At 73.0% G+C, this 57671-nt stretch carries 43 protein-coding genes, 1 tRNA gene, 1 pseudogene and 1 riboswitch (2 of these 46 cut by a window edge); of the genes and pseudogenes, 13 read left to right on the forward strand and 32 right to left on the reverse strand.

Features of this window, described 5'->3' with window-relative positions:
- Both ACZ5GT_RS05440 and ACZ5GT_RS05445 read left to right on the forward strand, forming a co-directional pair.
- On the forward strand, positions 1-1099 hold the final stretch of the coding sequence (locus ACZ5GT_RS05440) for a helix-turn-helix transcriptional regulator (RefSeq protein WP_469014560.1). 1817 nt of this gene lie to the left of the window's left edge; the window shows 1099 of its 2916 coding nt (coding positions 1818-2916); its start codon lies beyond the left edge, outside the window; it ends in the stop codon at positions 1097-1099.
- 214 nt (positions 1100-1313) lie between these two features.
- Entirely contained in the window at positions 1314-2147 is an 834-nt protein-coding gene (locus tag ACZ5GT_RS05445) for an oxidoreductase (protein ID WP_469014567.1), read from the forward strand.
- Between the two features lie 169 nt (positions 2148-2316).
- On the opposite strand, the gene ACZ5GT_RS05450 is transcribed toward ACZ5GT_RS05445, so the two are convergent.
- From ACZ5GT_RS05450 to ACZ5GT_RS05465, 4 genes are all read right to left on the reverse strand, one after another.
- Positions 2317-3570: an MFS transporter gene (locus ACZ5GT_RS05450; protein ID WP_469014570.1), complete on the reverse strand. Its 1254-nt coding sequence runs from the start codon at positions 3568-3570 to the stop codon at positions 2317-2319.
- A gap of 70 nt (positions 3571-3640) precedes the next feature.
- A complete protein-coding gene (locus ACZ5GT_RS05455; RefSeq protein WP_469014575.1) occupies positions 3641-4819 on the reverse strand; it encodes a cytochrome P450 in 1179 nt (392 codons plus the stop codon).
- A gap of 329 nt (positions 4820-5148) precedes the next feature.
- On the reverse strand, positions 5149-12483 hold the full coding sequence (locus tag ACZ5GT_RS05460; protein WP_469014581.1) for an amino acid adenylation domain-containing protein: 7335 nt from the start codon (positions 12481-12483) through the stop codon (positions 5149-5151).
- A 51-nt stretch (positions 12484-12534) separates the two neighbouring features.
- Complete coding sequence (locus ACZ5GT_RS05465; RefSeq protein ID WP_469014585.1) at positions 12535-18828, reverse strand: amino acid adenylation domain-containing protein; 6294 nt, start codon at positions 18826-18828, stop codon at positions 12535-12537.
- 261 nt (positions 18829-19089) lie between these two features.
- Here ACZ5GT_RS05465 and ACZ5GT_RS05470 point away from each other — a divergent pair, with 261 nt between their 5' ends.
- Together ACZ5GT_RS05470 and ACZ5GT_RS05475 are read left to right on the forward strand one after the other, a co-directional pair.
- A complete protein-coding gene (locus tag ACZ5GT_RS05470) occupies positions 19090-19521 on the forward strand; it encodes a peptidase inhibitor family I36 protein (RefSeq protein ID WP_469014592.1) in 432 nt (143 codons plus the stop codon).
- The gene (locus ACZ5GT_RS05475) at positions 19518-20456 is read left to right on the forward strand and encodes a hypothetical protein (protein WP_469014597.1); all 939 of its coding nucleotides are present in this window, start codon (positions 19518-19520) and stop codon (positions 20454-20456) included. The genes ACZ5GT_RS05470 and ACZ5GT_RS05475 overlap by 4 nt, the downstream gene beginning before the upstream one ends.
- A 118-nt stretch (positions 20457-20574) precedes the next feature.
- On the opposite strand, the gene ACZ5GT_RS05480 is transcribed toward ACZ5GT_RS05475, so the two are convergent.
- Positions 20575-20700: a hypothetical protein gene (locus tag ACZ5GT_RS05480; RefSeq protein WP_469014600.1), complete on the reverse strand. Its 126-nt coding sequence runs from the start codon at positions 20698-20700 to the stop codon at positions 20575-20577.
- Between the two features lie 95 nt (positions 20701-20795).
- Between ACZ5GT_RS05480 and ACZ5GT_RS05485 the strand changes: the two genes are divergently transcribed.
- The 3 genes from ACZ5GT_RS05485 to ACZ5GT_RS05495 all read left to right on the forward strand — a co-directional run bounded on the left by ACZ5GT_RS05485 (position 20796) and on the right by ACZ5GT_RS05495 (position 24569).
- Positions 20796-23261 (forward strand): FG-GAP-like repeat-containing protein, encoded by a 2466-nt coding sequence (locus ACZ5GT_RS05485; protein ID WP_469014602.1) that lies wholly within the window; start codon positions 20796-20798, stop codon positions 23259-23261.
- A 177-nt stretch (positions 23262-23438) separates the two neighbouring features.
- Positions 23439-23768 carry a transposase gene (locus tag ACZ5GT_RS05490; protein WP_469014606.1) on the forward strand — a complete coding sequence of 110 codons (330 nt, stop codon included), beginning with the start codon at positions 23439-23441 and terminating at the stop codon, positions 23766-23768.
- A gap of 120 nt (positions 23769-23888) precedes the next feature.
- A complete protein-coding gene (locus ACZ5GT_RS05495; protein ID WP_469014611.1) occupies positions 23889-24569 on the forward strand; it encodes a pyridoxamine 5'-phosphate oxidase family protein in 681 nt (226 codons plus the stop codon).
- A gap of 210 nt (positions 24570-24779) precedes the next feature.
- On the opposite strand, the gene ACZ5GT_RS05500 is transcribed toward ACZ5GT_RS05495, so the two are convergent.
- Positions 24780-25034: a hypothetical protein gene (locus tag ACZ5GT_RS05500; RefSeq protein WP_469014613.1), complete on the reverse strand. Its 255-nt coding sequence runs from the start codon at positions 25032-25034 to the stop codon at positions 24780-24782.
- 61 nt (positions 25035-25095) lie between these two features.
- Positions 25096-25170 (reverse strand) — tRNA-Trp (locus tag ACZ5GT_RS05505).
- Between the two features lie 59 nt (positions 25171-25229).
- Between ACZ5GT_RS05505 and ACZ5GT_RS05510 the strand changes: the two are divergent.
- Positions 25230-25664: pseudogene (locus tag ACZ5GT_RS05510) on the forward strand (IS701 family transposase); the annotation flags it as partial.
- 308 nt (positions 25665-25972) lie between these two features.
- Here ACZ5GT_RS05510 and ACZ5GT_RS05515 read toward each other — a convergent pair.
- The 4 genes from ACZ5GT_RS05515 to ACZ5GT_RS05530 form a co-directional block, all read right to left on the reverse strand.
- Positions 25973-27154: an MBL fold metallo-hydrolase gene (locus ACZ5GT_RS05515; RefSeq protein ID WP_469014617.1), complete on the reverse strand. Its 1182-nt coding sequence runs from the start codon at positions 27152-27154 to the stop codon at positions 25973-25975.
- A 148-nt stretch (positions 27155-27302) separates the two neighbouring features.
- On the reverse strand, positions 27303-28196 hold the full coding sequence (locus ACZ5GT_RS05520) for a PhzF family phenazine biosynthesis protein (protein ID WP_469014622.1): 894 nt from the start codon (positions 28194-28196) through the stop codon (positions 27303-27305).
- 112 nt (positions 28197-28308) lie between these two features.
- On the reverse strand, positions 28309-29094 hold the full coding sequence (locus tag ACZ5GT_RS05525; protein WP_469014793.1) for an SGNH/GDSL hydrolase family protein: 786 nt from the start codon (positions 29092-29094) through the stop codon (positions 28309-28311).
- A gap of 254 nt (positions 29095-29348) precedes the next feature.
- Positions 29349-30383 (reverse strand): peptidoglycan DD-metalloendopeptidase family protein, encoded by a 1035-nt coding sequence (locus tag ACZ5GT_RS05530; protein WP_469014626.1) that lies wholly within the window; start codon positions 30381-30383, stop codon positions 29349-29351.
- A 4-nt stretch (positions 30384-30387) separates the two neighbouring features.
- Positions 30388-30546, reverse strand: a riboswitch (cyclic di-AMP (ydaO/yuaA leader).
- Between the two features lie 456 nt (positions 30547-31002).
- On the opposite strand from ACZ5GT_RS05530, the gene ACZ5GT_RS05535 reads away from it, so the two are divergent.
- The gene (locus tag ACZ5GT_RS05535; RefSeq protein WP_469014632.1) at positions 31003-31800 is read left to right on the forward strand and encodes a tyrosine-protein phosphatase; all 798 of its coding nucleotides are present in this window, start codon (positions 31003-31005) and stop codon (positions 31798-31800) included.
- 36 nt (positions 31801-31836) lie between these two features.
- Here the strand turns inward: ACZ5GT_RS05535 and ACZ5GT_RS05540 are convergent, their stop codons facing one another.
- The 20 genes from ACZ5GT_RS05540 to ACZ5GT_RS05635 form a co-directional block, all read right to left on the reverse strand.
- Positions 31837-31956 carry a DUF6126 family protein gene (locus ACZ5GT_RS05540; RefSeq protein WP_324785754.1) on the reverse strand — a complete coding sequence of 40 codons (120 nt, stop codon included), beginning with the start codon at positions 31954-31956 and terminating at the stop codon, positions 31837-31839.
- Positions 31953-32582 carry a helix-turn-helix domain-containing protein gene (locus tag ACZ5GT_RS05545; RefSeq protein ID WP_469014639.1) on the reverse strand — a complete coding sequence of 210 codons (630 nt, stop codon included), beginning with the start codon at positions 32580-32582 and terminating at the stop codon, positions 31953-31955. Before ACZ5GT_RS05545 ends, ACZ5GT_RS05540 begins: the two co-directional genes overlap by 4 nt.
- A gap of 100 nt (positions 32583-32682) precedes the next feature.
- Complete coding sequence (locus tag ACZ5GT_RS05550) at positions 32683-34068, reverse strand: aspartate aminotransferase family protein (RefSeq protein WP_469014645.1); 1386 nt, start codon at positions 34066-34068, stop codon at positions 32683-32685.
- The gene (gene dxs / locus ACZ5GT_RS05555; RefSeq protein ID WP_469014648.1) at positions 34065-35984 is read right to left on the reverse strand and encodes a 1-deoxy-D-xylulose-5-phosphate synthase; all 1920 of its coding nucleotides are present in this window, start codon (positions 35982-35984) and stop codon (positions 34065-34067) included. The genes ACZ5GT_RS05550 and dxs overlap by 4 nt, the downstream gene beginning before the upstream one ends.
- A 26-nt stretch (positions 35985-36010) precedes the next feature.
- Positions 36011-37165, reverse strand: coding sequence for a flavodoxin-dependent (E)-4-hydroxy-3-methylbut-2-enyl-diphosphate synthase (gene ispG / locus ACZ5GT_RS05560; RefSeq protein WP_469014652.1), 1155 nt, complete (start codon positions 37163-37165; stop codon positions 36011-36013).
- A gap of 4 nt (positions 37166-37169) precedes the next feature.
- Positions 37170-38192: an adenosyl-hopene transferase HpnH gene (gene hpnH, locus ACZ5GT_RS05565; RefSeq protein WP_469014656.1), complete on the reverse strand. Its 1023-nt coding sequence runs from the start codon at positions 38190-38192 to the stop codon at positions 37170-37172.
- A gap of 5 nt (positions 38193-38197) precedes the next feature.
- Positions 38198-38890, reverse strand: coding sequence for a phosphorylase family protein (locus tag ACZ5GT_RS05570; RefSeq protein ID WP_469014660.1), 693 nt, complete (start codon positions 38888-38890; stop codon positions 38198-38200).
- Positions 38890-41001, reverse strand: a complete 2112-nt coding sequence (gene shc / locus ACZ5GT_RS05575; protein WP_469014666.1) for a squalene--hopene cyclase — start codon at positions 40999-41001, stop codon at positions 38890-38892. Before shc ends, ACZ5GT_RS05570 begins: the two co-directional genes overlap by 1 nt.
- Positions 41002-41114: 113 nt before the next feature.
- On the reverse strand, positions 41115-42179 hold the full coding sequence (locus tag ACZ5GT_RS05580) for a polyprenyl synthetase family protein (protein ID WP_469014796.1): 1065 nt from the start codon (positions 42177-42179) through the stop codon (positions 41115-41117).
- Between the two features lie 68 nt (positions 42180-42247).
- Positions 42248-43675: a hydroxysqualene dehydroxylase HpnE gene (gene hpnE, locus ACZ5GT_RS05585; RefSeq protein ID WP_469014673.1), complete on the reverse strand. Its 1428-nt coding sequence runs from the start codon at positions 43673-43675 to the stop codon at positions 42248-42250.
- The gene (locus tag ACZ5GT_RS05590; RefSeq protein WP_469014679.1) at positions 43672-43812 is read right to left on the reverse strand and encodes a DUF6380 family protein; all 141 of its coding nucleotides are present in this window, start codon (positions 43810-43812) and stop codon (positions 43672-43674) included. The genes hpnE and ACZ5GT_RS05590 overlap by 4 nt, the downstream gene beginning before the upstream one ends.
- A complete protein-coding gene (gene hpnD, locus ACZ5GT_RS05595) occupies positions 43812-44762 on the reverse strand; it encodes a presqualene diphosphate synthase HpnD (RefSeq protein WP_469014683.1) in 951 nt (316 codons plus the stop codon). Before hpnD ends, ACZ5GT_RS05590 begins: the two co-directional genes overlap by 1 nt.
- Positions 44759-45661: a squalene synthase HpnC gene (gene hpnC / locus ACZ5GT_RS05600; RefSeq protein ID WP_469014686.1), complete on the reverse strand. Its 903-nt coding sequence runs from the start codon at positions 45659-45661 to the stop codon at positions 44759-44761. The genes hpnD and hpnC overlap by 4 nt, the downstream gene beginning before the upstream one ends.
- A gap of 387 nt (positions 45662-46048) precedes the next feature.
- Positions 46049-46864, reverse strand: coding sequence for an ABC transporter ATP-binding protein (locus ACZ5GT_RS05605; protein ID WP_469014692.1), 816 nt, complete (start codon positions 46862-46864; stop codon positions 46049-46051).
- The gene (locus ACZ5GT_RS05610) at positions 46857-47786 is read right to left on the reverse strand and encodes an ABC transporter permease (protein ID WP_469014697.1); all 930 of its coding nucleotides are present in this window, start codon (positions 47784-47786) and stop codon (positions 46857-46859) included. The genes ACZ5GT_RS05605 and ACZ5GT_RS05610 overlap by 8 nt, the downstream gene beginning before the upstream one ends.
- 99 nt (positions 47787-47885) lie before the next feature.
- Positions 47886-48767 carry a glycosyltransferase family 2 protein gene (locus tag ACZ5GT_RS05615; protein ID WP_469014700.1) on the reverse strand — a complete coding sequence of 294 codons (882 nt, stop codon included), beginning with the start codon at positions 48765-48767 and terminating at the stop codon, positions 47886-47888.
- A 5-nt stretch (positions 48768-48772) separates the two neighbouring features.
- Positions 48773-49552 (reverse strand): CDP-alcohol phosphatidyltransferase family protein, encoded by a 780-nt coding sequence (locus tag ACZ5GT_RS05620; protein ID WP_469014704.1) that lies wholly within the window; start codon positions 49550-49552, stop codon positions 48773-48775.
- On the reverse strand, positions 49530-50591 hold the full coding sequence (locus ACZ5GT_RS05625; protein ID WP_469014709.1) for an iron-containing alcohol dehydrogenase family protein: 1062 nt from the start codon (positions 50589-50591) through the stop codon (positions 49530-49532). The genes ACZ5GT_RS05620 and ACZ5GT_RS05625 overlap by 23 nt, the downstream gene beginning before the upstream one ends.
- Positions 50579-51331 carry a phosphocholine cytidylyltransferase family protein gene (locus ACZ5GT_RS05630; protein WP_469014714.1) on the reverse strand — a complete coding sequence of 251 codons (753 nt, stop codon included), beginning with the start codon at positions 51329-51331 and terminating at the stop codon, positions 50579-50581. The genes ACZ5GT_RS05625 and ACZ5GT_RS05630 overlap by 13 nt, the downstream gene beginning before the upstream one ends.
- The gene (locus tag ACZ5GT_RS05635) at positions 51328-53148 is read right to left on the reverse strand and encodes a DUF5941 domain-containing protein (RefSeq protein ID WP_469014719.1); all 1821 of its coding nucleotides are present in this window, start codon (positions 53146-53148) and stop codon (positions 51328-51330) included. Before ACZ5GT_RS05635 ends, ACZ5GT_RS05630 begins: the two co-directional genes overlap by 4 nt.
- A gap of 278 nt (positions 53149-53426) precedes the next feature.
- Between ACZ5GT_RS05635 and galE the strand changes: the two genes are divergently transcribed.
- The 3 genes from galE (at position 53427) to idi (ending at position 56271) form a co-directional block, all read left to right on the forward strand.
- A complete protein-coding gene (gene galE / locus ACZ5GT_RS05640) occupies positions 53427-54392 on the forward strand; it encodes a UDP-glucose 4-epimerase GalE (RefSeq protein ID WP_469014721.1) in 966 nt (321 codons plus the stop codon).
- 130 nt (positions 54393-54522) lie between these two features.
- Positions 54523-55458, forward strand: a complete 936-nt coding sequence (locus tag ACZ5GT_RS05645) for a cation diffusion facilitator family transporter (RefSeq protein WP_469014724.1) — start codon at positions 54523-54525, stop codon at positions 55456-55458.
- A gap of 219 nt (positions 55459-55677) precedes the next feature.
- Positions 55678-56271, forward strand: a complete 594-nt coding sequence (gene idi / locus ACZ5GT_RS05650) for an isopentenyl-diphosphate Delta-isomerase (protein WP_469014726.1) — start codon at positions 55678-55680, stop codon at positions 56269-56271.
- 3 nt (positions 56272-56274) lie between these two features.
- On the opposite strand, the gene ACZ5GT_RS05655 is transcribed toward idi, so the two are convergent.
- Positions 56275-56787: an ATP-binding protein gene (locus ACZ5GT_RS05655; protein WP_469014798.1), complete on the reverse strand. Its 513-nt coding sequence runs from the start codon at positions 56785-56787 to the stop codon at positions 56275-56277.
- A gap of 202 nt (positions 56788-56989) precedes the next feature.
- On the opposite strand from ACZ5GT_RS05655, the gene ACZ5GT_RS05660 reads away from it, so the two are divergent.
- A protein-coding gene (locus ACZ5GT_RS05660) for an enoyl-CoA hydratase/isomerase family protein (protein ID WP_469014728.1) crosses the window boundary here: on the forward strand, positions 56990-57671 show its 5' portion. The gene runs 68 nt beyond the window's last position; the window shows 682 of its 750 coding nt (coding positions 1-682); it begins with the start codon at positions 56990-56992; its stop codon lies beyond the right edge, outside the window.

The raw sequence follows: 57671 nt of genomic DNA on the forward strand, positions 1-57671 counted from the left end.
GCAGCGCATGTACGCGGCCACCCGGCTCGGCGGCAACGCCTGGCTCGCCGACGGCGACGCCTCGGGGCTGCTGGCGGCCCGGGAGGAGGCACTGCGGCTCGGCTCGGTGAACATCGTCCACACGGTGGACGGCATCCTGGTCCTCGACGCGGTGCTGCGCGGCGACTACGACACCGCCCGGTCCGCCGCCGCCGAGTGCCTGGCCGTCGTACGGCGGCTGCGCCTAGCGCCCGCCGTGCGGTACGTCCTGATGGCGCAGGCCGTCCTGGAGGCCCACCACGGCGACCGGACCGCGATGGAGCGGGCGCTGGCGGCGTTCGCCGAGTGGGACGGCGCCGGTTCGCAGGAGGAACCGCTCGGCCGCGGTCTGGCCCGGGTGTTCTGCGCGCTGCTGGAGGAGGACCGCGAACTCGCCCGCGAGGAACTCCGGCAGGTGCTGGAGATAGAGGCGGGCAACCCCTCCACCTATCACCTCAGCGGCACCCACGGCCTGGGGCTGCTGCTGGACGTGCTCGCCGGGGACGCGGACCGGGCCCGGCACGAGGAGATCACCGACACCGCGGTCGCCCGGATGCGCTGGAACCGCCAGTTCGTGCTGCTCGCCGACGCCGTCCTGCTGGGCCGCGAGGGCGCGGGCGAGCGGGCGGCGGCGACGGTGGAGTCCGCGCTGACGGTGGCCGAGCCGTATCCGCTGGCCCGGCACCTCGGGCTGCGGCTGGTCGCGGACGCGGCGCACCAGGACGGCTGGGGCGATCCGGTGGGCTGGCTGCGGCGCGCGGAGCACTACTTCCACGACCGGGACGTGCAGGCCGTCACCGGCGCCTGCCGGGCCGGGCTGCGCCGGCTCGGCGCCTCCGTGCACCAGCACCGCACCGGCACCAGCGGCATCCCCGACCAACTGCGCGCCCAGGGCGTCACCGTGCGGGAGTTCGAGGTGTTCCGGCTGCTCGCGGAGCGGCTGACCAACAAGGACATCGCCGACCGGCTGTTCATCTCACCGCGCACGGCGGAGAAACACATCGCGAGCCTGATCACGAAGACGGGGGCGGTCAACCGCACGGACCTGTGCGCCCGATCGGCCGCCCTGCGGGACGCCTAGCGGGCCGGCGGGCTGCGAGACGTACAGCCGCTCGGTCGCGCGCGCGAGCTGCAACTCCTGGGCCACTGCTGCGAATTATGTCAGGTCTCGTCCGTGAACGTCCATCACCGGGGGCAATCACAGCGGATCTTGGGCAAACAACTGACTTTTGTAGCAGGGTAGTTGCCGATAGACCGTCGAGAACGGCGGATCGCCCGGCACCAAGGAGAGCGACATGGGCAAGGTATGGCTGGTCACCGGGGCGAGCAGCGGGTTCGGCCGGGCGATAACCGAGGCGGCGGTCGCCGCGGGCGACTTCGTGGTCGCCGCCGCCCGCCGCACCGCGCTGCTCGACGACCTGGTCGCCGCGCACCCGGGCCAGGTGGAAGCGCTGCCGCTGGACGTCACCGACATCGCGGGCGCCCAGGCCGCGGTCGACGGCGTGGCGGCCCGGCACGGCCGGATCGACGTCCTGGTCAACAACGCCGGACGGGGCATGGTCGGGGCGGTCGAGGAGGCCACCGACGCGGACCTGCGGGACCTGATGGAACTGCACTTCTTCGGTCCGGCAGCGCTCACCCGGGCCGCACTGCCGCACATGCGCCGCCGGCGCTCGGGCGCCATCGTGCAGCTCAGCAGCATGGGCGGGCGGCTCGCCTTCGCCGGAGTCGGCGCCTACTGCGCCACCAAGTTCGCCCTGGAGGGGCTCTCCGAGGCGCTGGCCGCGGAGGTCGCCCCGCACGGCATCCGGGTGCTGATCGTCGAGCCCGGCGCGTTCCGTACCGGCTTCGCCGACGCCGCGGATCTGCGGCCCCCCGCGGCGATGGACGCCTACCAGGACACCGTGGGCCCCCTCCTTGCCGCGCTGCCGGGCGGAAGCGGCAAGGAACCCGGGGACCCGGCCAAGGCCGCGGCCGCCGTCCTCACCGCTCTGGACGCCGACGAACCGCCGCTGCGTCTGCCGCTCGGCAACGACGCCGCCGACGTGATCACCGGCCACCTCGACCGTGCCCGCGCCGAACTCGGCACCTGGGAGAAGCTCGCCCGCTCCACCGACTTCGACGACTGACGCCCCCGGCCGCCGTGCGAGCTCCGGCGGGTGCCGGGGGCTCGCACGGCGGCGGTTTCGGCAGCGCCCCGAAGGCGAAGGGGCGCGGGGAACTGCGCGACCGGCCGCGACGGCGCCGCAGCCGGCCGACGGCACAACACGGCACACCCCGGGCACAACCAGCGGAGCGTCAGCGCATCTCGCGTACCGGGCGGGAGGCGAGGACCGCGAGCCCGGTGAGGGCGAGGACCGCGGCCACCGCCCCGAACAGGGGGAGGGCGCCGACGCGGGCCAGCGCGCCGCAGACGATCAGGGACAGCGGGGCGGCGGCGTAGCCGAGGACCATGTCGACCGACACCACCCGGCTGAGCACCTCCTGGGGGATGTTCCGCTGGATCCAGCTGAGCCCGAACACGCCCTGGAACCCGATGGCGAAGCCCATCGAGAGCACCGTCGCCACGACGGCCGCGGTGCTGTGGACCAGGCCGAGCACGGCCATGCCGACGGCCAGCCAGCCGGCCAGGGCGGCCACCAGCAGGCCGACCCGGGGCCGGCCGCCGAGCGTGCCGCCCGCCAGTGTGCCGAGCATGGCGCCGCCGGCCAGGGAGCCGTTCAGCACGCCCAGCGTGGTGGAGCCGCCGCGCAGCACCTGGTCGGCGAGGGTGGCGAAACCGACCGTGAAGGGCCCGGCGTAACAGAAGTTGACGGCGGTGTCGAGGGCGACGACGGTGCGGAGCCGGGGGTCGCGCAGGGTGAAGGTCACGCCCTCGCGGATCCGGGCGGCCAGGGACGCCTGCGGTCGCGGGGCGGCGGCGTCCTTCTCCCCGTCGGCCGTGCGGGGCCGGGTGCGGATGCACGCCACGCACCAGCCGCACAGAGCGAAGCAGACGGCGTCGACCAGGAAGGCCACCGGTGCCTGGGTCATGGCGATGACCAGGCCGCCGACCGCCGGTCCGACGACGGCCGCGGTCCTCGACCCGGCGCCCAGCAGCGCGTTGGCCGGGGTCAGCAGGCTCTCGTCCACCACGGAGGGCAGGATGGACACGCGGGCCGGCTGGAAGAAGGCGTCGACGGCGCCGAACGCGGCAGCCGCCGCGCACAGCATCCACACCGTCAGGTGCCCGGTCAGGCCGGCCACGCCGACCCCGGTCATCAGCCCGGCCCGGGTCCAACTGGAGCCGATCATCAGGGTGCGGGTGGACAGCGAGTCGCCGAGGGTGCCGCCGACCAGGGTGAGCAGGGCCCGCGGTACGGCCTGGAAGGCGAGGACGTAGCCGAGGGTGAGGGTCGATCCGGTCAGGCCGAGGGTGATCCAGGAGAAGGCGACGACGCTGAAGCCGTCGCCGAGCAGGGACAACGACTGGCCGAGCCAGAGGAGTTGGAAGGGCCGGTGCCGGGCGGGTGCCCACAGCCGGGGACCGGCTCCGGCGAGGGTGGTGGCCATGGTGTGCCTTTCGTCGTGTCGTCGTGTCGTCGCGTCGTCGCGTCGTCGTGCGGACGCGTCCGGGGGCCGGTCAGTAGCGGACGGGCAGGGCGGTGAGGCTGCGGTTGAGCAGGGAGGGCTGCCAGGCGAGCCGGGAAGGATCGTCGAGGGTGAGGTCCGGGTGGTCGCGGACCAGCGTTTCTACGGCGGCCACGGCGACCAGCCGGGCCAGGGCGGCGCCGATGCAGAAGTGGGCGCCGAAGCCGAAGCCGAGGTGGGTGGCGCCGGTGCGGCGGACGTCGAACCGGCCGGGGTCGGGGAAGCGGGCCGGGTCGCGGTTGGCGGCGGCCGTGACCAGGAAGATCCGGTCACCGGCGCGCAGCGTGCGGCCGTCGAGTTCGAGGTCGCGGGCGGCGGTGCGGATCGACATCTTCGACGGCCCGTCCAGGCGCAGTGTCTCCTCCACCGCGCCCTGCGCCAGCCGGGGGTCCTCGCGGACGGCGGCGAGGGCGCCAGGGCGGGTGTGCAGGGCCAGGACGGTGTTCGCGATCAGGTTGCTGGTGGTCTCCCCGCCGGCGAACGCCATCTGGGTGAGCATGCCGACGAACTCCTCCTCGGTGACCGACTCCCCCACCCGGCCCTCCCGCAGCACCTGGCTGATCAGGTCGTCGGCGGGTTCGGCGCGGCGCCGGGCGACGAGGCCGGCGAGGTAGTCCTCCAGGCTCACGAGCGCCTGCAGGGAGGCCCGGAACTCGCTCTCCTCCTGGGCGGTGCCGAGGACCAGGTCGGCGACGCGGGCGTTCCAGTACCAGAAGGAGGGGGCGTCGGTACGCGGGATGCCGAGCCAGCGGGCGAAGACCAGCGCGGGCAGCGGCTTCGCCACGTCGGCCATGAGGTCGCCGGTGCGGCCGGGGACCGCCTTGCGGGCCAGGACGGCGCGGGTGGCCTTCTCGGTGAAGGTGCGGTAGCGGGCCACCGCCCGCGCGGCGAACGCCTCCTGGAAGACCTGGCGCAGTCTGCGGTGCTGCGGCGGGTCGTTGAACACCATCCAGCGAGACAGGATCCCGAAGGCCCGTTCGGCGTCCTCCCGGGCGCCCTGCGGGACGGCGTCCATCAACGGCCGTACCCGGTCGGCCGAGACGGCGGGGTCGCGCAGGCAGCGCATCACCTGCTCGTAGCCGCTGACCAGCCAAGCGTGGTGCATCGGGCTCCAGTACACCGGCGCGTGCGCGCGCAGGGCATCGAGGTGCCCGTAGGGGTCGGCGACCATGTCCGGCGAGAGCAGGTACCGCTCCGCGAACCCGGAGGCCGGGCCCGAGGCCGGGGCCGAGCCCGACGCCGAGGCCTGAGCCGGGGCCGAGCCCGGGACGGAGCCCAGGCCCGAGGCCGGGGCGGACGCCGAGGCTGGGGCCGAGGCCGAGCCCGGGGCCGAGCCCGAGCCCGAGGCCGAGCCCGAGGCCGGGGCCGAGCCCGAGGCCGGGGCCGAGCCCGAGGCCGGGGCCGAGCCCGAGGCCGGGGCCGAGCCCGAGGCCGGGGCCGAGCCCGGGGCCGAGCCCGAGCCCGAGGCCGGGGCCGAAGCAGGGGTGGGTGTGATGGTGGTCATCGGGGGGTCTCCGTCTCGAGGGCGGTGAGCAGTGCGGCGATGCCGGTCACCCTCGGCTCGGCCATCATCGACATGTGGTCGCCGTCGCTGATGTGCAGGGTGAGCCCGCCGCCGGCCGTCTCGCGCCAGCGTTCGACGTAGGTGTCGTAGTCGACGTCCAGACCGGGCATCGTGCGGCCGCGCGGCAGTCCGGCGGCCTCGCTGCCGACCACCAGGTGGATGTGGCCGGGGTAGGGGCGGACCTCGTAGGCGGCGAGCGCGGCCAGCAGCGAGTGCCACACCTCGATCGGCGCGCCCTCGACCAGGGCCGCCTCGGCGGGGCTCATGCCGGCGCCGAGCAGAGTGGCGGTCAGTTCCGCCGTGGCTCGGTCGCGCTGCGGGGACGGCGGCATCTCGCGCAGCCTGTCGCGCAGGCGCAGGGCGGTGCGCAGGTCCTGCGTGACGCCGTTCAGGCGGGCGCGGGCGGCGCTGTTGGGCAGGTACGGCTCGATCAGCACCAGCGGCGCGATCTCGTGCCCGGCGCGGTGCAGCTGGGTGGCCATCTCCAGGGCGATGTTGGCGCCCATGGACCAGCCGAGCAGGGCGTGCGGGCCCGTGCCCTCCCGTTCGGTGATCTCGGCGACGTAGTTGGCGGCGATGCCGCTCACCGTGCTCGGGTCGATCCCGCCGAGCAGCCCGCGCGCCTGGAAGGCGTGCACGGGCCTGCCGGGCGGCAGGGCGCGGGCCAGCGGCACGAACCAGGCGGCGCTGCCGCCGGTGGGGTGCACGCACCACAGGGGTTCGCCGGTGCCGGGGCGCAGCCGCACCTCGGAGGTGACGGCGGCGGGCAGCCCCTCCCCCGCGGTGCGGGTGGCGTGGGCGGCGAGCTGGGCGATGGTCGAGTGCTCGATCAGGTCGCCGACCGAGATGGCGATGCCGCGTCCGGCGGCCATCAAGGACACCCGGACGGTGGACAGCGAGCTGCCGCCGATGCGGAAGAAGTCGTCGTGGACGCCGATGCGGGACAGCCCGAGCACCTCGCGCCAGATCTCGGCGAGGATCTTCTCCGCCGGGCCGGCCGGGGCCACGTACTCGGCGTCGCGGCGGTCGAGTTCGGCCGGCGGGAGCGGCAGCGCCCGCTTGTCGATCTTGCCGCTGCGGTTGACCGGCATCTCGTCGAGGACGACGAACCGGGCGGGCAGCATGTAGGCGGGCAGCGACGACCGCAGGGCGCGGCGCAGCTCCTCGGGGGCCGGCCGCTCCGGGCCGTGCACGACGAGGTAGGCGACCAGGGCCGGCTCGCCGGGCAGGTCGGTGCGGTGCAGGACGACCGCCTGGCGGACCTCGGGCAGTTGCCGCAACGCGTGCTCGATCTCGCCGAGTTCGATGCGGAAGCCGCGCAGCTTCACCTGCGAGTCACGGCGCCCGAGCCACTCCACCGAGCCGTCGGGCCGGTGGGTGCCGAGGTCGCCGGTACGGCACAGCCGTTCGCCGGGGGCGCCGTAGGGGTCGGGGACGTAGGTGGCGGCGGTGAGCGCGGGCCGGCCGAGGTAGCCGCGGCCCACGGCCTGCCCGCCGAGGTAGATCTCACCGGGTACGCCGACCGGGACCGGCTGGAGGTCGTCGTCCAGGACGTGGATGCGGGTGTTGCGGATGGGGGTGCCGATGGGCGGGGTGCCCTGGCCGGGGCTCAGTTCGGCGGCGACGGACCACACGGAGGTCTCGGTCAGGCCGTACACGTTGTGGAAGCGCCGGCCGCGCGCCCAGACGTCGGCCAGTTCGGCCGGGCACGCCTCACCGGCCACCTGGAGCACCCGCAGCCCGGGGAAGTCGTCGTCGCCGAGCACCGCGAGGGCGCTGGGCGGCAGCATGGCGCAGGTGACGTGCGCCTCGCGCAGGGTGCGGGCCAGGTCGGGGCCGGGGCGCAGCTCCTCCCTGGGCGCGGTGACCAGCCGGCCGCCGTTGGCCAGGGACCAGGTCAGTTCCAGGATCGAGGCGTCGAAGCCGAAGGAGGCGAACTGCAGCACCCGGTCCTCGGGGGTGGGGCGCACCAGATCGCGCTGGCCCTCGATCATGTTGGACAGGCCCCGGTGCGGTATCGCGACGCCCTTTGGGGTGCCGGTGGAGCCGGAGGTGTAGATGATGTAGGCGAGGGTGTCGGCGTCCGGCTCCGCACCGGAGGCGTCCGGCTCCGCACCGGAGGCGTCCGGCTCCGCACCGGAGGCGCCGGGGACCTGGTCGACCCGCTCCGCGGGGGCGTCCAGGTGGATCACGGGTCCGTCGAAGGGCACCGTCCCCTCCAGCGCCCGCTGGGTCAGCAGCACCCGCATTCCGCTGTCCTCCGCCATGAACGCGAGCCGTTCGGTGGGGTGTTGCGGGTCCAGCGGCAGGAAGGCGCCGCCCGAGCGGAGCACGCCCAGGGCGGCGCGCACCAGGTCCGGGCCGCGCTCGGCGCAGATGCCGACCACGGTCTCCGGACCCACCCCGAGCCGCCGCAGCCGACGCGCCAACTGATCTGCCTGCTCGTGGAGTTCGCCGTAGGTCAGCGGCTGCCCCCGGTGCTCGACGGCGACCGCGTGCGGGGTCCGGGCGGCGTGGCCGGCCACGTGCTGGTGGAACAGCAGCGGAGAGGCGGGGAGTTCCGGTCCGCGCCCCCACACGTCGAGGGCGGTGGCACGGGCCGCGCCGGTGAGCGCGGGCCGGGTGACCCGGGCGTGCGGCTCGGCCACCATGGCCGCCAGCTGGGCGCAGTACACGTCGGCCAGCTGTTCGGCGGTGGCGGGCGCGACGAACGCGGGATCGGCGTCCAGGGTGAAGGCGTTGACGCTCGCGTTCACCAGCAGCGGGAACATGGTGCGGGCGATCTCCAGGGAGTCGTCCCAGGAGTCGTGCGAAAGCCGGTGGAAGTTGACGTAGTTGAAGACCGCGTCGGTCAGGCTCGGTTCGGTGGGCCGCAGTTCGGCAATGCGGACCAGCGGCACCCTGCGGTGCGGGAGCATCTCCTGCTCGGCGGCGAAGACGTCCCGCAGGTAGGCGAGCCAGTCGGCGCGCGGCCGGGCCACGCCGAACGGCACGGTGTTCAGGAACAGTCCGCGCATCCGGTCGGCGCCGGGCACCTCCGGCCGCCCGTTGGTGACCAGGCCGATGCTGTGGCCCGACACGCTGTCGTCGCGGTCGGCGAACAGGCTCATGGTGTGGTGGAAGGCGGCGATCAGCACGGTACGGCGGGGCACGCCGGCCTTCCTGGCCAGCGCGCCGATGCCCTCGGCGAGGTGGGCGTAGGAGCGGCGGACCTCGTGCACCGGCGGCTGTCCGTCGGTCTCGCCCGCGGGGCGCCGGCGGAAGGTGACGGGGCGCAGCTCCGCGAGGCGTTCACGCCAGTAGTCCAGGGACTCGTCGTTGCCGAGGGCCGCGCGTTCCAGGGCGACGTACTCGGCGAAGGCCGGGGCCTCGGGCGGCCGGGGGGCGGTGCGGTGGGCGACGGCCTCGCGGTGCAGGGCGAGCAGGTCGGCGACGAGGGAGGTCAGGCTCCAGCCGTCCAGCACGACGTGGCAGTCGGTGAGGACGAGCCGCAGGTCGTGGTCGGTGATGTGGTGCAGGTGGATGCGGACCAGGGGCGCGGCGGCGAGGTCGAAGCGGCGCCCGAACTCCTCGTCGACGAACCGGCGCAGCCGCGCCCGCTGTTCCTCGCGGTCCAGCCCGCGCAGGTCGGTGTAGCCGACGGGCAGCTGGGCGGTGCGGTGGACGAGCTGGAGGGGTTCGCGGTAGGTGACCAGGTCGACGGAGGTGCGCAGGATGGGGTGTCCGGCGACCACCGCGTCCACGGCGGCCTGGAAGGCGTCGAGGTCGAATCCCTCGGGCACGGTGATCTTCAGATCGGTGACGTTGTGGTAGGCGCCGCGGCGGGGGTCGGCGAGCATCTCGTGCAGCATGCCCGCCTGGAGCATGGTGAGCGGGTAGGCGTCCGCGAGCCCGTCGGGCAGCCGGCCGGCGTCGGCGGGGTCGAGCTGGGAGAAGGGTTCGACAGGGTCCGGGGCGTCGGACGCGTCGGTGACGAGTGCGGCCAGGTCGGCCAGGGTGCGGGCGCGGAACACGTCGGCGACGGTGAAGCCGAGTCCGGCCAGGCGGCCGAGGCCGACCAGGCGCAGGGCCAGGATGGAGTCGCCGCCCAGGTCGAAGAAGTTGTCGGTGCGGCTGACGTGTTCGGCCCCGAGCACCTGGCCCCACACGCCGGCCAGGGCCTGCTCCACCGGCCCCTCCGGCGGCACGTGCGTGCGCTGTCCGGTGGCGGCGGGCGCGACGGCGGTGAGCGCGGCCCGGTCCACCTTGCCGTTGGCGGTCAGCGGCAGCCGCTCGTGGCGGACGAACAGGGCCGGGACCATGTAGTCGGGCAGGGTCAGCCTGAGCCCCGCGCGCAGGGCGGGCGGGTCGAGGGGGCGGGCCTCGGGGGTGACGACGTGGGCGACCAGGCGGGCGGTGCCGCCGTCGCGGCGGGCCACCACGGCGACGTCGGCGACCCCGGGCAGGCCGCGCAGGGCGGTCTCGATCTCGCCGGGTTCGATGCGGTAGCCGCGGATCTTCACCTGGTGGTCGGCGCGGCCGACGTAGGCCAGCTGGCCGTCCGGCAGGACCCGGACCAGGTCGCCGGTGCGGTACATGCGGGCGCCGGGCGCGCCGAAGGGGTCGTCCAGGAAGCGTTCGGCGGTCAGTTCGGGGCGGTTGCGGTAGCCGCGGGCCACGCCGCCGCCGGCGACGTACAGCTCGCCCACGCTGCCGTGCGGCACGAGCCGGCCCCAGGGGTCGAGGACGTAGCCGTGCTGTCCGGCGAGCGGCCGGCCGATGGGTGAGCGGACCGTGCCGTCGACGTCCTCCTCGGTGATGGTGCGGATGGTGACGTGCACGGTGGTCTCGGTGATGCCGTACATGTTCACCAGGGCGGGCCGGGGCCCGGGGGCGGTGAACCAGTCGCGGTAGTCGCGGACGTCGAAGGCGTCGCCGCCGAAGACGACGGTGCGCAGCGCGAGGTCGGAGAAGGAGGCGCCGACGTCCGCGAGATGGGCGCGCAGGCCCTTGAAGGCGGCCGGGGTCTGGTTGAGGACGGTGACGCCCTCCTCGCGGAGCACCCGGTGCACGGCGGCCGGGTCGCGCACCTCGTCGCCGGTGAGGACGACGACGCGTCCGCCGCTGGTGAGCGGCGCCCACAGCTCCCACACGGAGAAGTCGAAGGCGGGTGAGTGCATCAGCGTCCACACGTCGGCGGGCCCGAAGTCGAAGTGCCGGTCGGCGGCGTCGAGCAGCCAGGCCAGGTTGGCGTGGGTGAGTTCGACGCCCTTGGGACGGCCGGTGGAGCCGGAGGTGTAGATGACGTAGGCGAGGTCGCCGGGACCCGGCAGGACATCGCCGCTCGGCTCCGGAGCGACCGGCGCCTCGGTCGGCTCGGCGTCGAGGACGACGAGCCGGACGGGCAGGTCCTCCACGGCCGGACGGGTGGCGGTGTCGGTGACGACCAGGTCGATGCCGGAGTCGGTGACGGTGAAGGCGCGGCGGGCCGGCGGGTGGGAGGGGTCGAGCGGCAGGTAGGCGGCGCCGGCCCGCCACACGGCGAGCAGCGCCACGGCCAGGTCGGGGGTGCGGTCGAGGCAGACGCCGACGAGGGAGCCGGGTCTCACCCCGGCGGCGCGCAGCCGACGTGCCAGGCCGCTCGCGGCGGCGTCGAGCCCGGCGTACGTCAGGGTGCGTCCCGATCCGCTGACGGCGGCCGCGTGCGGAGTGCGGCGGACGTGCTCGGCGAGCCGGTCCGGGGCGGTGCGCGGGGCGGGCGCGAGCGGGTGGCCGGTGTTCGCGGGGCCGTCGGGGCCGAGCAGGTGGGCGCGTTCGGCCGGGGTGAGCGGGTCGACGGCGCTGAGCGGCAGGTCGGGGGTGGCGCGGAACGCCTCCAGCAGGGCGGCGGTGTGCCGGGCCAGGGCGGCGACGGAGGACTCCTCGAACAGCTCGGGCCGGTACACGAAGACGAGGTCGGTGCGCCCGTCGCCGTCGCGCAGGTCCAGGGTGAGGTCGAACTTGGCGGTGGTGAGGTCGATCCGGTACGGCGTCCCGTTCGCCTCGCCGAGGGCGAGGTCCGCGCCGGTGGCGTCGGTGTGCGTGTAGAGGACCTGGACGAGCGGGTTGCGGGCCAGGTCGCGGTCCGGGCTGAGCGCGTCGACGACCCGCTCGAACGGCAGCGACTGGTGGGAGAACGCCTCCAGGACGCGGTCCCGGGTGCGGGCGAGCAGCGTGGCCGGGGTCGGGTCGTCGGAGAAGTTGCCGCGCAGAACCAGCGTGTTGACGAAGAATCCGACGAGTTGCTCGGTCTCGGCCCGCTCCCGGTTGGCGACGACGGTGCCGACGGCGATGTCGTGCTGTCCGCTGTGGAAGGCCAGCGCGGCCTGGAAGGCGGCCAGCACCGTCATGTACGGCGTGGTGCCGGCCTGCCGGCCGAGGGCGTCGAGCGCTTCGGTCAGCTCGGGGGGCAGCGTGAGGGTGTGGGTGGCGCCGAGGCTGCCGGGGGTGTCGGGGCGGGGGTGGTCGGTGGGCAGGTCCAGCGGGGTGAGGCCGGCCAGCCGGGTGCGCCAGTGCTCCAGCGCCGCGGACTGGTCGCTCTCGCGCTGCCAGACGGCGTAGTCGGTGTAGTCGAGGGGCAGTTCGGGCAGGTCCGCGCTGCGGCCCCGGGTGCGGGCCCGGTACAGCTCGGTGAGGTCGCGGACGATCAGGCCGAGGGACCAGCCGTCGGAGACGATGTGGTGCATGCCGAGGACCAGCACGTGGTCGTCGTCGGCGGCGCGGACCAGGGTGGCCCGGAAGGCGGGTTCGCGGGCCAGGTCGAAGCGGCGCGTGGCGACGGCGTGCACAGCGGCCGCGAGGCGGCGCTCGCGGGCGTCGCCGGCCGGTCCGGTCACCTCCACCAGGTCGAGGTCCGCCCGGCCCGCGGGCAGGACGCGCTGGTACGGGACGCCCTCGTGCTCGGGGAAGACCACCCGCAACTGCTCGTGCCGGGCGACCAGGTCGGCGAGGGCGGCGCGCAGCGCCGGGACGTCCAGCGGACCGGTGAACCGCCAGGCGGCGGGCAGCAGATAGGTGTGGGCGCCGGGGTCGAGCCGGTCGAGGAAGTACAGGCGCTGCTGGGCCGCGGACAGCGGGATCCGCTCCGGGCGGGGACGGACCCGGCGGGGCCCGTCGTCGCGTACGGCGCCGTGGCCGCGCAGCCGCTGCTCCAGCAGCCGTCGGGCGGCCGGCGACAGGCCGTTCGCCGGGGACGCCGGGGAGTGGGCGTCTGCCGGGGACAGGGGGCCGGGTCGCACGTCGGATGTGGTCATGAGGGCACTCCGATCTCAGAACTGGGGGAATGGGCCGGGGCGGTGGCGCCCTCAGAAGTCGGCGGTGAGCGAGAAGTCGATCTCGTCGTCGCTCATCTGGGAGATCAGCTCCAGCAGCCGGCGCTCCACCTCGGCGGCCAGCCGCTCCACGGTGGGGTGCTCGAAGAGGTCGCGGACGGCGAGCGGGCAGTCGAAGGCGGTGCGCAGCCGGGAGGCGACCGCCACCGCGCGCAGTGAGTGGCCGCCCAGGGCGAAGAAGTCGTCGTGGACGCCGACCCGGGGCAGGTCGAGCACCTCGCACCACACCTGGGCGACGACCGTCTCGGCGGGGGTGCGCGGCGCCACGAAGGCATGCGGTGCGCGGGCGGCGGGCTCGGGCAGGGCCGCGGTGTCCAGCTTGCCCTGCACGGTCAGCGGCAGGGCGTCGAGCAGCACGAACGCGGACGGCACCAGGTAGTGCGGCAGGTGGGCCCGGCAGTGCGTGGCCAGGGACTCCTCCGACAGCCCGCTGCCCGCGGCGTATCCCACCAGGGCGGCCTCGCCGTGCAGGGTGCGGACGACGACCGCGGCGCCGGTGACTCCGGGGTGCCGGCGCAGCGCCGCCTCGGCCTCCGCGGGTTCGACGCGGAATCCGCGGATCTTGACCTGGTCGTCGTTGCGGCCGAGGAACTCCAGCTCCCCCGAGGGCAGTCGGCGGACCACGTCGCCGGTGCGGTACAGGCGTCCGCCGGGCCGGCCGAACGGGTCGGGCACGAACCGCTCGGCGGTCAGCGCGGGCCGCCCCAGGTAACCCCGCGCCAACTCTGGTCCGCCGACGAGGAGTTCGCCGGGGACGCCGTCCGGGACGGGCTCGCCGAGGGGGTCCACCACGTAGGTGCGGCGGCTGCCCAGGGCGCGGCCGATGGGCACCCGGCCGGGCGGCGCGGCGTGCACGGTGTGGGCGGTCGCGGAGATCACCGCCTCGGTGGGCCCGTAGGTGTTGATCACCGGGACCGAGGGCAGGTGGGCGAACCAGCGCTCCAGCGGGTCGGCGGGCAGCGCCTCCCCTCCGGTCACCAGCAGCCGCAGCGAGGTGAGGTGGGGCGCCAGCGTGTCCAGGCGGGCGACCAGTTCCGCCCAGTAGGACGGGGTGAGTTCCATGACGGTCACCCGCTCCCGGGCGACGCGGGCGGCGAGCTGCTCGGGGGTCCATATCTCGTCCGGGCGGACGATCACCGTCGCCCCGGTGCTCAGCGCCGGGAGGATCTGCTCCAGGGAGGCGTCGAACGAGGTCGAGGCGAAGGTGAGCACCCGGTCCCGCTCGGTGAGCGCGAACCTCTCGCGGGCGGCGGCCACATGGGCGTCCAGCGCGTGGTGTGCCACGCCGACGGCCTTGGGCAGCCCGGTGGAGCCGGAGGTGAAGATGACGTAGGCGAGGGAGCCGGGATCCGGGTCGTGGCGGGGGCCGTCGCGGTCCGGGCGGACGTCGCGGACGTCGACCGCTCTCGCCCCGAGCGCCGTCACGGTGTCCCGGGTGCTCGCGTCGGAGACGACGTGCCGTACTCCGGCCTCCCGGAGCATGTGGCGCAGCCGCTCCTCGGGCAGCCGGGGATCGAGCGGTACGTATACGCCGCCCGCCCGCCACACGGCGAGCATCGCGGCCACCGACCACACGCCCCGGCCCAGGCACACCCCCACGGCGTCGCCCGCGGCCACGCCCGCGCCGGCGAGTGCCGCGGCGAGCCCGCCGGTCAGGGCGTCCAGGCCCGCGTGGTCGAGGGTGGTGTCCTCGCAGACGACGGCGGTCGCGTCCGCCCGGCCCGCGACGCGGAACCGGGGTGCCGGCGCGGCGTCCGTCCCGGCCGTGGCCAGCAGCCGGTCGCGCTCGGCGGCGGCGAGCAGCGGCGCCTCGTCGACGCGGATCGCGGGATCGGCGAGGAACGCCTCCAGCAGTCGGCCGACATGACGGGCGAACCGGGTGGCGGTGGCCGGGTCGAACAGGTCGGCGGCGTACTCGACGTTGAGCGCGAACCGGTCCGGGCGGACCACGAAGGTCGCGGTCAGGTCGAACTTGGCGGAGCCCCAGGGCAGTGTGAAGTCGGTGGCGTCCGGTCCCGGCAGGCCGGAGCCGCCGGTGGAGGCGTCCTGGACGTCCACCATGACCTGGAACAGGGGGTTGCGGGACAGGTCGCGTTCCGGGCGCAGCCGCTCCACGACCCGTTCGAAGGGCACCTCCTGGTGGTCGAAGGCGCCCAGGACGGTCTCCCGCACCCGGTCCACGAGGCCGGCGAACGTCGGCCGCCCGGACAGGTCCGTGCGCAGCACCACGGTGTTGACGAAGAAGCCGACCAGCGGCTCCAGTTCGAGCCGGTCGCGGCCGGCGACGGGCGTGCCGACGGACACGTCCGGCTGCCCGGTCCAGCGGGCGAGCACCGCCTGGGCGACCGCCAGCAGCACCATGAAGCGGCTGGCGCCGCGTTCGCGGGCGCAGGCGTCCACGCGCTCCACGAGATGGGCGGGCAGCTCCACCTCGACGGCGCCGCCCCGGCCGGTGAACACCGCCGGGCGGGGCCGGTCGGTGGGCAGCTCAAGGGCCGGTGCGCCGTCCAAAACGTCTCTCCAGTAGGCGAGTTGGGGTTCCATGGCGCCGCTGTCGGCGCGCTCGCGCTGCCAGGCGGCGAAGTCGGCGTACTGGACCGGCAGCGGCGGCAGCTGCGCGCCGCGGCCGGTGCGGCGGGCCGCGTAGTGCCGGGCGAGTTCGTCCAGCAGGACGCCCTTGGACCAGCCGTCGGTGACGGCGTGGTGCAGGGCGAGCAGGACGACGTGGTCGTCGTCGGCCAGCTCCCACACACCGGCCCGCAGCAGCGGCGGCCGGGCGAGGTCGAAGCGGCGGGTGGCGAGCGTCGCGGCGGACCGGCGGACCGCCTCCAGGCGGGACGGCTCGTCCGGGCCCGCCGGGGCCGGCTCCCAGTGGAGCGGGACGCCCATCGGGTCGCACACCTGCTGCACGGGACGCCCGTCGGACTCGACCAGGGCGGTGCGCAGCACCTCGTGGCGGGCCACCAGGTCGTCGAGGGCCTGCTGCCAGGCGGTGCGGTCCAGGCCGCCGCGCACCCGCCAGCAGTACCACAGCAGGTAGGAGTCGCCGCGGTCGGAGGTGCGGTCCAGGAACCACAGGCGTTCCTGGGCGAAGGACAGCGGCAGCGGCCGGTCGCGGTCGACGGGAACCAGTTCGGCCGCCCCGGAGGCGCGCGCGGCGCTCACCCGGGGGGCGAAGCCGCGGACGGTCGGGTTCTCGAAGACGGTGCGCAGTTCGATGTCGCGGCCCAGCCGCTGGGCGATCCGGGAGACCGCCATGGTGGCGAGCAGCGAGTGCCCGCCGAGGTCGAAGAAGCTGTCGTCGATGCCGATCCGGTCCAGGCCCAGCACGTCGGCCCACACCTCGGCGACGATCCGCTCGGTCTCGTCGCGCGGCGCGGTGAGCGCGGGGTCGCCGGCGTCGCGGGTGCGGACCGGGTCGGGCAGGGCGTTGCGGTCGAGCTTGCCGGAGACGCCGACCGGCAGCGCGTCCAGGACGACGAAGTCGGAGGGGATGGCGTAGTGCGGCAGCCGGTGCTCGCACCAGGCGCGCAGCTCCGCCCGGTCCGGCGCCCGCGGCGCGTCCGGCGCCGGTACGACGTAGCCGGTCAGGCTGCGTCCGGTGGCGCGGTCGGGGCGGGCGGCCGCGGCGCCTACGAAGGGGCAGGCGCGCAGCACGGTCTCGATCTCGCCGAGTTCGATGCGGAAGCCGCGGATCTTGACCTGGTCGTCGGTGCGGCCCACGAACTCCAGGTCTCCGCCGGCCCGCCAGCGCACCAGGTCGCCGGTGCGGTACAGGCGGGCGCCGGGCGGCCCGTAGGGGTCGGGCAGGAAGCGTTCGGCGGTCAGCGCGGGCCGGTTCAGGTAGCCGCGGGCCACTTCGGTGCCGCCGATGAGGAGTTCGCCGCAGACGCCGACCGGCACGGGTTCGCCGTCGGCGTCGACCACGTACACGCGACGGTCGCCGAGGGGTCTGCCGATGGGCACGCTGTCCTCGGGGGGCTCGTCGGCGTCGTACGTGGTGGCGGTGACGGTGGTCTCGGTCGGGCCGTAGGCGTTGCACACGCGTACCCAGGGGACGGCGGCGCGCCAGACGGCGAGGGTGTCGGCCGGGACGGCCTCGCCGCCGAGGACCAGCAGTCGCAGGGAGGCGAGGTCCGCGGCCTGCCGGCGGTCCAGCGAGAGCGTCAGCTCCGACCAGTAGGTGGGCGGCACGTTGACGACGGTCACCTCGTGCCGGCGGACGATCTCGGGGACCTGGGTGGGCAGCCAGGGTTCGTCGGGGCGCATGACGACGGTGGCGCCGGTGGTGAGGGCAGGCAGCACCTGGTCGAGGGAGGCGTCGAAGGAGAAGGAGGCGAAGGCCAGCACCCGGTCGGCGGCGGTGATGCCGAGGCGCTGCCGGGCGGCGGCGACGTGGGAGGCGAGCGCCGCGTGCTCGACGCCGACCGCCTTGGGCCGGCCGGTGGATCCGGAGGTGAAGATGACATGGGCGAGTTCGCGGGGATCGGGCCGGTGGCGGGGGCCGTCCGCGGCCGGCTCGACGGCGGTGACGTCGACCGTGGCGGGGGCGAGTCCGGCGGCGGTGCCGGCCGTCGCCGGGTCGCTGACCACACAGCCCAGCCGGGCCTCCCGTGCCATGAACTCCAGCCTTTCGGCCGGGAGTTCGGGGTCGAGGGGGACGTATGCCCCGCCCGCCCGCCAGATGCCCTCGATGGCGGCGACCGACCACGGTCCGCGGCGCAGCAGCACGCCCACGGGGCTGCCCGGGGTGACTCCGGCCGCGCGCAGCGCGACGGCGAGTCCGCCGGTCATCGCGTCCAGTCCGGCGTAGGTGACGCTGTCGGCGCCGCAGCGCAGGGCGGTCGCGTCGGGCCGCCCGGCGAAGGCGACCGGCGCCGGCGGCCCGGACGGCCGGTCGGCGGCCCGGTGCCACTCGGGGCGGGGACGGGCCGGCGCGCCGGGTCCGGTGGGCAGGGCGCGGACCAGGTCCTGCACGGGTGCGTGGGGGTCGGCCAGGACGGCCCGCAGCAGCGCCGGGTAGGCGCGGGCGAAGGCGCGCATGGTGCCGGCGTCGAACAGCGCGGTGGCGTACTGCAGGACGGCGGCGATGCTGCCGTCCGTGCGCAGGGTCAGGTCCAGGAAGACGTCCAGCGGGGTCTCGGCGAGCGGCGGCTCGACGAGGGTCACCTCCAGGCCGGGCATCCGTATCGGCCGGATCGGCTGGTTGAGCAGGGTGAACGACGCCTGGGCGAGCGGGTGCCGGGACAGGTCGCGGGAGCCGCCGAGCGCGCCGACGACGAGGTCGAAGGGGGCCTCGGCGTGCGCGAGGTCGGCCGGCACCCGGCCGCGCACCCGGTCGAGGAGCGCGGCGAAGCCGGGCCTGCCGGACAGGTCGGTGCGCAGGACGACGGTGTTGACGAGCGGGCCGATCAGCGTGTCGGCGCCGCGCTGGGCGCGGTCGGCGAGCGTGCTGCACACGGCGACGTCGGTGCGGCCGGACCAGTGGCCGAGGAGTGCCTGGTAGGCGGTGAGCAGCAGCATGTAGCGGGTGGCGCGCCGGGACCGGGCCAGCGCGTCGACGGCGGCGACCAGGTCGGCGGGCAGGTCGAAGCGGACGACGTCGCCGGAGCCGTCCCAGACGCGGGGGCGCGGCCGGTCGGTGGGCAGGTCGAGCGGGCCGAGTCCGCCGAGCCGGTCCCGCCAGTGCGCGAGCAGGCGCTCCAGGCGTTCGCCGGAGAGGCGTTCGGCCTGGGCGCGGGCGAGGTCGGCGTACCGCAGGGCGGGCGGGGCGACCGGTTCGCCGCGGTAGCCCGCGGCGAGTTCGTCCAGCAGGACGCCCCACGACCAGCCGTCCACGGCGATGTGGTGCACCTCGACGAGCAGCAGGTGCTCCTCGGGCGTCACCCGGGCCAGCGTCGCCCGGATCGGGGCCTGCGCGGACAGGTCGACGGGGCGGCCGAGGCAGCGGTCGAACAGGTCGGCCGGGCCGGTCGCCTCGGTGTGTTCCAGGATCACGTCCGCCGGGGGGTCGACGACCGGCACCGGTTCGCCGTCGACCGCGGTGAACCGGGTGCGCAGCACCTCGTGCCGGGCCACGATCCCGGACAGCGACCGCTCCAGCCGGCCCGCGTCCAGGGGGCCGCGCAGCCGCAGCACCAGCGGGAGCATCGATCCGGTGGAGGAGCCCGCCAGCTGGTCCAGGAACCACAGCCGGCGCTGGGCGAAGGATGCCGTGCGGGTGTCCACGTAGTTCGGTGCCCCCTTGGGGGCCGGGCCTGTCGTCACTGTGAGCCTCCCAGCCGAGTCGTGGCAGCAGACTGCCGCCGGCTCGGCGCGGCCCATAGGGAAGAAGACGCAGCACCACCGGCAGACCGGGCTGCCGTTCCGGTGGCCCTCGCTGCGCCGGCGCACCTGGCGCGGTCCGCGAACGAGTTGGCGCTCCAGGCCAACGCGAGGGCCGTCGGCCGCTGGGACGGTGGAGGCCGGCGGGTCGAGAAGACGAGGTACTCAGCCGTTGAGAACCCGGCCCGCCCCAAGGAGGCAATTGTGCGACTGCGCAGGAAGGTATCCGTTGCGCTCGGGACCGCGGCCCTGCTCGCCGGAGCGTCGTTCACGCAGGCCCAGGCGGCCGGGCCGGCCACGGCCAGCGGTCTGTCCAGCTGTCCCTCGGGCTACGCCTGCTTCTGGGCGTACACCGGATACGCCGGCGCCATGGGCAAGGTGGCCGGGAACAACGCCGACTTCCGCAACCTGAGCAGCAGCAGCACCGGGTGCGGAAGCAGCTGGAACAACTGCATCATGTCCATCGCCAACCGCGGGACCCAGTGCACGGTCTACTTCTACGACGACTACAACTACGGCAAGACGCACCGCTGGCACAGCCTGAGCCGGGGCGACGAGGTGAGCGACTTCGCCACCGGGTACAACGACTCCGGCTTCAACAACGTGATCAGTTCCAACAAGTGGTGCACTTCGTGAGTCCTCGCACCGACCGGCGGTCCGCGCTCCTGGCGCGGGCCGCCCTGGTGGGTGCCGTGCTCGGCGTCGGCCTGACGGGCTGCGCGGAACAGCACGCGGCCGGCCGGCCCACGGGACCGGTCCGCGCCCCCAGCGCCTCGGCGGTCGACCTGGCCACGCACAGCGGCGCCTGGCCCCGCACCCAGCGGGTGATCGAGGACGCCCTGTCCGCGCTGGAGCGCCGCTGCCTGCGCGACCACGGGTTCGACTACCCCGCCGTCAGATCGCCGGCGTTCACCGATCCGGGCGACGAGACCGCCGTCATCGGCCTCGCCGAGCGCAGGACACACGGCTACAGCTTCGACACCGCGCGGTCGGCACCGCCTTCCGACGCCTTCTACGACGGTCTGCCGGCCGGGGAGAAGCGCCGGTTCACCGCCGTGCTGTTCGGCCCGGAGGACAAGAGGAGCACCGTCGGGCGCTTCGGCATGGGCACGGTGACCGTCCCCACCCAGGGCTGCACCGCGCAGAGTCGGCGGCAGTTGTTCGGCGACGTCGCCGCCTGGGCCCGGATCAGCTACACGGCCGAGGACATCGACGAGCGGCTCGCCCATGCCGCCGCGTCCGATCCGGAGTACCGGGCGACGGTGCGGCGGTGGTCGGCGTGCATGAGGTCGCGCGGCTACGCCTTCGCGTCCCCGACCGGGGCCGAGGCGGCGGCCGAGGCGGCGCACGGCCCGGCCGGCCGCCGCCCGGGGAAGGCGCCCGCGAAGGAGATCCGCATCGCGGTGGCCGACGGCGCCTGCGCGCAGGCGTCCCATCTGCCCCGCACGGAACTCCGGGTACGCCGGCGCCTGGTGACGACCCTGCCGCCGGACGACCGACGGCTGCTGGAGAACCTGGCGGAAGCCCGCGACACGGCCCTGCGCCGCGCCCGTTCCCTGGACACGTCCTAGTACCCCAACAGCGGTTCGTGTCCTGAGCTGCGTTCTCGGTAGTGGCAGCGGCGGGCAACGGCTTGACGGCGTCTTCTCCAGTCAGGACGGCGTGGGCGAGCATCGCCAGGGTGGGCGTTCACCGCTGTGGCGGCACAACTGCCTCCAGGGCGAAGGAGTCGTCGCACGGGTCTGGGTCGATGCCGCACAGGGCGGTGACCGGGACGGTGATCCGCTCCGCTGCGTCCACGAGCAGTGCGGACATCCGCGGATCGGCGCTGGCGAACCCGGCGGCCGCCTTGCAGTACTAAGGTGCTCATGGGGGGCGAACGGCCCCTACGGGGAGGGGAATCCACACACATGGGCAGATCAGCGCTGCCGTCGCGCCGTCGTACCGCGGCCGCCGCACTCGTCACCGTCTCGCTCGCCCTCGCGGGCAGCACGCTCCCGGCCGTACCGGCCGCCGCGGCGACCGTGGAGCCGCCGTGGAGCAGCCCGGTATCGCTGTACGGCTACAAGTCCGAGGTCCAGGACGTCGTCATCGCCAAGAACGGCACCGTCGTAGTCATTTGGACTCAGTACACGACCGGCGTCCTCCACTGGGCGACGCGCCCCGCGAACAGCGAGACGTGGACCACCGGGATCCTGGCGGCCTCCGAGACGGTCAGCGAGGCGCGCCTCGCGGCCCGGCCGGACGGTTCGGTCGCTGCGGTGTGGACCACGACCGGCCACATCGCCTCCGCCACCCTGGGCGCCGGACAGTCCGCCTGGTCGCAGCTTACGGTGATCGCCTCGGACCAGAGCACGGACTTCGAGTTCCCCGACCTCGCCGTGGGGCCGGGTGGGACGATCGCCGCCGTGTGGAGCCAGCGCGTGTGGCGGACCGGCAGGAGTGAGGCGTACGCCGCCACCCTGGTCGGGGAGGGCACCTGGTCCACCCCGGCGCAGGTCAGCAACGCCGCCACCTACGCGGGTGTCTCCGGCTACGGGACCGTCGGGAACCCGCAGATCGCCTACGACGGACAGGGCGGGCTCGTCGTCTCGTACTGGATGAGCGTGAACTCCCAGTACTACCGGGTGATGACCAACACCAGGCCGTTCGACGCCTACACCTGGCCGACCCCGCAGGAGATCACCGCGGCCACCCACGCTCCCACGCTGGCCTCCGCCCCGGACGGCTCGGTCCACCTGGTGTGGCAGGACGCGAACGGCACCTTCCAGATCATGCGTCGTGCCGACGCGGCCTCCGCGTGGAGCCGGCCGCAGACCGCCGCGACCGCCGTCGGCGAGCCCGCCGAGGTTCCGGAGCCGCTGGTCGGGCCCGACGGCGACGTCACCCTCGTCTGGACCGACCGGGCCACCACCGGCGCGGGCGCCGTACGGACCACCACCTTCGACAGCGCCGGCGGCACCTGGTCGGCGTCGAGGACGTTGTCCTCCGGTGACGCCCAGTACACGTCCGACGCGGTCATCGCCCCCGACGGCTCGGTCCACGTGCTGTGGCCCGAGCTCGACGCCGACCAGAAGCGCGAGTCCGTGTGGGAGTCCACCCTGGCCGGCGGGGAGTGGACGTCCGCGCGCCGGGTGGGCGGCGGAGGGTCGGTGCACACCGAGATCGCGGCGGACGCCGTCGGCTCCGCCACCGCGGTCTGGGGGCCGTCGTCCACCATCTCCTCCGACACGGAGGTGATGGCCTCCACCATGGCCTGGCCCACCCTCAAGGTGACGGACAGCACGGTCCCGGAGAGGGTGTTCCTGAACGGCACCACCTCCTCCAGCGCCGCCTGGACGCCTTCCTGGACCACCAACTCCGCCGTCGCCTCCTGGACGCTCACGCTCAAGGACACCGCGGGGCGGACCGTCCGCACTCTCACCGGCAGCCCCGGCTCCGCCACGACGATCGCCCCGGTCTGGAACGGCCGTACCAGCACCGGCGCGATCGCCGTCAACGGCAGGCTCACCTGGACGCTGAAGGCCGTCCAGTACGGCTCCGGCACCCCGTCGACGCTGGGGACCGGCACCATCGCGGTGGCCGGCGGCCGCCCGGCCTTCCGTGACTTCAGCGGCGGCGCCGACATCGTCTCCGACGGCTTCGGCGACCTGCTCCAACTCGACACCTCGGGCAGGCTCACGTGGCTCCTGGGCACGGGCCGGGGCAACCTGACGGGAGGCGAGGTCGGCGGCGGCTGGTCGACGAGCATCAAGGCGGTGCCGTTCGGCGACCTCAACGGCGACCGCTGCAACGACTTCCTCGTCCGCGTCGGCGACGCCCTGCGCGCCTACCGGCCGGGCTGCGGCAACGCGCCGTCGGCCGCCGGCACGCCGTACAAGACGGTCTCCACGACCGGCTGGAAGCAGTACGACGTCCTGACCCACCCCGGTGACGTCACCAAGGACGGCCGCCCGGACCTGATCGCCCGCAACTCCTCCACCGGTGCGGTCTACCTCTACAAGGGCACCAGCACCGGCACCCTCTCCGCGCGGGTGAAGCTGTACGCCAACTGGAAGACGTACAAGAAGGTCGTCGGCGCCGGTGACCTCAACGGCGACGGCATCGGCGACCTGATCGCCCAGGACACCTCCAACAACCTGTACCGCTACTACGGCAAGGGCGACGGCACCTTCGCCGGCCGCGTCAAGATCGCCAGTAGCTGGGGCGGCTCCTACAACGTGGTGGTCGGCGTCGGCGACATCACTGCCGACGGCAAGAGCGACCTGATCGCCCGCGACACCGCCGGCAACCTCTACCGCCAGTCCGGCGACGGCAAGGGGTCGTACGGCACCCGCGTCAAGATCGGCCTCAACAGTGCCAAGGGGCTGTTCTGACGGTCCTCCGGCAGCGCGGGCGGGGGCGCGAGCCAAGTGTGCGTTCAGTCTCAGCGACACGCCGCGTACACGGCGTGTCGCTGAGACTCGATCACCAGTTGTCGGCCACAGGGACTGCTGCAGGGTCAAGGGACATCTTGACCTGGCTGCCGAGAGGCGGCCTGGAAGGGTGTCGCAGTGCCCAAGCCGTATCCGAAGGAACTCCGGCAGGACGTCGTGCGGGCCGCGCGCAACGGCGAGCCCGGCGTCACGCCGGAGCAGGTCGCCGCTGACCTCGGGCCCCACCCGGTCACGTCGTCGAAGTGGCTGCGCCGCGTCGAGAGCGACGAGGGCGCCAGGCCCGCAGCGGCATCGGGCGAGTCGGCCGAACTGCGGGAGGCCCGCAAGCGGATCCGGTTGCCGGAGCAGGAGAACGATGTGCTGCCGGGAGATCCGCACTCAGCGTCCCGGTCGGCCTTGAAGCGTGCAAACACCTCCACATTCCACAAGGGAATCCGTTGCCCATGAACCCATGAACAACGAATTACGAAGAATTGTGGCACTCCAGCAATGAAATCAGTACTGTTCACTGTTATTGCCTCGCCGTGGACAGATGCACCCGTTCCCGCCCGCAGAGAGGAAGTCCCCATGGGCTCCGGTTCTCCCGAACGGCAGTTGCCGGTCACCGAGCGCACGCGCCACCGCCGTCTGCGGGAACAGGGCAGCCTGGACCGCGACCAGCTCGACGCGATCCTCGGCGCCGGCTTCGTCTGCCACCTCGGCGTCACCGTCGACGGCAGCCTCCTGGTGGTACCGACCGTCTACGGATCCGACGGCAGCACCCTGTACTTCCACGGCTCGGTCGCCAGCCGCAGCCTGGCCGCGTCACCCGCCGCCGCGGTCTGCCTCACCGTCACCCACGTCGACGGCCTCGTCCTGGCCCGGTCGGTCTTCGAGCACGGGGTCAACTACCGCAGCGCCATGATCTTCGGCACCCCCCGCACGGTCACGGACCCCGACGAGAAACTCGCCGGCCTGCGCTGCCTGACCGAGCGGGCCACGCCCGGCCAGTGGGACTACGCCCGCCGTCCGAACCGCAAGGAACTCGCGGCGACGGCCCTGCTCGCCCTCTCCCTCGACGAAGCATCCGTCAAGATACGCACCGGCGCCCCCGACGACGGTGACAGCGAGGACGCCCGCCTCGGCCTGTGGGCAGGTGTCCTGCCCCTGCGAGCCACGTGGGGCGACCTGGAGCCCGACCCGCTCCTGCCCCCGGACACCGAGGCCCCCGCCCACCTGACGAAGCGCATCGGCACCGCTGCGAACTGAGCCCGGCAGAAAGCGCCCTCACCAAGCGCGGAGCGGACCCGGCCAGCCTTGTCCGCGACCACGTGGTCCGGCCGGCAGCGCGGTCGGCCTCGACCGAGGCGGGGCACTCGGATCCGCTCGAGAAGTGGGCGCGCGCAGACGCCCTCGTGACGTTGCCCGGCCGTGAGCATGACGGCCGGCGGCCGTCACAGGCGAGGTGGATCTTGGTTGTCAGTCCGCCCCGGGATCGACCGAGGGCGTGATCGTCCGGTTCGTCCTGCCGGACGGTCCCCTTTTTCGCCCCGTGGGCGCGGCGTGCTGGTGGGCGCGGACGATGGTGGAGTCGATCCGGACCAGCCAGTCGATGTCTCCGGCCGCATCCGCCCGGGCCTGCATCTGCTGCAGAGCCCGGGTGAAGATGCCGTCGAGGGCGTAGCGACGGAAGCGGGTGCAGACCGTCTTCCACGGCGCGTTCGGGCAGGTCACTCCAGGAGATGCCGGTCCGAATCTTGTAGACCATGCCGTTGATCGGGATAAGGAGAGAAGGCAGAACCGGCCGGATTCGAACCAGCGTCCTCGCGATTTTGGAGACCGCGCGCGACGACCTCTGCGCTACAGCTCCGCCCCGTACGCCATCCTAAAGTCACCCGCTGCTGCCGAGGTGGTACCCGTGCCCTTGCCATGCCCGTTCGGCCGGGAACTGACGGGGAGCCCCGGCATATGACGGGCAGCGAGCGGCTGCTGAGCAGCAGTGTCTGGGACGCGGACGCCCTGCGCGACGACGTCCGTGCCTACGTCGGTGAGTCCCTTGGCCCCAATGGCGTGTTGATCATCGACGACACCGGGTTCGTCAAGCAGGGCACCACGTCGGCCGGGGTGGGCCGGCGGTACACCGGCACCTCGGGAAAGATCGACAATTGTCAGATCGGGGTGTTCGCCGCCTACGCCACCGGCTCGGGCCGGGCCCTGGTGGACCGGGAGCTCTACCTGCCCAAGTCCTGGGCCTCGGACCGCGAGCGCTGCCAGGCGGCGAAGATCCCTGATGAGCGGGGTTTCACCACCAAGGGTGAGCTGGCCCGGGACATCGTGCGCCGCTGCCTCGCGGCCGGTCTGCCCGATGCTCGCCACGCCGTCCTGACCACCCTCGCCGCCCAGGCCGGCGAGGCCGCAAAGGGGGCTGCAGAAACGGATCAGCCCTCGCCCCGCTCACCGTGGCAGAGATACGGCGGCTCCTGGACACTCTCCTGCCCCACCCACGAGCCGACCGCGATCCCGTCACCCACGCACTGAAATGGTCGGCCTGGAGAAGACGCCGTCAAGCCGTTGCCCGCCGCTGCCACTACCGAAAACGCAGCTCAGGACACGAACCGCTGTTGGAGTACTGGGTGTGGTTTCCGGACAGCACACCTGGGCCTGTCGAGCGGTCAGTCCTCACCGACCAGATCGAGGGGACGCGTCGTCTGCGGGGCAGGCTCCGGCACCGGCCAGGTGCGGGTGACCGTCCGCGACACGTCGCGCCACCACGGTCGCGAGGGGATCTCACCGGCGGGCTGGAACGGCTGGCCGGGAATCGGCAGGGCGAGTGCCTGGCCGGCCTGCTCGGCCACGTCCTTCATCCATTCCCCCGGCTCGGCCCAGGCGTGCGGGGCCAGGTTGAAGGTGCCCCAGTGGATCGGCAGCAGCACCCCGTGCGGGGCGCCGCCCTGGAGGTCGAGGTGGGCCCGCAGGCCCTCCTCGGGCGTCATGTGGATGTCGGGCCAGAACTCGCTGTACGCGCCGACCTGGATCATCGTGACGTCGAACGGGCCGTGCGCGGCGCCGATGTCCTTGAAGCCCTCGAAGTAGCCGGTGTCGCCGCTGTGGTAGATCCGGTGCTCCTCGCCGGCGACGGCCCAGGACGCCCACAGGGTGTGCTGGGTGTTGCGCAGGCCGCGGCCGCAGAAGTGGCGGGCCGGGGTGGCGGTGAGGGTGAGCCCGCCCACCCGCGTCTCCTCGTGCCAGTCCAGCTCGCGCAGCCGGGCCGGGGAGACGCCCCAGTGCTCGAGGTGGGCGCCGACGCCCAGCGGCACGGCGAACACGGTGTCCGTGCCCGCCAGCGCCTTGATCGTGGGCATGTCCAGGTGGTCGTAGTGGTCGTGCGAGATGACGACGACGTCGACCGGGCCGAGGGCGGCCAGCGGCAACGGCACCGGGTGCAGCCGCTGGGGACCGACGAAGGGGAACGGGGAGCAGCGCTCGCCCCACACCGGGTCGAACAGCACCCGCCGGCCGTCGATCTCGGCGAGCACGCCGGAGTGGCCCATCCAGGTCAGTCTGAGTCCGGTGGCGGGCGGCGTGGCGATGTCGGCGAGGGTGGTGGGGTACACCGGGACGGTGCCCCGGGGGGTGCGGTGCGGCCGCTCCTCCTTGCCGAAGAAGACCTTCGCGAAGTCGAGCATCGAACCGGAGGGCCGGGTGCGCGCGACGCCCCCGGGGTTCTGGAAGACGCCGTCCTTGAAGTGCGGTGATCTGCGGATGCGCGCGAGGCGCTCACCGCTCGGGTCCGCGCCGAAGGCCGCGGGCCGCAGCGCGCGGAGCCCGGAGCTCAGGGGACGGGAACCGGACACGGTACCTCCAGGTCGGGTCGGAGGCCTTCCATTATGGTCGGCCCCACCGACAACGCCCGGTTCACCGGGCCCGGCGGGGGCTTTCCAAGGAAAGACCAAAGATCGGCGGCGGCCGTTACGGACGCGGCCGCCGCAGGCGCTGCCGCTTTCAGGGCCGCACCGCCGGGATGGGCACCGCCGTCCCGCTCACCCGGACGCGCGGGTCCCCGTCCCGCAGGTCGACCGTGAGCGTGGACGGTCGTCCCAGGTCGTGGCCCTGATGCAGGGTGAGTCGGGCGTCGGGGGCGACCGCGCCGAGGGTGCGCAGGTAGGCGCCCAGCGCGGCGGCCGCGGCGCCGGTGGCGGGGTCCTCCACCACACCGCCGACGGGGAAGGGGTCGCGGACGTGGAAGACGTCCTCCCGCTCCCGCCAGACCAGTTGCAGGGTCGTCAGGTCCAGACGGTTCATCAGGGCGGCCAGGCGCTCGAAGTCGTAGTCCAGGGCGGCCAGCCGGGCGCGGCCGGCCGCCGCCAGCACCAGATGACGGGCGCCCGCGAAGGCGATCCGCGGGGGCAGCGCCGGGTCCAGGTCGGCGGCGGGCCAGCCGAGGGCGGCCAGGGCCTCGGCGACGTCGTCGGCTGCCGCGTCGGCGACGTACGGCTCGACGCTGGTCAGGGTCGCGCGCGGGGCGCCGGACGGCCCGGCCGCCACCGACACCGGGACGTCTCCGGCCTGCGTCACGAACAGCAGCTCGCCGGGCCCGGTCCGCTCGGCGAGGGCGACGGCGGCCGCGACGGTGGCGTGCCCGCAGAACGGCACCTCCGCCTTGGGGCTGAAGTACCGCACGGTGAAGACCCGTTCGGGGTCGGTGCCGGGCCGCCGCGGACCAGGGGTCAGGAACGCGGTCTCCGAGTAGCCGACCTCGGCGGCGACGGCGAGCATGGCGGCGTCGCCGAGACCGCTCGCGTCCAGGACGACCCCGGCCGGGTTGCCCCCGGCGGGGTCGTCGGAGAAGGCGGTGTAGTGCAGCACATCCGTCGCGATGGCGTCGCTGGTCGTCATGTACGGGCAGAACACCGTCCGCCGGCCGGCTGTTCCCGGCCGGCCGCACGGAACACGCCACGGAACATGCCACGGAGCACCGGCTCCGGAGCACCGGCTCCGCAGCGCCGGGTCAGGCGACCGACTCGATCCGCAGCTTGATGTCGTACGGGGACAGCATCCCCTTCGCCTCGACGTGGTCGCCGGACGACTCCCCGCGCAGGCGACGGCCGATCCAGGGCACCAGGTACTCGCGCGCCCACTGCACGTCGTCCCGCCGGATCTCCAGGGTGCCGCGCGGCGGAAGCGGCGGCCAGGGCTGCTCGGGGTCGGCCGGCACCTCCAGGCCGAGGACCTGGCCGGCGCGCAGCGCCACGCGCGTGTGCCCCTCGGGCGAGAGGTGGAGCCGGTCGCCGTCCCAGGCCCGGCGGTCCTGGACGGACTTCAGGGACCACAGGTCCAGCACGGGACAGCCGTAGCGGTCGGCGATGGCTCGTACATGGCCGTTGTAGGTGGCGATCTTGCCGCGCAGGCGCTTGAGCACCGGCACGCCACGGGTGTCGAAGCCCGTCGTCACCAGGACGGTGCCGGCGGCCTCGGTGAGCCGTGCGACCGCCCGCTCGAACCGCTCGGCGACCTCGTCGGGGTCGGTGCCGGGCCGGAGGATGTCGTTGCCGCCCGCGCAGAAGGACACCAGGTCCGGAGCGAGTCCGACGGCCTGCGGGACCTGCTCGGCCACGATCTGGTCGAGCAGCCTGCCGCGCACGGCGAGGTTGGTGTACGTGAAGTCGCCCTCGGGCCGCCGGTCGGCGAGGAGCACCGCGAAGCGGTCCGCCCAGCCGACGAACGCCCCGTCGGGACCCGGGTCGCCGACGCCCTCGGTGAAGCTGTCCCCCACCGCGACGTACGACCCGATCACTGATCTGCTGTCACTCTTCGAATCGTCTGCCACAGCAGGTCATGATTCACCGCTCAATGTGACCTACGCGACCGTAGGGAGGGCTTGACGAACGGTGAGATAAGCCACGCCTAAATTGTTCGCCAAACCCGGAATAAGCCGCACCCGCACCCGCACCCGCACCCGCACCCGCACCCGCGCACGGCGACGGCCGAGGGCCGGACCCGGGGATCGGGGTCCGCCCCTCGGCGGCATGCCGGGCGGTCGGGGAGCCGTCAGCCGACGGCGACGCCCTTGGAGCGGAGGTAGCCGACCGGGTCCACGTCGGAGCCGTAGTTCGGCGTGGTGCGGATCTCGAAGTGCAGGTGCGGGCCGGTCACGTTGCCGGTCGCGCCGGAGAGGCCGATCTGCTGGCCGGTGGTGACGGTCTGGCCGGCCGAGACGGAGAGCTGCGAGAGGTGGGCGTACTGGGCGTAGTAGCCGTCGCTCAGCTGGATGACGACCTGGTTGCCGTAGGCGCCGCCCCAGCCCGCGGAGACGACCGTGCCGGCGCCCACGGCCTTCAGCGAGGTGCCGGTCGGCACGACGAAGTCGACGCCGGTGTGGTAGCCGCTGGACCACATGCTGCCCGCGACGCGGTATCCGGTGCCGACGCCGGCCCCGGAGACCGGGAGGGTGTAACCGCTGGAGGTGCCGGTGGAGGTGCCGGTGGTCTCGGCGACCTGGGCGACCGTCGCCGACTGCGAGGAGGACGGGTCCGCGGACGCCGAGGGAGACGGGTCGGCGGAGGAAGCGGACGGAGAGCCGGCGGCAGGCGCGGGAGCCGGGGAGGACGCCGAAGAAGACGAGGACGAAGACGGCGAAGTGGATGAAAAAGGCGAAGCGGACGACGACTTGGTGGCGCCGGCCGCGGCCTTCTTGCCGATGACGAGCCTCAGGCCGGGGTGGATCAGCGACGGGTCGTCGCCCACGGCCTCGCGGTTGTCCGCGTAGAGCTTCTGCCAGCCGCCGCGGACGCTCTGCTCCTCGGCGATCTTCGAGAGGCAGTCGCCCTTGCGCACCGAATAGGTCCGCACCCGCGCATTGTTCGCGGCCTTGCCCTTGGCCGCCTTCTTCCCCTCGGCCGCCGTCTTCTCGGCGCCGGAAAGGGACTGCACGGTCTTCTGCGAAACCGGCTGCGCGGTGTCGGCGTGGGCGCCGGTGGCCCCCAGCAGGGGGAGGGCGAGCGCGGCGCCGCCGGTTCCGGCGACGGCGATGGAGCGGGTGAACCGCTGGGACTTGGGGCGGCGGTGCTTACCCTTCGCGGGCATGACGAATTCCTCTCCGGCGCCTGCGAGGTGAGCTGTCGGGTGCGGACTGGAGCTGTCCGGCCGCGCCGTGGGCGCGACTTGACCCCAAGCCTGTTCCGGAGACCGGACAGGCGGTTCTACCTGCGGGTCCCCCGCTCCTGCCGTGCACGGGTGAGTGGTGCGGGATTCCGGGCGGCGGCAGGATTAGGCGTCCGTCCGGATTGCCTGGCGAACGTAAGCGACCACGGCGCGAAGGGACAACAAGAGGTTGCGGGAGGCGCACGTTTCCCTTGATCCCCAATGGGAATTCGCGGTCACCCTCCGTCGATTCCGAGCCGTCCGTATCGGCCAAATTCCCTGAAAACCAATGCGCATTACGTGAACATGACGGGCGACTCACGGTGACCGATATGACGATGCTCACGCGCACTCGCGCCAGCTTTCCTTATTCCGGAGCGAGTTGCAACGAAATCCACCCAAAGCACTAATTCGGACAGAAGACTCAGACGTGGGCGATACCACCGTCGGCTCCGCACGGTCAGGCCACACACCCCCTGCTGAGCCGGGGTGTGCGTGTCGTATCGTCAAGGAGGTGCCCGTCGACGAGCAGCGCCGGCGGGGACGGCTGGGAGGAGCCCCCGTGACGCAGCAGATCCCGTCGACCGAGCCCGAGCTGGCAGGAATTCGCAACTTCCGCGACGTGGGGGGCCTGCCGACGGTGGACGGACGACGGGTGCGCCACGGAGTGCTGTTCCGCAGCGGCCACCTCGCGCACGCCACCGCGGAGGACGCCGCCTTCCTCGCCTCGCTGGGGCTGCACACCGTCTTCGACTTCCGCAACGCGGCGGACCAGAAGCTGGAGGGCCCGGACGTCGAGCTGCCGGGCGTGCGGAACGTGAACCTGCCGCTGAGCGACCCGGCGGACGGCGCCGAGTTCTGGAAGATGGTCCGGGACGGAGACCTCGACCAGCTGCGCGAGATACTCGGGGACGGCAAGGCGGCCGGCCGCATGATCGGCTCGTACCGGCTGATCGTCAAGGAGCGCACCGGCGAGCACACGCGCGTGCTGCACGCGCTGGCCGAGGACAGCGTGCCCGCGCTGATGCACTGCGCCGCGGGCAAGGACCGCGCGGGCCTGTCGATCGCCGTGACCCTGCTCGCCGTGGGCGTGGAGCGGGACGCGATCTTCGCCGACTACCTGGAGTCGAACGCCAAGCACCGCCGCTACCGGGTGCGCCGCGGCTCCAGCTCGCCCTCGGCCTACTCCCCCGAGGTCATGGAGCTGCTCAGCCCGCTGTTCGAGGCGCGCGAGGAATACCTGGCGGCGGCCTTCGAGACCATCGAGGAGACGTGGGGCGGGGTCGAGTCCTACCTGGAGCAGGGGCTCGGCATGACCCCGGCGGTCCGGGAGCGGCTGCGCGAGCGCCTGCTCGACTGACGCCGGGCAGGAGGCGGCGTCGGACTGTGCGGCGGGCTACTTGGCGCCCACCGAGAACAGCAGGTAGATGAAGCCCGCGAAGAGGTGGCCCGCCGCGATGTAGATGATCAGGCGGATCCACAGGGACCGCGGGAACTTCTCCTCGTAATTGCTCATGGCATGTCTCCGGTGGTCGGGCCCAGGCACAGCGCGGCCGTGGGACTCTGCAACAGGGTGTGGACGAACAGCAGCTCGACCCCTTCGGGGTCCAGCGCCGCGATACGGTGCGGCGTCAGCGAGTCGAAGTGCGCGCTGTCGCCGGGACCGAGCCGGTGGGTGGCGTCCCCCAGGCGCAGCCACAGCCGCCCGGCGAGGACGTACAGCCACTCCTCGCCCGGGTGCACGCGCACGATGTCGCCCTGGGTGCCGTACGGCGCGTGGACCCGCAGGGCCTGCATGCCCCGGCCGGAGGCGCCGGCCTGCCAGTAGGTCCAGCCGCCCGCGGCGGTGGGTTCCATGTCGACGCCGCGCACCACCGCGTTACGGTCGGCGACCGTCTCGCCGAGCAGTTCGGAGACGGTCGTACCGTAGATGCGGGCGAGCCCGAGCAGCACCGGCAGCGAGGGTTGCCGCTGCCCGGTCTCCAGCCGGGAGAGGTGGGCCGGGGACAGTCCGGCAGCGCGGGCCGCGGCCTCCAGGGTGAGGGAGGCGCGGCGGCGCAGTGCGCGGAGCTGCGGCGCGACGGCGGGCAGGTCTGCCAGCGGTCCCGTCGGCTGCTCGAACTCGGCTTCCGGGGAGCTCATACCCCCATTGAGCCGCAGCTTTACCTCTGGGGCAAATTTCTTGCCTCAGAGGCAAACAGCTCTTGGCCGGTGGCAGGGACTGCCCGGCCGGCGGCCCGGGTCAGCGGTTGGCGACGGCCTGTTTGATCAGCGTCTTGCCGAAGTCCCACATCAGCCCGCCTCCATTGTGCGCCTCGTCCATCACCTCCGTGAAGGCGGCCACGAACCGGTCCACCTCCCGATCGCCGATGATCAGCGGCGGGATCAGCTTGATGACCTCCAGGTGGTCGCCGGAGACCTGGGTGAGGATGCGGTGGCGCTGCAGCAGCGGAACGACGACCATCTGCGCGAACAGTCCCTTGCGGGCGGCCTGCAGCATGGTCCACCGGCTGCGCAGCTTCAGCGACCTGGGCCGGCCGAACTCGATGCCGATCATCAGCCCGCGGCCGCGGACGTCGGCGAGCAGCTCGTACTTCTCGGTCAGCGCCGCGAGCCGGGACCTCAGGCGATCGCCCGTCATCCGGGCGTTCGCGACGACCTGCTCGTTCTCCATGACCGACAGCACGGCGAGCCCGGCCGCCATGGCCTGCGCGTTGGACCCGAAGCTCGCCGAGTGGACGAGGACGCGGTCCATCGACGAGTAGACCTTCTTGAAGATCCAGTCCTTGCCGAGCGTCGCCCCGACCGGCACGTATCCGCCCGACAGCGCCTTGGCCACGCACACCAGGTCCGGCTCGACGCCCTCCTCGTGCTGGTAGGCGTAGAAGTCGCCGGTCCGGCCCAGGCCGGTCTGCACCTCGTCGGCGATGAGCAGTGCCTTGTGCCGGTGCAGCAGTTCCTGCGCGGCCCGCAGGTAGCCGGGTGGGGCCTCGTACACGCCCTTGCCCTGGATCGGCTCCACGATCAGGGCGGCGACGTCGCCCCTCCTCAGCTCCCTCGCCAGGGCGTCGAGGTCGCCGAGGGGTACGGGGGTGTCGGGCAGCAGCGGGGCGAAGCCGTCCCGGAAGCCGGACTCGCCGTTGACCGACAGCGAACCCGTCGTCAGTCCGTGGAAGGCGTGCTCGCAGTACAGCACCCTGGGCCTGCCGGTGGCGTAACGGGCGAACTTCAGCGCGCCCTCGACCGCCTCGGTGCCGCTGTTGCCGAAGAACACCCGGTCCAGGTGCGGGCTGTGCGCGAGGAGCTTCTCGGCCAGCAGCCCGGGCAGCGGCTGGCAGTCGAAGCGGGTGAGGTCGGCCAGCGACGCGTCGAGGACGTCGTGCAGCGCCTTGCGGACCACGGGGTGGTGGCGGCCCAGGCCCATCACCCCGAACCCGGCGAGCATGTCCAGGTAGTCGTTGCCGTCCGCGTCCCAGAAGTACGCGCCCTCGCCGCGCTCGTAGACCTTGTCGAAGCCGATGGTGTGCAGCATGCGCGGGAGCTGGTGGTTGAGGTACCTGGTGTGCAGCTCGTAGCGCTCGGCTCCGCGCTCGGCCAGGAGTGCGCCGAGGTCGAACTCCTTGGTCATTCAGCCCTCTCCTTGACTGGGGCGGCCCCCGCCGGGTCGGCGGCGGCCTCCTTGACGGCCAGGCTCGCGCTGATCCGCCCGGCCACCTCCACCGGTGTGAGCCCGATGTCGGCCAGCACCTCCGCACGCTTGGCGTGCGCGAGGAACTGCTCCGGAATGCCGAACCGCCGCACCGGTACGTCGACTTCGGCGTCGCCGAGCGCCAGCGCCACCGCGGATCCGACGCCGGCCGCGCGGCTGTTGTCCTCCACGACCGCCACCAGGCGGTGCTCGGCGGCGAGCCCCGGCAGCGCCGGATCGACCGGTTTGACCCACCGGGGATCCACCACCGTGCAGGCGATGCCGCGCGCCTGGAGCAGCTCGGCGGCCTGCAGGCAGACCGGCGCCATGACGCCGACGGCGACCAGCAGCACCTCGGGCCGGTCCGCGCGGTGCAGCACGTCCATGCCGCCCACCCGGTCGACCGCCGGGATCCGCGGTCCCACCGACTCCTTCGGGAAGCGGACCAGGGTCGGCGCGTCGTCGACGGCGACCGCCTCGCGCAGCTGGGCGCGCAGCTGGTCGGCGTCGCGCGGGGCGGCTATCCGCAGGCCCGGCACCACCTGGAGGACGGACATGTCCCACATGCCGTTGTGGGAGGCGCCGTCGACGCCCGTGACACCGGCCCGGTCCAGTACGAAGGTGACCCCGCAGCGGTGCAGCGCCACGTCCATCAGGAGCTGGTCGAAGGCGCGGTTGAGGAAGGTGGCGTAGACGGCGACCACCGGGTGCAGCCCGCCGGTCGCCAGGCCGGCCGCGGAGACGGCCGCGTGCTGCTCGGCGATGCCCACGTCCCACACCCGGCCGGGGAAGCGGGCGGCGAACTTGCCGAGGCCCACCGGGTGCAGCATGGCCGCCGTGATCGCGACGACGTCCTCGCGCTCCTCGCCGATCCGGACGATCTCGTCGCCGAACACCGAGGTCCAGGACGGGCCGGCGGCGGGTGTGAGCGGTTCGCAGGTGTGCGGGTCCATCACGCCGACGGTGTGGAAGCGGTCCTCCTCGTGCGCGAGGGCGGGCTCGTAGCCGCGGCCCTTCTCGGTGAGGCAGTGCACCAGGACCGGCCCGTGGAAGCGCTTCGCGCGCCGCAGCGCCGACTCCACGGCCCCGATGTCGTGTCCGTCGATCGGGCCGACGTACTTCAGGCCCAGGTCCTCGAACATGCCCTGCGGGGCGAAGGCGTCCTTGAAGCCCTTCTTCGCGCCGTGCAGCGACTCGTAGACGGTGTGGCCGACGAGCGGGGTGCGCAACAGCACGTCCTTGCCCCAGGCGAGGACCTTCTCGTAGCCGTCGGTGGTGCGCAGGGTGGCCAGGTGGTCGGCGAGCCCGCCGATGGTCGGCGCGTATGAACGCTCGTTGTCGTTGACGACGATGATCAGCGGCCGGTCCTTGGCGGCCGCGATGTTGTTCAGCGCCTCCCAGGCCATGCCGCCGGTCAGCGCGCCGTCGCCGATGACCGCGACGACGTGCCCCTTCTCCCCCTGCACCTGGCGTGCCTTGGCGAGCCCGTCGGCCCAGCCGAGGGCGGTCGAGGCGTGGCTGTTCTCGATGACGTCGTGCTCGGACTCCTCGCGCGACGGGTAGCCGGACAGACCGCCCTTGCCACGCAGCTTCGAGAAGTCCTGACGCCCCGTCACCAGCTTGTGGACGTAGCTCTGGTGGCCGGTGTCCCACAGGATGCGGTCGACGGGCGACTCGAAGACCCGGTGGAGCGCGATGGACAGTTCCACCACGCCCAGGTTCGGCCCGAGATGACCGCCGGTCCTGGCCACCGCGTGCACCAGGAACTCCCTGATCTCCTCGGACAGTCGGCGAAGCTCCGGCTCGGCCAGCGCTTTCAGGTCGCGTGGTCCACGGATGGTCTCCAGAATCGTCACGCTCGAGCCCCCTTCGGTCCTGCTGTTCAACTCACGGTGACGGCCGGCTCCCCCGACGCGCCGTCCTGCTCCATCTGCTCCGCCAGCTTCATGGCCTCTTCGATGAGGGTCTCGACGATCTTCGACTCGGGGACGGTCTTGACGACCTCGCCCTTGACGAAGATCTGCCCCTTGCCGTTGCCCGAGGCGACACCGAGGTCGGCCTCCCGCGCCTCGCCGGGACCGTTGACCACGCAGCCCATGACCGCCACCCGCAGCGGCACCTCCATGCCGGTCAGCCCCGCGGTGACCTCCTCGGCCAGCTTGTACACGTCGACCTGGGCACGCCCGCAGGAGGGGCAGGAGACGATCTCCAGCCCGCGCCGGCGCAGGTTCAGCGACTCCAGGATCTTCAGGCCGACCTTGATCTCCTCCACCGGCGGCGCGCTCAGCGACACCCGGATCGTGTCCCCGATGCCCTGCGACAGCAGCGCGCCGAAGGCGACGGCCGACTTGATGGTGCCCTGGAACGCCGGGCCCGCCTCCGTCACGCCGAGGTGCAGCGGGTAGTCGCACTGCGCGGCGAGCTGCCGGTAGGCCTCGATCATCACGACCGGGTCGTTGTGCTTGACGGAGATCTTGATGTCCCGGAAGTCGTGCTCCTCGAACAGCGACGCCTCCCACAGCGCGCTCTCCACCAGCGCCTCCGGCGTCGCCTTGCCGTACTTCTGCAGCAGCCGCCGGTCCAGCGAGCCCGCGTTGACCCCGATCCGGATCGGCGTGCCGTGGTCCTTCGCCGCCCGCGCGATCTCCTTGACCTTGTCGTCGAACTGCTTGATGTTGCCCGGGTTCACCCGGACCGCCGCACAGCCCGCCTCGATCGCCGCGAACACGTACTTCGGCTGGAAGTGGATGTCCGCGATCACCGGGATCTGCGACTTCCGCGCGATCGTCGCCAGCGCGTCCGCGTCGTCCTGCGTCGGACACGCCACCCGCACGATCTGGCACCCCGACGCGGTCAGCTCCGCGATCTGCTGCAACGTGGCACCGATGTCGGAGGTACGCGTCGTCGTCATCGACTGCACCGACACCGGCGCCCCGCCCCCGACCGGCACGGAGCCGACCTGGATCCGCCGCGACGCTCGCCGCTCGGCGGCCGGCCGGGCCGGCACCTCGGGCACGCCCAGGGAGACGGCGGTCACCGGGTCAGTCCCGGTTTCCGGAGACGGTCTCGCGCATCGCGCGCAAGGACTCCTTGAGGGATCCCATGGTGGCGAGGACGGCGGTGGGCTCGTAGCCGCAGTGCGCCATGCAGTTGGCGCAGCGCGGGTCCTTGCCCCGGCCGTACTTGTCCCAGTCGGTGTCCTCGATGAGCTCGCGGTACGTCGGCACGTACCCGTCGCTCATCAGGTAGCAGGGGCGCTGCCAGCCGAACAGCGAGTAGTTCGGGATCGCCCAGGCCGTGCACGGGAAGTCGACCTTGCCCTCGAGGAAGTCCAGGAACAGCGGCGAGTGGTTGAGCCGCCAGCGCAGCCGGTTGCCGCCCGCGAAGGCCTTCCTGAACAGCTCGCGGGTCTGCTCCACGCCCAGGAAGTGCTCCTGGTCCGGGGCCTTCTCGTAGGCGTAGGCGGGCGAGATCATCATCTCGTCGACCTTCAGGTCGTCGTTGAGGAAGTTGAGCACCTCGATGATGGTCTGCGGGGTGTCGGTGTTGAAGAAGGTCGAGTTGGTGGTCACCCGGAAGCCGCGCCGCTTGGCCTCCTTGATGGCCTCCACCGCCTCGTCGAACACGCCCTCCTTGGCGACGGACTCGTCGTGCCGCTCGCGCAGCCCGTCGATGTGCACCGCGAACGCGAAGTACGGCGAGGGCTTGAACCTGTCCATCTTCTTGCGCAGCAGCATCGCGTTGGTGCACAGGAAGACGTATTTCCGCTTGGCCACCAACTGCCGCACGATCTCGTCGATATGAGGGTGCATCAGGGGCTCGCCGCCCGCGATGGACACCATCGGCGCGCCGGACTCCAGCACCGCTCCCACGGCCTGCGCGACCGGCATGCGCTGCTTGAGCACCCCGGCCGGGTGCTGGATCTTGCCGCAGCCCTCGCATTTCAGGTTGCACGCGAAGAGCGGCTCCAGCTCCACGATCAGCGGGAACTTGTCACGCTTGCGGAGCTTCTGTTCTGCCAAGTAAGTAGCGACCTTGATGGACTGACGCAGCGGCATGGCCATCTGGCTCACCTCCTGGGGAGCAGCAAGGAACGGTGCCATTCGAAGAAAGCCGGAAGAACGGATCGGAGCACGCGGAAAGCCGATATTCCACCGCGCAGTGTGCCGATCCGGACGAGTTCATGTTCTGGAGCGTCCACCACCACCCGCACGGCCGCAACCGGGCGCTCGCCCACGCGCACCGCGCTCAGCAGCGTGGCCGCCGACTCCATGTCGACCGCGATCGCGCCGGTCGCCAGCAGCTCCGACCGCTCCGGACCGCGGACCACGTGGTCGGAGCCGGTGAGCGGCCCGGTGTGCACGGTACGGCCGGGCACGGCCCGCACCAGCGCCTTCACCAGCAGTTCGGTGCCGACGCACGGGACGTCGCCGCGCGGGTCCCGGGTCTCCTCGGCGACCACCAGGTCGCCGGGGTGCATGCCGGGGGCGAGACCCGCGCAGAAGCCGGTGGCGAGCACGGCGGCGTCGGCCAGCACCGGGTCGGCGAGGACGCGGACGACCGACCGTTCGGCCGCCTTGGGGCCCATGCCGGTACGCAGCACGGTGACCGGCCCGCCGGCGCCGCCGTACCCGTCCGGTTCGGTTACGGGACGTCTCGGGCCCTCCCGCCGCGCTCCGCGGTCGCCGGTGCGCAGGGCGAGGTGCTCGATGCCGAGCGCGCACGCGATCAGCAGCGGTGCCGGGGCGGGACGGTCGCTCATCAGCCCCCCTCGGCCTCGGCGACGGGTTTGTCGACGAGCAGCCGCTCGACCAGAGGCTGCTCGGCCGGTGGCTGTACCGTCAGGGGCTCAACGGCCGGTGGCTGTACGGTCCGGGGCTGAACGGCCGGTGGCTGTACGGCGAACGGCTCTCCGTGGACGTACCGGCCGAGCGCGGTCAGCGGGAAGACCTGCCGGTAGAGGTGGTAGTTGATGGAGAAGTCCCATGGGAATCCGGTGCCGGTGAAGTACGGCTCGTCCCACGAACCGTCCTCGCGTTGCGTGGCCGCGAGCCACCGCACGCCGCGTTCGACGGCCCGGGAGTCCCGCTCCCCCGCCGCCAGCAGGGCCATCAGCGCCCACGCCGTCTGCGAGGCGGTGGAGGCCCCGCGGCCGCTCCACTCCTCGGCGTCCCGGTAGGAGCGCAGGTCCTCGCCCCAGCCGCCGTCGTCGTTCTGCACCGACTCCAGCCAGGCCACCGCGCGCCGGATCGCCGGGTGCGAGCCGGGCAGGCCGACGGCCGTCAGCGCGGGGACCACGGACCCCGTGCCGTAAAGGTAGTTGACGCCCCAGCGCCCGAACCACGAGCCGTCCGGCTCCTGTTCGGCGAGCAGCCACTCGATGCCGCGCCGGGTGCGCGGGTCGTGGGCCATGCCCTCGGCCGCGAGCATCTCGACCACGTGCGCGGTGACGTCGGCGGACGGCGGGTCGATGACCTCGCCGAAGTCGCAGAACGGCAGCCGGTTGGGGAACCGGCTGGTGTTGTCGACGTCGAAGGCGCCCCACGCCCCGTTCCTCGACTGCATGCCGAGGTTCCAGCGCACCCCGCGCCCGATCGCCTTCTCGACCCGCTCCGGGTCGTGGTGGCGGACCCGGCGCAGCGCGAGGACCACCTCTGCGGTGTCGTCGATGTCCGGGTAGTTGTCGTTGTGGAACTCGAACGCCCATCCGCCGGGCGGAAGTTGGGGCCTGCGCACGGACCAGTCGCCGGGTCGCACGATCTGCTCGCCCAGCATCCAGTCGGCGGCCTTGACCAGTTGCGGGTGATCGGCGGGCACTCCGGCGTCGGCGAGCGCGATGGTGGCCAGACAGGTGTCCCACACCGGGGACTGGCAGGCCTCGATCATCCGGGCGCCGTCCTCGCGCCAGACGGTGTACCGGTCGAGGGACTCCAGGCCGGCCCGCATCACCGGGTGCTCGAGGTCGTAGCCCAGCAGGTACAGGGCGATGACCGAGTACACGGCCGGCGGCTGGATGCCGCCCCAGCAGCCGTCGTTCTCCTGTCGCTCGATGATCCAGCGGGCGGCGCTGTTCATCGCGGCCCTGCGCAGCCGGCGCACCGCGATCGGCCGGTAGCCGCGCACCACCTTGTCCAGCCGCTGGAACAGGCCGTCCCAACTGGTCACCGGCGCGAGGGGCTTGGGCGGATTGGGGTGGTCGGGGTCGGTGTGCAGTTCGTCCAGCGGGAACGGCGCCGGACGCACCGGACGCTTCGCGGAGACGACGGTGAGCGGCACGATGGTCTGCCGCGCCCAGCACCCGAAGTTGTAGATGTTGAGCGGGAACCACTTCGGGAAGTAGAGGAGTTCGGGCGGGAGTTCGGGCAGGTCCTCCCACTTCCACCAGCCGAACAGCGCGAGCCAGATCCGGGTGAAGACCCGCGCGGCGGCGATCCCGCCCCGCTCGCGGATCCACGCCGAGGCCTTCGCCATGTGCGGCGCGTCGGGCGCGTCGCCGGCCAGCCGCAGGGCGACGTAAGCCTCGATGGTGGCGGAGAGTTCGCCGGGTCCGCCGTAGAAGGTGGCCCAGGTGCCGTCCGGGCGCTGCTCGCCGCGGACGAACAGCGCGGCGGCGCGGGTCGTGGCCTCGTCGCGGATGCCCAGGAACTGGCGCAGGAGCAGGTCCTCGGCGTCCATCGTGACGTTCGTCTCGAGGTCGCCCTTCCACCAGCCCTGGGCGTCCTGCCGCGACAGCAGGAAGTCGGTGGCGCGCCCCACGGCGCGCACGGCGGCGTCTCGGACCCCCGCCGCCACGGGGTCGGTGCTGTCGGTTTCGCTGGCCGCGGCAGCGCGGGGCGGCAGCGCCCCGGTGCTTCCGTCGGTCGTCGCTGTCATGGCTTCCCCTTCGTGCAGTCGTGCGAGTCGTGCTGCTGTGGGTCCGCCGTCGGACGGTGCCTCGACCTCGGCACCGGCCGGCGACTACGCGAGGGATATTCGACCGATAATGATCATCTCTTCCGTACGACGACGAAGTCGGCGAGCGCCGTGAAGGCGGCCCGTACCCGGTCGGGCATGTCGATGGCGTGCAGGGCCTCGACCGCCACGGTGTGCTGCCGGCGCGCCTCCTCGGCGGTCCACTCACGGCCGCCGGCCTCCTCGATGAGGGCGGCGCGGGCCGCGAACTCCTCCTCCGAGAAGTTCGCGAAGTCGCTGCTCTTGGCGTCCGCGGCGAGGATCTCGCCGAGCCGCTCGGAGGCCGGGCCGCCGGCCGCGAGGGCGGCCACGACCGGCAGGGACTTCTTGCGCTGGCGCAGGTCGCTCCAGGTCTGCTTGCCGGTGGAGACCGGGTCGCCCCAGATGCCGAGGAGGTCGTCGACGGCCTGGAAGGCCAGGCCCAGGTGGTAGCCGTACTTCTCCAGGGTGTCGGCGGTGTGGTCGTCCGCGCCGCCGAGGACCGCGCCGATCGAGGAGGCGCAGGCGAGCAGGGCGCCGGTCTTGTTGCCCTCCATCTCCAGGCACTCCTCGACGCTGACGCGGTCGCGGTGCTCGTAGGAGATGTCCTGCGCCTGACCGTCGATCAGGGCGCGGGTGGCGGTGGTCAGGCGGCGGGTGGCGCGGCCGGCCTCGACCGTGCCGAGTTCCAGCAGTATCTCGTTGGCCAGGGCGAACAGGGCGTCGCCGACGAGGATCGCCTGGGCGGGGCCGTGCACCTTCCAGACGGTGTCGCGGTGGCGGCGCTGTTCGTCGCCGTCCATCAGGTCGTCGTGCAGCAGCGAGAAGTTGTGGACCAGTTCGACGGCGACCGCGCCGGGGACGCCGGCCTCGGGGGCCGCCCCGGTGACCTCGGCCGAGAGCACGGCGAGCGCGGGCCGGACGGCCTTGCCGCCGTCGCCGTCCGCGGGATTGCCCTCGGCGTCGATCCAGCCGAAGTGGTAGGCGGAAACGGTGTCCATGGGAGGGGCCAGGCGGTCGACGGCCGCCCGCAGTACCGGTGTGGCCAGGGTCCGGCCGCGCTCCAGAAGCGCGGTCACGTCCACCGCGGTCTCTCGAGCGGCCGTCGAGGCCGGGGGCACAGTGGGCAAGGTCTCTCCTCTTGTTGCGGTGCCGGAAGTGCGGGGGCCTGCCGCCCGCTGATCGAGCGTCACGCCGCCTCCTCGACGTCGAAGAGGCGGCGGGGGCGGGACCGGCCCAGGGCGCTCAGCGCGGCGTCCGCCGCGTTCACGCCGCTGCGGACCGCACTCTCCATGGTCGCGGGCCACCCTGTGGCGGTCCACGCTCCGGCCAGGTAGAGGCCGGGGGCCTTGGTACGGGCGCCGGGCCTGAGCCGTCCGACGCCGGGGGTCGGGGCGAACGTCGCCGTGCGCTCCCTGGTCACGAAGAAGTCCCTGACCTCGGCGCCGCGCGCACCGGGCAGCAGCCGTTCCAGCTCGGGGAGGTAGCGCTCGCGCAGTGCGGCGACGGGCGCGTCGATGTCGTCGTGCGCGGCCGACTGGGACAGCGCCAGGTACTGTCCGGTGCGCAGCCCGGAGGCTTCGGTGCGGTCGAAGACCCACTGCACCGGGGTGCCGAGGGCCGCGAGGAAGGGCCGGGCGAGCACCTTGCGGTCGTAGACGACGTGCAGGTCGATGATCGGCGCCGTGCCGATCCGCAGCAGCCGTTCCGGGGCGTCCAGGGCGCCGGCGGGCAGCAGGTCGTGGGCCTCGCGCTGGGCCACGGCGAGCACGACGGCGTCGGCGGTGAGCGTCTCGCCCGGCACCTCGACTGTCCAGCGCCCGGTGTCGTCACGGGAGACGGAGGTGACGCGGGTACGGACCTCGGTACGCACCCCCGCGGACTCGAGGGCCTTGCGGGCCAGCCGGTCGTGCAGTTCGCCCAGCGGGACGCGCGCCCATCCGATGTCGGCCGCGCCCGGGTCGGACAGCAGACCGGTCTTGAACACCATCGCGGCGAGCCCCAGCGAGGCGTCGCCCGCGACCGCGTTGAGGGTGGCGACCCCGACCAGGTCCCACAGGGCCTCGACGGCGCGCGCGGACTGGCCGTGCTCGGCCAGCCAGCTGCCGAAGTCCCGGTCGTCCAGCGCCGGATCGGCGAGGTCGAGCCGCTTGAGCGCGAGCGCGGCGCGGCCCACCCTGGCCCGCTCGGCGAGCGAGAGGTGCGGGTAGGCAGCCAGGCTGCGTCCCAGGTGCAGCGGGACCGGCAGCGGGTCGCGCCGCAGCCGGCCCAGCCGCCGGCCCTCGGGCTTGGCCACGTCGACCACCGGCACGTCGAGGCGGCTTTGCAGCGGCGCCAGCGCGGTGGCCTCGATGCGGTCGAGGAACCACCGGTAGGCGGTGCAGCAGCGCAGGTACACGTGCTGTCCGTTGTCGACGGTGAGGTCGCCGCGCTGGAAGGAGAAGGCGAGCCCGCCCAGCCGGGGCCGGCCCTCGAGAAGGGTGACGCGCACTCCGGCGTCGGCGAGCGCGAGGGCGGCGGTGATGCCGGCGAGTCCGCCGCCGACCACGACGGCGTCCCCGCCGGTGCGCCGGGCGGGGTTGGCGAGCGGGTCGTCGGAGCGCGTGCCGTCGGTCATCGTACGTCCTCCCCTGCGCGGCCGCCGCGGTGGTCGAACGGATCACGGCACACCGTCGCCGTCAGGGACGCGGTCGCCTCCCGGAGGGTTGCGTGCCGTTTTTCACCGGCGCAATCGCCTGGGACCGGGTTCTCCATCAGGCGCGCCTCCTGACGGTCCTCCGGTTGACCTGCCGGGTGTCCAGACCGGACAGCCCCCGCACGGCGACGTACGCCTTCTCCCGTCCCGGCAGCGAGACCCGGCCGCGCAGCACGGCCTCGGGGTCGCGCTCGATGCGGTCGAGCAGTCGGCGGTAGATGCCGGCCATGGCGGCGACGCAGGCGCCGCTGCGCCGGTCGAGCATGGGCAGCAGCCGGTAGCCCTCGGCGAAGAGCGTGCGGGCCCGTCGCACTTCGAAGTGGACGAGGCCCGCGAAGTCGGAGCCGTCCGGTGGCGTCGGCCCGCCGAAGCCGGCCGCGCACCCGAATTTCGCGAGGTCGTCGGCGGGCAGGTAGGTCCGTCCGCCCTCGGCGTCCTCGCGCACGTCCCGGAGGATGTTGGTGAGCTGGAGCGCCAGGCCGAGCGTGTCGGCGTACTCGGGCGCGCGCTCGGCGCCGCGCGCCCCCGGCTCGGTGCCGAACACGCCGAGCGAGAGGCGCCCGATGGCGCCCGCGACGCAGCGGCAGTACCCCTTCAGGTCGTCCCAGGTCTCGTAGGTCTCGCCGCGTACGTCCATCAGGACGCCGTCGATCAGCTCGTCCAGGCCGCCGAGCGGGATCGGGAAGGCGCCGGCGGCGTGGGCGAGGGCGACCGCGACCGGGTCGGTGTCGTCCTCGGCGATCGCGTCCTCGCGCACCCGGGCCAGCGTCGCCCGGGTGTCCTCCAGCCGCGCCACCTTGACCTCGTCCGCCAGCGCGCCGTCGCCGATGTCGTCGACGCGCCGCGAGAACGCGTACAGCGCGGACATCGCGCGGCGCTTGGGCGCCGGCAGCAGTCTGATGCCGTAGGCGAAGTTGCGGGCCTGCTGTCCGGTGACGGCCTCGCAGTATCGGTAGGCGGCGAGTACCGGTGCGGACACGTGTGGTTCGAACTCCACGGTCCGGATCACCCCTCTCCTCGCAGAGTCACGCCCACCTCACGCAGCAACCGGATCTTGCCGGGCTTGGGCGGGCCGGGAAGTACGTCGTATCCGGCTGCGGCGATCGCGTGGACCGCCGCCCTTCCTCCCGCCACGAACCCTGCGAGCAGCAACTTCAACCTGCCGTGGACGCTACCCACCAGAGGGGCGCCTTCATTCAGGAGAAAGAGGGCGCGTTCCGCTTCGTATGCGACCAGCGCGCGCGCCGATGCGCTCGCGACGGGGGTGGCGAGGTCCGCCTCCTGGACGTGGAAACGTTTCATGTCCTCGGCGGGCAGGTAGACGCGGTCCCGTCGGAGGTCCTCGGCGACGTCCTGCAGGTGTTCGACGATCTGCAGTGCGGTGCAGATCGCGTCCGACAGGCGGATGCGCTCGGGCGTCGAGGTGCCGGTGACGGACAGGACCAGGCGGCCGACCGGGTTGGCCGACAGTTCGCAGTAGGCGAGGAGGTCGGCGTAGGTCTCGTAGCGGGTGACGAGCTGGTCCTGGCGGTTGGCGGCGATCAAGCCGAGGAAGGGCTCGGGGGTCAGTGCGTGGCGGCGCACCGTGGGCTGCAGGCGGCGCAGCAGGGGGTGACGGGGCGTGCCGTCGAAGACGCGGCGCAGGTCGGCCTCGAAGGCGTCCAGGAGCAGCAGCCGGTCCTCGGCGTCCGCGGGCGGGACGCCGAGCAGCCGGGCGTCGGCGCCGCCGGGGGCGAGGTCGCCGTCGCCGATGTCGTCGACGAGGCGGGCGAAGCCGTACACGGCCATGAGGTCGGTGCGCCAGGCCCTGGGCAGGAAGAACGGCGCCACCGGGAAGTTCTCGCCCGAGGCCTTGTCGAGCGTGCCGCGCTCCGGATCACCGGCGAGCGACGTGTCGGTTCCCGTCACCGCCGGCTGCCCGGGACGGGGACACCACACGCTGCGTTCAGCCGGGGAGTCTCCGTAGCCATTGCCGTCACATCTCCCGTTCTACACTGCCGACCCGATACGCACTATTTCGGACACGCCGCCCGGGCCTCCACGCGGCCGTCCCGGTGGAGGGTGTGGCGCGTTATCGCCCTACTTGCCGCCTTTCGAGACCGCTACAGCTTACGTTGTACAGCGCAGCGATGATCCCTGGGGTGTCCTGCACATCACAACAACACACCGATTGGCGTCAAGATTCCTGAGACTGGGCCGAGTTGACGTTTCCTTTGCAGACGCGGGGCCCCGTCGCGGAGGTTGCGACGGGGCCCCGGGAAGCGTTCCGGGCCATCAGGAGCAGGCCGGGATGCCCTATTTGCCGGTGAACTTCTCGTACTCCTTGAGGACCTCGTCCGTGGGTCCGTCCATGCGCAGCTCGCCCCGCTCCAGCCACAGCACGCGGTCGCAGGTGTCGCGGATCGACTTGTTGTTGTGACTGACCAGAAACACCGTGCCGGCTTCCTTGCGCAGTTCGCGGATGCGCTGTTCGGAGCGCTTCTGGAACTTGCGGTCGCCGGTGGCCAGGGCCTCGTCGATCATCAGGACGTCGTGGTCCTTGGCGGCGGCGATGGAGAAGCGCAGCCGGGCCGCCATGCCGGAGGAGTAGGTGCGCATCGGCAGGGTGATGAAGTCGCCCTTCTCGTTGATGCCGGAGAAGTCGACGATCTCCTGGTAGCGCTCCTTGATCTCCTCCCGGGACATGCCCATCGCGAGGCCGCCCAGGATGACGTTGCGCTCACCGGTCAGGTCGTTCATCAGCGCCGCGTTCACGCCCAGCAGGGAGGGCTGGCCGTTGGTGTAGACGTGGCCCTTCTCCGCCGGGAGCAGGCCGGCGATGGCGCGCAGCAGGGTCGACTTGCCGGAGCCGTTGGAGCCGATCAGGCCGATCGCCTCACCCTTGTAGGCGACGAAGGAGACGCCCTTGACCGCGTGCACCTTGCGCACGCCGCGCGCCGCGTCGTCGGAGCCCCGCCTGAGGATCCGGCTGAGGGCGGCGGTGGCGCTGCCCTTGCCGGACTTGGCGCCGTTGACGCGGTAGACGATGTGCAGCTCGTCGGCGATGACGGTGGGGATCCGCTCACCCTGCTCGTGCCGGCCCTGCTCCCGCTCGGTCGTCGGCTCAGCCACGGCCGTACCTCTCCTCCGCCTTCCAGAAATACACGAAGCCGCCGACGGCGATCAGCGCGGCCCATCCGCCGGCGACCGCCCAGACGTGGTCGGGGAGGTTCTCGGCGCCGTAGCCCTCGATGAGGGCGAAGCGCATCAGGTCCATGTAGATCGCGGCCGGGTTCCACTGCAGGACGTTCGCCACCCACTGCGGCTTGTCGGCCAGCATGATCGGGATGGAGAACATGACGCCGGACGCGTACATCCAGGTGCGCATCACGAACGGCATGAGCTGCGCCAGGTCGGGGGTCTTGGCGCCGGCCCGGGCGAAGATCAGCGCCAGGCCGGTGTTGAACAGGAACTGCAGGGTGAGCGCCGGGACGATCAGCAGCCAGGACAGGTCCGGGTAGCTGCCGAAGGCGGCGGCGACGGCGAACAGCACGATCATCGAGAACAGCAACTGCTGGAGCTGCTGCAGCGCGAAGGAGATCGGCAGGGAGGCGCGCGGGAAGTGCAGCGCGCGGACCAGCCCGAGGTTGCCGGAGATCGCCCGCACGCCCGCCATCACGGAGCTCTGCGTGAAGGTGAACACGAACACGCCCGTGACCAGGAAGGGGATGTACACCTCGCGCGGCAGGCCCCGGTTGGCCTTGAGGATCATGCCGAAGATGAAGAAGTAGACGGCCGCGTTCAGCAGCGGGGTCGCCACCTGCCACAGCTGGCCGAGCTTCGCCTGGCTGTACTGGGCGGTCAGCTTCGCCCGGGAGAAGGCGAGGATGAAGTGGCGCCGGGCCCACAACCGGCGGACGTACTCGACCAGGGAGGGCCGGGCGCCGCTCACGGTGAGCCCGTACTTGGCGGCGAGCTGTGCCGCCGTGAGGCCCGCGTCGGGCGACGGGGGCGCGCTCAGCGCGACCAGGGCGTCGTGCGTTGTCTCACTCACTGGTGAATAACTTTCGTCTCCGGGATTGCGCAGCCCTGTACGGGCGGGGAATGGGCCGGGGACCCGGTCGGGGTCCGGCCGCTCACAGGAAAGAGCTTGTCAGATCACAGGAGGCCGGCCCAGTCGGGTCAGCCGCCACACCGTACGCCACCTCATGGGCCGGCGGGGACCGCACGGGGTGGTCCAGCCCTCCCGGAAACCGCCGAACCACGCCTTCAGCGCGGGCCGCGAGGGACGGCGCACCAGGGTGAGCAGCAGCCACACCCCCAGGTAGACCGGGACGAGCGGCGCGGGCAGGTTGCGGCGGGCCAGCCACACGCGGTTGCGGGCGACCATGCGGTGGTAGACCGCGTGCCGGGAGGGCGCGGTCGTCGGGTGGTACAGCACCATGTCGGACCGGTAGTCGATCATCCAGCCCGCGTCGAGGGCCCGCCATGCCAGATCGGTTTCCTCATGGGCGTAGAAGAATTCGTCCGGCAGGCCGCCGACGTCGGCGAAGACCTTCGTGCGGACGGCGTTGGCGCCGCCGAGGAAGGTGGTGACCCGGGAGGAGCGCATCGGGTCGGAGGCGCGCAGCCGCGGTACGTGCCGGCGCTGGGTGACGCCGGTGTCGGGGTCGGCGATGCGGAAGCTGACGATGCCGAGCTCCGGGTCGGCGGCGAAGGCCCGGCGGCACAGCTCGGCCGTGTCGTGGTGGGCGAGCAGGCCGTCGTCGTCGAGGAAGAGCAGGATGTCGACGTCCCGGCCGCCGGGCCCGAAGGCCTCGATGCCGACGTTGCGGCCGCCGGGGATGCCGAGGTTCTCGGGCAGCTCGATCGTGCGGACGAGCGACGAGAACTCCGTGACGTCCGGCACGGGCGAGCCGTTGCCGACCACCACGGCCTCGACGGGATCGCCCTCCTGCTTGGCGATCGAGTCGAGCAGGGCGCGCAGTTCGTCCGGGCGGTTGCCCATGGTGATGATGACCGCGCCGACCTTCATGCCGCTCACCTGAGCCTGCTGGAGGCGAGGATGGACACCAGGTGCAGCAGGGTCTGCAGCAGCGCGATGCCGGCCAGCACGGCGACGCCGAGGCGGGACCAGAACAGGTCGCCGCGCAGCTGGTCGGCGATGGCCAGGACCAGGATCAGCAGGGACGCCTCGATGCCGAGGATCAGCCGGTGGAACTTCAGCGCGGCGGCGGCCCTGCGGGCCAGTGCCATGCCGGAGGAGCGCATCTCGGCGGCGGCCTCCTTGACCGGGGGCAGCCCGCCCTGGTGGCGGGCGACGCCGACCAGGTCGGTCTCGGCCTTGATCAGGATCGCGCCGAGCGCGGCCAGGGTGCCGAGGAAGGCCCACAGCCAGTCGATGCGGCCGACGCCCCACAGGTCGGCGGCGCGCAGCCCGAAGCCGACGAGCACGGCGGCGTCGGTGAGGTAGGCGCCGACCCGGTCCAGGTAGACGCCGCCGAGCGAGAACTGCTGCTTCCAGCGGGCGACCTCGCCGTCCACGCAGTCCAGCAGCAGGTAGAGCTGCACCATGACCACGCCGAGTACGGCGCCGGGTATCCCGGGCACCAGCAGGGCCGGGGCCGCCAGGACGCCGCAGACGGTCATCAGATACGTGAGCTGGTTGGGCGTGACCCTGGTGTTGACCAGGTAGCGGTCGACCCGTAGGGACACCTCGCGCATGTAGAGGCGCCCCATCCAGTGCTCACCGCTGCGCCGGTCCTTCACCCCCGCGGGGTGGACGACCGGTCTGAGTTCAGCTACCGATGGCCTTGACATAGTCGGCGTAGGTGTCCTTGATCTGGTCGGTTTTCAGGTCGAGGTGTTCGAGGATCGTGTAGCGGCCGGGCCGGGTCTCGGGGGCGAACTCCACGACGCGGACGAACTCGTCCGCCGTGAAGCCGATCTCCTCCGGCAGCACCGGCAGTCCGTGCCGGCGCAGCACCTCGGCCATGTACGCCGCTTCCTCGTGGGCGCCGCGCAGGTACATCGCGAAGGCGGCGCCGAGGCCGCACTGCTCGCCGTGGCTGGCCGCGCGCTTGGGGAACAGCAGGTCGAAGGCGTGGTTGATCTCGTGGCAGGAGCCCGAGGCGGGCCGGGAGTCGCCGGAGACGGACATCGCGACGCCGGTGAGGACCAGCGCCTCGGCCAGCACCTGGAGGAAGCCGCCGTCCCCGATGCCGCCGGGGTGCCGGAGCACCGCCTCCCCGGCCTGGCGGGCCATGGCGGCGGCGAGGCCGTCGATGCGCTCGCCCTTGACCCGGGCCGCGAGCTCCCAGTCCGCGACGGCGTTGATGTTGCTGATCGCGTCCCCGATCCCGGCCCGGACGAAGCGGGCCGGGGCCTCGCGGATCACGTCCAGGTCGATGAGCACGCCGATCGGGTTCGGCACGCCGTAGGAGCCGCGGCCGGCGTCGTTGTCGAGGGTGGCGACCGGCGAGCACAGGCCGTCGTGGGCGAGGTTGGTGGGTACGGCGACCAGCGGCAGGCCGACCCTCGCCGCGGCGAACTTGGCGCAGTCGATGATCTTGCCGCCACCGAGTCCGACGACCGCGTCGTAGTGGCCGGCCTTTATGTCGCCGGCCAGCCGGACCGCGTCGTCCAGGGTGCCGCCGCCGACCTCGTACCAGGTGGCGCCGGGCAGCGAGGGAGCGACCCGCTCGCGCAGCCGGGCGCCCGAGCCGTTGCTGACGGCGATGGCGAGCCGGCCCGACTGGGAGATGCGCTCGTCGGCGAGGACGCCGGCGAGGTCGTCGAGGGCTCCGGGGCGGATGTCGACGACGAGCGGGGAGGGAATGAGCCGGGTCAGTACTGGCACGCGATCTCCCGTCCGCGGGCGAGATCGTCGTGGTTGTCGATCTCGACCCACTGGACATCGCCGATCGGCGCCACGTCGATCCGGAAACCCCGGTTCACGAGCTCCTGGTAGCCGTGCTCGTAGAACTGCTGCGGGTCGGTCTCCCAGACGGTCTTCAGCGCGTCGGCCAGCTCGGGGGCGGCGTCGCCCTCGATCAGGGTGACGCCGATGTACTCACCGGTGGCCTCGGCCGGGTCCATCAGCTTGGTGATCTTCGTCATGCCCTTCGCGGGGTCGACGACGACCTTCATCTCCTCGTCGGCGAGCGACTTCACGGTGTCGAGGGCGAGGATGATCCTCTTGCCGTCGCCGCGGGCGGCGAGCAGCGTCTTCTCGACGGAGACGGGGTGGACGGTGTCGCCGTTGGCGAGGATCACACCGTCCTTGAGCGCGTCACGGCCGCACCACAGGGAGTAGGCGTTGTTCCACTCCTCGGCCTTGTCGTTGTCGATGAGGGTGAGCCGGAGGCCGTACTTGGCCTCCAGCGCCGCCTTGCGCTCGTACACGGCCTCCTTGCGGTAGCCGACGATGACCGCGGCCTCGGTGAGACCGACCTCGGCGAAGTTGGCGAGGGTCAGGTCCAGGACCGTGGGTTCGCCCTCTATGCCGGCGGGCCCCACCGGAACCAGCGCCTTGGGCAGGCTGTCGGTGTAGGGGCGCAGACGCCGTCCGGCGCCGGCCGCCAGCACGAGGCCGATCATGCGGGTTCTCCTTCGTCGTGTACTGCGGGCGCGCCGCCTTTGTGGGCGGCCGTCCAGAAGCGGATGCTCTCGAAGAGCACCACCAGGGCCACGGCCACGGCGAGGACCGCGAGCGCGACCGTGAACTGCGAAGCGGTGAGCAGCGCGGACAGGACGGTGACGAGCAGGATCCGTCCCTCCTGCCCCCCGACGGCCCGCACCAGCCAGGCCGGGGGCGCTCCGGCGCCCCCGCGGATGCGGTACACCGTGTCGTAGTGATGGTAGGCGACGGCCGCCACCAGCCCGAAGGCCGCGGGAAGGGCGCCGTGCACGTCCGCCTTCGCCGCGAGGATCAGGACGGTGCCGTACTCGGCGGCGCGGAAGAACGGGGGGACGAGCCAGTCGAGGGCGCCCTTGAGGGGGCGGCGGGCGACGGCCTCGGTGGCGAGCAGGGCGTACGCGCCGGCCGCCAGCACGACCCACCAGCTCGGGCCCCAGGCCCAGGCGGCGAGGACGACCAGGGCGGCGCCGACCGCGGCGCTGAGCGGTGCGATGTGGGGGCCCTTGCTCCGCATGAGCGGGGCGAGCGCCTGGACCAGGGGGCCGGTGTCGGCCAGGTCGGCCAGCGCCCGCGCGGCACTGTCACTGCGCTCGGTCTTCCGGGTCACCGAGCGCAGCACGCGGCCGGCCGTGGTGTACGTCGCCGCGAAGGCGCAGCCGATGAGCAGGGCGTAGAAGGTGATCCGGGGCGTGGTGGCCGCGGTGAGGACGGCGATCATCGCCCACCGCTCACCGATCGGCAGGACGATCATCCGCCGCAGCCACACGGTCCAGCCGACGCTGTCCAGCCGGTCGGAGAGGGCGGCGGTGGGGCTGGTGTTGCCGGTGGCGGCGGGATCGCCGGTGTTCGCCTCGTTGAAGGAGAAGTCGACGACGTGCCGGCAGGTCTGCAGGATCATCGCGCCGAGCGCGAGGGCCCATACGTCGTCATGGCCGCCGCCGCGGGCCGCGCCGAGCGCGAGGCCGGCGTAGTAGGCGTACTCCTTGGCCCGGTCGAAGGTGGCGTCCAGCCAGGCGCCGAGCGTGGAGTACTGCAGGGAGTAGCGGGCGAGCTGGCCGTCGGTGCAGTCCAGCACGAAGGAGGCGATCAGCAGGACGCCGGCCGCTATGAAGCCGCCGCGGGTGCCGGTGGCCGCGCAGCCCGCCGCGATCAGCGCGGTGAGCAGGGAGGCGGTGGTGACCTGGTTGGGGGTCAGGCCGCGGCGGGCGCACCAGCGGGCGAGGTAGCGCGAGTAGGGGCTGATGAAGAACGTGGTGAAGAAGCCGTCGCGGGCCTTCACGGCCGACTTCAGGCGTACGGCCTCGTCGTCGACTGCGGCGACGGCCTGCCGTGCCTCGTTGCGGGCCTGCGGGTCGGCGGGGACGACGGCCACGAGGCTGCCCAGTTCGGGGCGGCGGACGTCGGCGCCGTCGGCGTCCAGAGCGGTGACGACGCGGTCGGCGAGGCTGTCCACTGCGACGGCGGCGCCGCCGCCCGCGGAGTTCTCCCGGGCGACCGCCCGGGTCAGGGCCTGGCGTCCGGCGGGCTTGGCGGTGACGGCGCCCGGGATCGCGGCGAGGTCGAAGCGCGGGTCGGTGAGGCCGAGGCGCAGGGCGTGCGGGTGGCCGACGAAGCGGGCGTCGACGAGGGCGACGCGCCGGTCGCCGGGTACCTGGGCGAGGAGGGTCTCGGCGTCCGAGGCGTCCGCGGCGACCTGGACGTCGAAGCCGAGGGACCGCAGATCACCCTCGATCGACGATCCGGGGACCGGCTGACCGGTGAGGATGGCGGTCGACAACCGAACTCACTCCCTGGGTGCCGACGCGTTGGCGCCGGGCATGTGCACGATGGGGGCGCCCCTTGGCTGCACCAGGCGGGCGGCATGTCGGCAGAGGCTATCGGATGCCCGGACAGCGGCGTTCACCGCCCGTTCACGGGCCGATCAGCGTCGCCTCCACCGGCCTTTGCCGCGATCATCATCGGGGATCGCGGGCCCTGCCCACAAACCGCGCACCACAGACCGGACATCTCGGGCACCGGGGGGCCGGTCGTCCGGTCGGCATAGGGTGGGCGACCATGACGTGGCTGATCACAGGCGGAGCGGGATACATAGGGGCTCATGTGGCGCGGTCCATGAGCGACGCCGGGGAGCGCGTGCTCGCGCTGGACGACCTCTCGGCGGGGGTGGCCGACCGGCTGCCCGCCGGCGTCCCGCTCGTGCACGGCTCGTCGCTGGACGCCGGCCTGCTCAAGCGGGTGTTCGCCGAGCACGGGGTGACCGGCGTGGTGCACCTGGCCGCGCGCAAGCAGGTCGCCGAGTCCGTGGCGCAGCCGGCGCGGTACTACCAGGAGAACGTCGGCGGCCTCGGCACGCTCCTGGAGGCGGTCGCCGAGGCCGGCATCGGGAAGTTCGTGTTCTCCTCGTCGGCGGCCGTGTACGGCAGCCCGGACACGGATCTGATCACCGAGGACACCCCGTGCGCGCCGGTGAACCCGTACGGCGAGACCAAGCTGGCCGGCGAGTGGCTGGTGCGGGCGGCGGGCCGGGCGCACGGCATCGCGACGGTGTGCCTGCGCTATTTCAACGTCGCGGGCGCCGCCGCCCCGGAGCTGGCCGACACCGGCGTCTTCAACGTCGTCCCCATGGTCTTCGACCGGCTCACCCGTGACGAGGCCCCGCGCATCTTCGGCGACGACCACCCGACGCCGGACGGCACGTGTATCCGCGACTACGTCCACGTCGCCGACCTGGCCGAGGCGCACCTGGCCGCGGCGCGCCGGCTCGCGGACCAGGAAGGCGACCTGACGGTCAACATCGGCCGCGGTGCGGGCGTCTCGGTGCGCGAGCTGGTCACGGTCATCGGCGAGGTGACCGGCGACACCCGGCCCGCCGTCGTCGAGGCCCGCCGCCCCGGAGACGCGCCGCGCGCGGTCGCCTCCGCCGAGCGGGCCGCCGTGGAGCTGGGCTGGAGGGCCCGGCGGGGCGTGCGGGAGATGGTCGAGTCGGCGTGGCAGGGCTGGCTGCTGCACCACGCCCGCTGACCGGGCACGCGCTGACCTGCGGATCGTTTCCGCAGGTCAGCGATATGACAACGGTGTTCAGTGCCGCGTTGCCCCGGGCCCGTCGCGCGTAGTTCACTGTGCACCGGGCGCGACACAGGAGGGCTCTTCCATGGGAGCTGGCCACGACCACGGCCACACGCACGCACCGGCGGGCGGTACGGCGACGGGGGCGTACCGCGGCAGGCTGCGGGTCGCGCTGGCGATCACGCTCACCGTCATGGTGGCCGAGATCGTCGGCGGGGTGCTCGCGGACTCCCTCGCGCTGATCGCGGACGCGGCGCACATGGCGACCGACGCGCTGGGCCTGGGCATGGCGCTGTTCGCGGTGCACATCGCCGGCCGGCCCGCGACCGGCAACCGCACCTTCGGATACGCCCGCGCCGAGATCCTCGCCGCGCTGGCCAACTGTCTGCTGCTGCTCGGGGTCGGCGGGTACGTCCTGTACGAGGCGGTCCAGCGGTTCATCACCCCGGCCGACACCGCGGGCGGGCTGACCGTCGTGTTCGGTGCGGTCGGCCTGGTCGCCAACGGGATCTCGCTGACGCTGCTGATGCGCGGCCGGCGGGAGAGCCTGAACGTGCGCGGCGCCTTCCTGGAGGTCGCGGCGGACGCCCTGGGCTCGCTCGCGGTGATCGTCTCGGCGCTGGTGATCCTGGGCACGGGCTGGCAGGCCGCCGACCCGATCGCCTCCCTCGTCATCGGCCTGATGATCGTCCCGCGGACCATGAAGCTGCTGCGCGAGACCCTGGACGTGCTGCTGGAGGCGGCCCCCAAGGACGTCGACATGGCGCAGGTGCGGTCGCACATCCTGGCGCTGGACGGCGTCGAGGACGTCCACGACCTGCACGCCTGGACGATCACCTCCGGCCTGCCGGTGCTGTCGGCGCACGTGGTCGTGCGCTCCGACGCGCTGAGCGCGATCGGCCACGAGAAGCTGCTCCACGCGCTCCAGGACTGCCTCGGCGACCACTTCGACGTGGAGCACTGCACCTTCCAACTGGAGCCGACCGGCCACGCCGAACACGAGGCCCGGCTGTGCTACTGAAGCGCGGCCGTGTCACCGAGGCACGGCCGTGCCGCCGGTGACGGTTCCCCGCCCGGCGCTCCGGGAACGATCACCTACCGGGCCCCTCTCCCGGCGTCCGGCCGGTGACGGCCGCTGCCTGCGGCGCGCGGGACATGCAGGCGCGCCGCGCCGAGTTCCGGGAGTGCCGGAGGTGTACGGCAGACTTGGGGGGCGCGAGAACCGAGGCGAAGGATGGGTATGCCGATCACACCTGCCACCGCGACGCACAGTTCGTCGAACGGCACCGCAGAGGCGATTTTGCTGGAACTGGTCGACGACGACGGCGTGACGATCGGCACCGCGGAGAAGCTCGCCGCCCACCAGCCGCCGGGGCAGCTGCACCGCGCGTTCTCGGTGTTCCTCTTCGACGAGCAGGGCCGGCTGCTGCTGCAGCAGCGGGCGCTCGGCAAGTACCACTCCCCCGGCGTGTGGTCCAACACCTGCTGCGGTCACCCCTACCCCGGCGAGGCGCCGTTCGCGGCGGCGGCCCGGCGGACGTACGAGGAGCTGGGCGTGTCCCCCTCGCTGCTCGCCGAGGCGGGCACGGTGCGCTACAACCACCCGGACCCGGAGTCGGGCCTGGTGGAGCAGGAGTACAACCACCTCTTCGTCGGCCTGGTACAGGCCCCGCTGCGGCCGGATCCGGAGGAGGTCGGCGCGACCGCGTTCGTGAGCCCGGCCGAGCTGGCGCGCCGGCACGCCGCGGACCGGTTCTCGGCGTGGTTCATGACGGTGCTGGACGCGGCCCGTCCGGCGATCCGGGAGCTGACGGGCCCGTCGACGGGCTGGTGACGCTCAGCGCGACCGGACCGGCTCGAGCGGCAGGGCGGCCCAGATCACCTTGCCGCCGCTCGCGGTGTGCGCGACCTCGCACGCGCCGCCCGCCTCCCGGGTGATCTCGCTCACCAGCAGCAGCCCGCGTCCGCCGGTACGGGCGTGGTCGGTCTCCAGGGCGGTGGGCCGGTAGGGGTGGTCGTCCTCCACGGACACCCGGATCCACTCGGCGCCCACGGCGACCTCGACGGCGAGCACGGGCGAGAGCAGCGCCGCGTGTTTGACGGCGTTCGTGACCAGTTCCGAGACGATCAGCAGCAGGCCCTGCACCAGGTCGTCGGAGGCGGGCACGCCCTGGCGGTGCAGCAGGTCCCGCACGGCGTGCCGGGCCCGGGGGACCGACGCCTCGACGGCGGGGGCGGTGAACCGCCAGACGCCCTCGTACGGCATGGGGCCGCCGGGCGGCCGCGGCGCGAGGGGCTCCGGCGCGCCGTCGCGGTGCCGCAGGCCGGAGCCGCGCCCATGGTCGTCCATCGTCCGGTCGCCGCCATTGCCCTCGATTGTCACCACGCGTCCGAGTGTTGGTAAAGACACACTCCACTTCGGACGACTGACCAGAAGTCAGCAGATATCGAACGCTTCTGATCGCTGACGCACGGCATGGCCGACTCCGGGACTGATCCTGCCCGTACCCCTTACCGATCGAGGGGTGTGCGGGGCGGCTAGCATCCGGCGCATGGAGCCCCAGCTGCTGCACGACGTGACCGACTCGGTCGCCACCGTCGTCATTCACCACCCGGCCAAGCGCAACGCCATGACGGCCGCGATGTGGGCCGCCCTGCCGCCGCTGCTGTCCGCCCTGGCGGACGACCCCCGGGTGCGGACGCTGGTCCTCACCGGCGAGGGCGGCACGTTCTGCGCCGGGGCCGACATCTCCACCCTGCGCGGCTCGCCCCGCGAGGCACAGGAACTCGCGGTGCGCGCCGAGGATGCCTTGGCCGCCTTCCCCAGACCGACGCTGGCCGTGATCCGCGGGCACTGCGTGGGCGGCGGCGCGCAGCTCGCGGCGGCCTGCGACCTGCGGTTCGCCGAGTCGGGCGCGCTGTTCGGGGTCACACCGGCGAAGCTCGGGATCGTCTACCCCTCCTCCTCGACCCGGCGGCTGGTGTCGCTGGTGGGGCCGGCGACCGCCAAGTACCTGCTGTTCTCCGGAGAGTTGATCGACGCGGGGCGGGCGCTGCGGACGGGCCTGGTGGACGAGGTGCTGCCCGGCGACGAACTGGCGGAGCGGGCGGCGGATTTCACCCGCGTCCTGGTGTCCCGTTCGCAGCTGACGCAGGCCGCCGCGAAGGAGTTCGCGAACGGCCGCACGGACCGGGACGCGTACTGGGCCGAGCAGGCGCGCGGCAGCGGCGACA

The sequence above is a fragment of the Streptomyces sp. NPDC031340 genome (assembly GCF_055569945.1).

Bases quoted from the DNA above. Each gene is read 5' to 3' on its own strand.
- ACZ5GT_RS05445 (WP_469014567.1), top strand. From the start codon at position 1,314: ATGGGCAAGGTATGGCTGGTCACCGGGGCGAGCAGCGGGTTCGGCCGG.
- ACZ5GT_RS05450 (WP_469014570.1), bottom strand. From the start codon at position 3,570: ATGGCCACCACCCTCGCCGGAGCCGGTCCCCGGCTGTGGGCACCCGCC.
- ACZ5GT_RS05455 (WP_469014575.1), bottom strand. From the start codon at position 4,819: ATGGTCGCCGACCCCTACGGGCACCTCGATGCCCTGCGCGCGCACGCG.
- ACZ5GT_RS05460 (WP_469014581.1), bottom strand. From the start codon at position 12,483: ATGACCACATCCGACGTGCGACCCGGCCCCCTGTCCCCGGCAGACGCC.
- ACZ5GT_RS05480 (WP_469014600.1), bottom strand. From the start codon at position 20,700: ATGTCCGCACTGCTCGTGGACGCAGCGGAGCGGATCACCGTCCCGGTC.
- ACZ5GT_RS05485 (WP_469014602.1), top strand. From the start codon at position 20,796: ATGGGCAGATCAGCGCTGCCGTCGCGCCGTCGTACCGCGGCCGCCGCA.
- ACZ5GT_RS05495 (WP_469014611.1), top strand. From the start codon at position 23,889: ATGGGCTCCGGTTCTCCCGAACGGCAGTTGCCGGTCACCGAGCGCACG.
- ACZ5GT_RS05520 (WP_469014622.1), bottom strand. From the start codon at position 28,196: ATGACGACCAGCGACGCCATCGCGACGGATGTGCTGCACTACACCGCC.
- ACZ5GT_RS05530 (WP_469014626.1), bottom strand. From the start codon at position 30,383: ATGCCCGCGAAGGGTAAGCACCGCCGCCCCAAGTCCCAGCGGTTCACC.
- ACZ5GT_RS05540 (WP_324785754.1), bottom strand. From the start codon at position 31,956: ATGAGCAATTACGAGGAGAAGTTCCCGCGGTCCCTGTGGATCCGCCTG.
- ACZ5GT_RS05545 (WP_469014639.1), bottom strand. From the start codon at position 32,582: ATGAGCTCCCCGGAAGCCGAGTTCGAGCAGCCGACGGGACCGCTGGCA.
- ACZ5GT_RS05550 (WP_469014645.1), bottom strand. From the start codon at position 34,068: ATGACCAAGGAGTTCGACCTCGGCGCACTCCTGGCCGAGCGCGGAGCC.
- hpnH (WP_469014656.1), bottom strand. From the start codon at position 38,192: ATGGCCATGCCGCTGCGTCAGTCCATCAAGGTCGCTACTTACTTGGCA.
- ACZ5GT_RS05570 (WP_469014660.1), bottom strand. From the start codon at position 38,890: ATGAGCGACCGTCCCGCCCCGGCACCGCTGCTGATCGCGTGCGCGCTC.
- shc (WP_469014666.1), bottom strand. From the start codon at position 41,001: ATGACAGCGACGACCGACGGAAGCACCGGGGCGCTGCCGCCCCGCGCT.
- hpnE (WP_469014673.1), bottom strand. From the start codon at position 43,675: ATGACCGACGGCACGCGCTCCGACGACCCGCTCGCCAACCCCGCCCGG.
- ACZ5GT_RS05590 (WP_469014679.1), bottom strand. From the start codon at position 43,812: ATGGAGAACCCGGTCCCAGGCGATTGCGCCGGTGAAAAACGGCACGCA.
- ACZ5GT_RS05615 (WP_469014700.1), bottom strand. From the start codon at position 48,767: ATGAAGGTCGGCGCGGTCATCATCACCATGGGCAACCGCCCGGACGAA.
- ACZ5GT_RS05620 (WP_469014704.1), bottom strand. From the start codon at position 49,552: ATGTCAAGGCCATCGGTAGCTGAACTCAGACCGGTCGTCCACCCCGCG.
- ACZ5GT_RS05630 (WP_469014714.1), bottom strand. From the start codon at position 51,331: ATGATCGGCCTCGTGCTGGCGGCCGGCGCCGGACGGCGTCTGCGCCCC.
- galE (WP_469014721.1), top strand. From the start codon at position 53,427: ATGACGTGGCTGATCACAGGCGGAGCGGGATACATAGGGGCTCATGTG.
- ACZ5GT_RS05645 (WP_469014724.1), top strand. From the start codon at position 54,523: ATGGGAGCTGGCCACGACCACGGCCACACGCACGCACCGGCGGGCGGT.
- idi (WP_469014726.1), top strand. From the start codon at position 55,678: ATGCCGATCACACCTGCCACCGCGACGCACAGTTCGTCGAACGGCACC.
- ACZ5GT_RS05655 (WP_469014798.1), bottom strand. From the start codon at position 56,787: ATGGACGACCATGGGCGCGGCTCCGGCCTGCGGCACCGCGACGGCGCG.